Raw genomic sequence first — 57671 nt, 5'->3', positions numbered from 1 at the left:
GTAAGTATGTACGTATGGCTTTAGGTGGTATCCGCGATGAAGCAGAAATCCGTGGCCACCGTAAAACTTACATTGGTGCAATGCCAGGCCGTATTATTTCCTCTATTAAAAAAGCGGGGGCAGATAATCCTGTTTTTGTTTTGGATGAGATTGATAAAGTAGGAACCGACCACCGTGGCGACCCATCATCAGCCTTGCTTGAAGTATTAGATCCTGAGCAAAACAGCGCCTTCTACGATCATTATGTAGAAATGGATTACGATTTATCAAACATCCTGTTTATTGCAACAGCAAACTCTTTAAGTACCATTCAACCTGCTTTGTTAGATCGTATGGAGATTATTGAAGTAAACGGATATACGATTGAAGAGAAAATAGAAATCGCTAAAAAATACCTGTTGCCTAAACAGAAAGAAAACCATGGTTTACAAACCAAGGATATTAACTTAAAAACTCCACTAATCGAAAAAGTAATTGAAGATTATACCAGAGAATCAGGCGTACGTGGTTTGGAGAAAAAAATAGGTTCTTTAGTGCGTGGTGTGGCCACCAAAATTGCGATGGAAGAAACCTACGATTCAAATTTAAGCAATGATGATGTAGAGCGCATTTTAGGTGCACCAATTTACGATAAAGACTTATACGAAGGCAATGAAGTGGCTGGAGTTGTAACAGGTTTAGCCTGGACAAGCGTAGGAGGTGATATTTTATTCATCGAATCGAGTTTAAGCCCAGGAAAAGGAAAATTAACCTTAACAGGCAACCTTGGCGATGTAATGAAAGAATCGGCGGTTATCGCGCTAGCTTATTTACGCGCCCACGCAGCCGAATTTGATATAGACTACAGTTTATTTGATAACTGGGATGTTCACGTTCACGTGCCTGCAGGCGCTACACCAAAAGATGGCCCTTCGGCCGGTGTAACGATGCTTACCGCCCTAACGTCGGCATTTACCCAACGCAAGGTAAAACAGCATTTAGCTATGACTGGCGAGATTACTTTACGCGGAAAAGTACTTCCGGTTGGTGGTATCAAAGAAAAGATCCTAGCTGCAAAAAGAGCAAACATTAAAGAAATTATCCTTTGCAAAAGCAACCGTAAAGATATTTTAGAGATTAAAGAAAGTTACATCAAGGATTTAAAATTCCATTATGTAGCCGAAATGAGTGAAGTAATTGAGTTAGCTTTAACCAAAAACAAGGTTAAAAAACCTTTAGATTTAAGTGTTAAAATTGCACCGATTGTAAACTAATTGCTAATTCTTTTGGATTAACAATCAAAAATCCAATTACAATAAATACTTTTATAGCCTAGGTAAATCGCCTGGGCTTTTTTATGAGATCATTTTTATTCACTATAGTTTTTTGTTTGGTTGTTTCAACCAGTTTCGCTCAATCCTTTAAAAACGAATTCGGTTTTAAAACCGAAAACGATGCTTACCTGGCTACTTTAAACGATCGATATTATACCAACGGATTATTTATCTACTACCGCCATGCCATTAATACCGAAAAGTTTTCAGATAAAATAGAGAAAAAGACCTACGAAATTTCTGCCGGGCAGAAAATGTATACGCCTTATTGGGGCCAGGTTCCTAACAAAGAAGATCAGGACAGGCCTTTTGCAGGTTATCTTTATGCAGGTGGTGCATATTCTGTTTTCTATAAAAATGAGAGCGTTTTAAAAACCAGTGTAGAATTGGGAACGGTTGGCCCTAACTCGCTTGCCCAAACAGCACAACGTTTCCTACATAAAACCGTAGGTTTTTATACCCCTGCGGGTTGGGATTACCAGATTAAAAATGAACTGGCCATAAACCTTACGGCAAATTATAGCAAGTTACTTTTTAGGCCAGAAGATCCCATTGTGGATATCAGTGCCCAGGGTTATGCCAACTTAGGAACAACTTTTTCGGGTTTGGGTGCATCGGTGCTTTTTAGGGCCGGCAAACTAAATCAATTGTTCAACAGTGCTTATCACAACGCGGTGATCGGAAATTCAAAAACCAAAAGCTTAAACAGCTCGGAATTTTTCTTTTATGTAAAACCACAGCTAAACTTTGTTGCCTACGATGCCACTATACAGGGAAGTCTTTTTAACAACAACAGTCCATTAACTTTTGGGGTAAAACCGATTGTTTTTGAGCAACAGTTTGGTGTAAATTATAGTTCAAAAAGAATTACTGCCGATTTCAATATTATTTTTAAAACCAAAGAAGTTAAAAGTGTGGCTAAAGCACAGAATTATGGTGGTTTAAGTTTGTATTATCGGTTTGGAAAGAGCTAGGTTAACTATTTAAACTAGTTAATTGAGAATTTGCAGCGTATGAAAAAAGCAACTTTTTTTATCATTTTGTCCTTCATTATTGGTGCAGTTATTTACAATGTATACCCTGAAAAGAAATTACCAACTAATACCAAAATCGATTATATCATTGTTAAAAAGTCAAACCGGCAATTACTGGCTTATTCAAAACAGAAATTAATTAAAACTTATCAGATTTCATTGGGCGACAGCCCGGTTGGACACAAAGAATTCGAAGGTGATGAGAAAACACCTGAGGGGGTTTATGTAATCAATGCCAAAAACCAAAATAGTGGTTATCATAAAAACCTTGGAGTGTCTTACCCAAATAAAAAAGATATTGCTAAGGCAAAACTACTAAGTAAAGATCCCGGTGGTGATATTAAAATACATGGGATCAGGAACCATTTAGGATTTATCGGTAAGTTTCAACGATTATTCGATTGGACAAATGGCTGTATGGCATTAACCAATAGCGAAGTAGACGAATTGTTTTATGCTGTAAATATTGGGACTAAAATAGAAATCAGGCCGTAGATTTAATCAATTGATGGTCTTTTGCGACTCTCCTTTTTATCGGAATTAACGGCTTTATTCTTTAATCTTTTTTGAATAACAGCTTTAGGTATTTTAGTTGCTTTTCGCTTTTTTTGAACGTGTAACGATCGCTTTAACAATTCAATCAACTTGGCAACTGTTTTCTCTTTATTGAGTAGCTGGCTCCTATCCTCTTGCGAAACAATATGTAACAATCCTTCAGAATCTAGTCGATTTTCCAGTTTTTCTTTTATGCGTATCTTTTCGTCTTCATCCAAATAAAAAGCTGTTTCCAGGTCGAAAATTAATTCTACCTTACTCGAAACTTTATTTACATTTTGTCCACCCTTACCCCCACTTCTTGAAGTTTTGAAAGTAACAGACCGCAAAATTTCTTCTCTCGTAGGCAACATGCCGCAAAAGTAATAATTTGGAATTTAATAAAAACAGATTATTCTCCCTCTTTCGATTCGCTCACCTTGCTACGTAACCCTACAATATCTTTATCCAATTGGTAAATGCCTCCTCTATCACTACCTACCAATTGAAGTTTCTCTAACATCGTTTTCGCCATTTTTTCTTCTTCCAATTGTTCATCTAAATACCATTGCAAAAATTTAAATGTGAGATAATCTTTCTCATTCAGTGAAAGTTCTACCAAATCGTTAATGCTTTTTGATACCAACAACTCATTATCCAGAAAATCCTGAAATACCTCTATTACCTGTCCGAAAGAATTTTTGGGCATTTCAAGGGCAGTAATCATCGCATGCCCATCACGATCATTGATATAATGAATCAGTTTAAGCATATGATGACGTTCCTCTTCACTCTGACGGTAGAAAAACTCGGTATAACCTTCTAAACCTGGCTGCGTTTCTAACCATGAGGCAATGCCCAGATAAACTTGAGACGATTCGGCTTCCAGCTTAACCTGGTTATTCAGCGCCGCCAACATTCTTTCAGATAACAACATAATCGTGTATTTATTTTATAATTAAACGCATCCAGCAAATCAATGTTTTAGCATTATCTTGTTTAGAATCTATCTTTATACCTTTAAAAAAATTCAGCATTCTGTTTCTATTTTTTACCTTTGCGCTACGATGAAGAAAAACCTGGTAATAGCAATAGATGGCTACTCATCTTGCGGAAAAAGTACTTTAGCAAAAGCACTGGCTAAAAAATTAGGTTTTATTTATGTAGACAGCGGAGCGATGTACCGTGCCGTTACACTATACTTCTTAAGAAATAACATCGATATTACTGATGATGCCAAAGTTGTTGATGCTTTACAGCACATCGAACTGAATTTCCACTCCCGCGATTACGAATCCCATATTACCCTTAATGGTGAAGAGGTTTCTGATGAAATCCGCTTAATGCCTGTTTCTGAAAATGTAAGTGAGGTTTCGGCGCATAAAATTGTGCGTCATGAAATGGTGAAGCAACAGCAACGCATGGGTAAATCGAAAAACATCGTGATGGATGGCCGTGATATTGGCACTACCGTTTTCCCCGATGCTCCTGTGAAATTTTTTATGACGGCCGATCCGAAAATCAGGGCTGAACGCAGATTTAAGGAACTGGAGAGCAAAGGCAATAACAAAACTACCCTGGAAGAGGTTTTTGAAAACCTTGCCCATCGCGATTATGCCGATACCACCCGTAAGGAAAGTCCGTTAGTTAGGGCTGATGATGCTATTATTTTAGATAATACCGATCTTACACAGGAAGAACAATTAGACTTTGCATTGGAAAGAGTGCAACCGTTTTTGGTTCATTAGTTCATTGGTTCACTAGTCATTAGCTCATTGGTCAATGGTTAATTGTTTAAATAGGTTAACTGATGTCTATCGCTGCATCCCAAATACATAGCTTAGTTAATCGTCTTAAGACTAGGGATTTTAGACTAAATAGATTTCTCCATTCCGCGGTGCTCCAGTCGAAATGACGTATCTCTAAGGTTAATTGCTATCGGTTAACTGGTTCCAAGCTATGGGCTACCAGACTACCAACCATGAACTATCCGGCTGTTGACCTTTGACTTCAAAAAAAATTTCATATTTTTAGCACCCAACCCAAACGTTACTATGAAACTAAAATCAATTTATCTTGCGGTATTATTTTTATCGCTTACTATCCTCAACGCCAATGCCCAAAAAGGCTGGATCAATCTCTTTAATGGAAAAGATTTAAAAGATTGGAACATTAAAATCGCCAAACACGACTATAAAGAAAATTATGCCAATACTTTTCGTGTAGAAAATGGAGTAATGAAGGTGAGTTATGATGGATACAAAGAATTTGACCAACAATACGGACATATTTTCTACAAAAAACCTTTTTCGGCCTATCTTTTAAAAGTAACCTACCGCTTTGTTGGTGATCAGGCTAAAGGTGGTGAAGGCTGGGCAACCAGAAATAGTGGTGCCATGTTACATTGCCAGGATCCGGCAACAATGTTAAAAAACCAGGATTTCCCGATTTCGATTGAAGCCCAAATTCTTGGCGGAGATGGTGAACATGAACGCCATACCAGTAACGTATGTACACCTGGAACACTAATTGATTATAATGGAAAACTATTTACCGGACACTGCTTAGATTCCAAATCGAAAACCTATGCTGGCGACCAATGGGTAACCGCAGAATTTTTAGTTTTAGGTGATTCGGTTGTAAAACACATTATAGCAGGCGAAGTGGTTTTAGAATACACTAAACCTCAAATTGGCGGTGGCAGTGTTTCAAATTTTGACCCGAAAGTTAAAATAGACGGCAAAGCATTAACATCAGGTTATATTTCATTACAGAGCGAAAGCCACCCGATAGAATTTAAAACCGTGCAACTTTACAATTTGGAAGCATACATGAAAGATAAAGCAAAACTAGATAAGGTATTGGCTAAAATATTAAAAGAGTAAACCATATCATTACTTAGTTGTTAGATCATGATATAAAACCTCGCACCTAAATTTAGACGATGCTCAATACCCGTTTGTTTAAACCCATAACCCTACTATTTTTTCTTTTAGTTGCCAATATTACTTTTGGGCAAACTGCTTACAAAGTAAAAGACATACCAGATCCAAAAAACAATGGCGGAGGTTATGTAAGTGATCCTGACGGCATTCTGGGAATTAGTGCGGTTTCGGGTTTAAATAATACCATTGCCCAGTTTGAACATGAAACCAATGTTCAGGTAGCAGTGGTGATTGTTAACGATTTCGACCATGATAAAGAAGATTTCGATTTTGCATTTGAGCTTTTTAACACCTGGGGAATTGGTTCAAAAACCAGCAATAATGGCTTATTGTTATTTATTTCAAAAGACCGGCGAAAGTACCGGTTCATTACCGGAACAGGAATTGAAGGTGTATTGCCAGATGTAAAGCTTAAACATATTGCTGAGCAGAACCTCCTACCAGCTTTCAGGCAAAATGATTTTAGCACCGGGATAACGAATACCATTAATGCCATTGGTGTAATTATTTTAAAACCTGAAAATAAATCAGAGCTCAATCAGTTTTTCACCCAACACGAGAGCAATAGTTCACTCGAAAATTTTTGGCTTCCTACAGGGATTATCCTATTGGTATTTTGGGGGGTGTTCAAAATTGTGAACAGGCAAGCCAAAAATGGTTTAAATCCAAAAGGCTTTGACAAGAAAAATAGTTATGATGCTACCATAGCTAAAGGCTGTGGGGTGGCTTTCTTTATTGTATTTGTTTCTATTTTTATTTTTGTTTTTACTGGTGCTTTTGAGCTGTTCGAAAAGATAAAATTAGCACATATCCCTTACATTCTTTTTTCTATCCTGGCCATATTGCTTTTCTTTCGTTACCTTTTCTATCTGTCGGCATTAAGAAAAGCACACCAGGACGATAAAAATTTCTTTGATGCCGTTGTGGCTTTCCATAAAAAGAACTGGTGGTTAGTTCTTTTCTCTCCTATAATTTTAATTGCAATTATAATCCACCTTGTCAAGCGTGTTAAAACGATTGATCGTTTCAAGCCAGTTTTGGATAGTAAAAACAACCCGATGACCCGAGTAGATCGCGATATCAACATAGAAGGGGAGCCCTTTTTAACTGCAGGGCAACGTAAAGAGGAAGTTGTTTTAGCTTACGATTACGATATCTGGGAAAGCACAGACCATAAAGAACATATGATTAAGGCATGGCCAGCGGAAAAATACAACAGTTATACCGAATGCCCCGAATGTGCTTTTAGGACATACAAGCTGAATGAACGCGTTACAGTTAAACAGGCCACTTACAGTCACGAAGGGCAAGCAAAGCTGATAAATGAATGCAGTTTTTGTAAAAAAACAGAATTTATAAAGTGGATCACATTGGCTATGTTGGTCGAATCGAGTTCGTCATCAAGTTCCTCTTCAAGCAGCAGCTCATCTTCTTCATCATCAAGCAGCAGCTGGGGCGGTGGCAGTAGCAGTGGTGGCGGTACTGGCGGAAGCTGGTAGTCTCACTTATCCGTTTTATAAGATGTTTTGACGCTGCTGAAAGAAGATTTCAGGGAAGGAGCAGCACCTTTTTTCAATCTTATCCTCACCTATTAAAAGTATTTTCTAATTTTGAAACACTTAGCACGGTGTTTGCTTATAGCGTGTTTGCAATTACCGATTAAACTGTTTCGCAGAAATCCAATACTTATGACTAGAATTTTCTTCCTCCTCATCGCTCTTTTTATTTTCACTAACCGCTTGAATGCACAAGAAACGTATCGCGTTAAGGCAGACAAATTGCGTGTAAGGGAAAGCAGCGATCCGAAAAGCAAGGTGATTGGAAATATTGCTCAAAATGAAAATATTACGGTTTTAGATGCCAACAATGCCAAGTTTTACAAAGTAAAATTTAAAAACCGCGAGGGTTGGGTAAGCAAAGATTTCATCGAAAAAATTGCTCCTGCGGCTAAACCATCAACTCCTCAGGCAAATACTGCACAGCCTGCCACTACCCCTCAAACGGCAACAAGCGCCGACATGTATCGGGTAACTGCAGATGATTTACGGGTTAGGCAACAAGCTGATCCGAAAAGCAAAATTGTGGGATACCTGCCTAAAGATGAAAATGTTGCCGTGATCGATTCATCAAATACGAGCTTTTATAAAATTAAGGTTACCAATGGCGAAGGATGGGTGAGCAAAGAATTTTTGGTCAGGGTTTCTCCTGTAAAGGCAGCAGCCGAAAAAACAAACATTTCGGCATCGGTACCTCAAGAAAACAAAGATTATACGAACATTATCTTTTTTGTGGTTGTGGCCTTAATACTGATTACCATATTATATTTTTCTATAAAATACGCCAGTGGCAATAAATTTTTGATCGGTTTTTCAGTAATCGTAATTCTGGTAACCGGATATTTCTGCTACATTACTTTTATACAGGCAAAAGTGGTTACAGGTACCTTTGCAAGCAACGAAGATATACAGTATAAAACCTTCAATTTTAAATCAAAAGATTCGGTAACCGTTACCGATGCCTATACTGATTCTATTTTCACCTCGAAATATGTTATTGAGGGCGATATGATCAAACTTTACGATCAGCAGAACACCATTATGTTATTAATCAGAGATGATCAAACATTGGTTGGCGAAGGTTTTACCCGAGGGACTTTTACGAAGAAATAGAATTTCCAAAATCACATCAAACGCTCCTACGGAACGAAAAAAAAATGTTTTTTTTCTACCCATGAATCGTCCCTACGGGACGCTTAGTCTTAACAAACAACCATACGCCGCCTAATTGCAAGATTTGCGGATGAAAGATGAGGCCGGCAGCTTTAGCATTTTCATATGCCGTCCCATCGGGACGCTTGCTAGGTAGCAAATAACCAATGTTATTTGTGTTTCGTTCTGTAGGAACGTTTGGTAAGTATTTGTGCACAACCTTTGTTTTTAAACCTGATGGAGCGGAATAGCCCGCAGCGTAGTGAGGACTATAAGCGATAGCAGGACTGCTGCTCCCGAAGAAATACGGAGCGCTCATTTTCAAATAATTAACATAACTAAGCAATTAAACTCTAAAATAAAACAGCTACATTTTGGAAAAACATGTGGTAAACTGAAATAACCACCCCACCTTTCAGGCACCCCTCCAAGGGAGGGGAATTATAAAGAGCTAAAAATCAGCAAGATTTATTAAAAAAATCTTTTCTATAATTAAAAAAAGTTTTACCTTTGCAGTCCCTAAATAGGGAAAAAAGGAGATAATTAATTAATGGCTAAAAAACAAGTAGCAGAAAAAGAATTAGCAGCTAAAACAGCTGAACTTCAGGGAGAAGGCGGACGCCTAACTGAAAAAGAAACTATTGAATCAGAAGCTGATTCAGTTTCGATCGAATCGATCAAATCATCATTGGCTACACCATCGGAAGATTTCGATTGGGATGCAGATGAAAAAGTTTTCGGTAATTACAATGATGCAGACCGTAAAAAGTTTGAAGATATGTATGCTGGAACATTCAATCAGATCACTAAAGGTGAAATCATCAGCGGTATCGTTGTTTCAATCAACAACAAAGATGTAGTATTAAACGTAGGTTTCAAATCAGACGGTTTAGTTTCTACTTCAGAATTCCGTGATACACCAGATCTTAAAATCGGCGATTCAGTTGACGTTTTCGTTGAAGCACCAGAAGATGCTAACGGTCAATTGATCCTTTCTCGCAAAAGAGCAAAAACCCAAAGATCATGGGAAGCAATTAACGAGGCTCTTGAAAATGATAGAATCATCAACGGTTTCGTTAAGAGCCGTACTAAAGGTGGTTTAATTGTTGATATCATGGGCGTTGAAGCTTTCTTACCAGGATCTCAAATTGATATTAAACCAATCCGCGATTACGATGTATACGTGGGTAAAACAATGGAATTCAAAGTTGTTAAAATTAACCATGAGTTTAAAAACGTAGTCGTTTCTCATAAAGTGTTAATCGAAGACGATTTAGAAAGCCAAAAAGTAGAGATCGTTTCTAAATTAGAAAAAGGTCAGGTATTGGAAGGTACTGTTAAAAACATTACTGATTTCGGTGTGTTCATCGATTTAGGTGGTGTTGATGGTTTACTTCACATTACTGATATTTCTTGGGGCCGCATAGAGCATCCAAAAGAAGTATTATCATTAGATGAAAAAATCAACGTAGTTGTTTTAGATTTCGATGATGAGAAAAAACGTATCGCTTTAGGCTTGAAACAATTAACTCCACACCCTTGGGAGAACTTAAGCACCGACATCCAAGTTGGTTCTAAAGTAAAAGGAAAAATCGTAACTGTTGCAGATTACGGTGCTTTCTTAGAAATCATCCCAGGTGTTGAAGGTCTAATCCACGTTTCTGAAATGAGCTGGTCACAAAACTTAAGAAATCCACAAGAATTCTTAAAAGTTGGTGATGAGATCGAAGCTGAAGTTTTAACTTTAGACAGAGACGAGCGCAAAATGAGCTTAGGTATTAAACAATTATCTAACGATCCATGGCAAGAAGTTGCTGCTAAATTCCCAGTTGGAAGCAAGCACCAAGCAACTGTTAAAAACATGACTAACTTCGGTGTTTTTGTTGAAATCGAAGAAGGTATTGATGGTTTAATCCACATCTCTGATTTATCTTGGTCTAAAAAAGTAAACCACCCTAATGAATTCACTAAAGTTGGTGATGTATTAGACGTTGTTGTTTTAGAACTTGATGTTGATAACCGTAAATTAAGCTTAGGCCACAAACAACTGGAAGAAAACCCTTGGGATACTTTCGAAACGATCTTCACTTTAGATTCGGTTCACCAGGGAACAGTTGTTAAAGTAACTGATAAAGGTGCTGTTATTGCTTTACCATATGGTGTAGAAGGTTTCGTACCAACTAAACACATGGTTAAAGAAGACGGTACTTCAGTTAAAGCTGAAGAAACTAACGACTTCAAAATCATCGAGTTTAACAAAGAAGCTAAACGCATCGTTGTTTCTCACGCCCGTATTTGGGAAGAAGTTAAAGCTGAAGCTGTAGCAGAAGAAAGAGCAACTAAGAAAAAAGAAGCTAAAGCTGCTGTAACTGCTGTTAAAAAAGTTAAAGATTCTGTAGAGAAATCTACTTTAGGAGATTTAGACGTATTGGCTCAATTGAAATCGCAATTAGAAGGCGAAGAAAGCAAAGCTAAAAAAGGCTAGTTCTTTTTAACTGATCATATTAATCCCGATAGCGAAAGTTATCGGGATTTTTTTTGATTATTTTTTGCCACAGAGAACGTGGCTTTATCCATTACCCCGATTGATCGTCATTTCGAGCGCAGTGAAACGAAGTCGAGAAATCTAATTAGCAGATCTCTCCATTTCGCTGCGCTTCAGTCGAGATGACGATTTGCCTATTAAATTAACACTTCAAGCTATGTTTTATGTAACAAAGTAATTCGCCCTACCAAACCTTCCCTTTCATCCGTCTATAATTATTACTTTTGAAAAGGAAAATCCCTTATAATGAAGAAATTTATCTTTTTGTTTTTATCAATTATTTCGTTTAAACTTTCTGCACAGGAAATAAACATCATCCCACAACCTGTAAGTATTAAAACAGGAAAAAACACGGAAAAATTTATCATTGATCAAAACACAGAAATTATTTCAAATGATTCTTTATCAAATTCAGCTTTATTTCTACAAAATTATATTCAACAATTTTATAATATAAAACTTCGGATTAACCCTAATTCAACAAACAAAAAAAACGTAGTCAAATTAGAAATAATTAGTCGGTTATTAAAAAACTTAAACGAATACGAGCTTATAAGCAACAACAATCAAACAATAATTTATGCCTGTTCAGAAAATGGACTTTTTTACGGTATTCAAACATTAATTCAGTTGATACCTGAGACAAAATCTCAATTACAAATCCCTGCAGTTTCCATTACCGATTACCCACGCTTCGATTATCGAGGTATGCATCTGGATGTAAGTCGCCATTTTTTTGACGTAGCCTTTGTAAAACAATACATCGATTATTTAGCGCTTCATAAAATGAATTATTTTCATTGGCATTTAACTGATGACCATGGCTGGAGAATAGAGATCAAAAAATATCCCAAGCTTACGGAAATCGGTGCCTGGAGAAATGGTAGCATTATTGGCTTATGGCCCGGACAAGGAAACGAGCATATAAAATATCAGGTATTGCCGGCAGAGGTAAAAATTACACCAAAAGATGCCCTCATTAAAACTGATGGTATTCGTCATGGCGGTTATTACACACAAGAACAGATTAAAGATGTGGTTGATTATGCTGCTAAACGTTACATCACCATCATTCCAGAAATAGAAATGCCTGCACATAGCATGGCCTTATTGGCTGCATACCCAGAATTAGGCACGGAGCCCGGCAAAAAATACGAAGTTGCCCAAACATGGGGAATGATGAATAAATACAACAATGTACTTCAGGCTTCTGATACGACTTTTAAATTTCTGGAAAATGTATTAACTGAGGTAATGGCTTTGTTCCCCTCGCAATACATCCATATTGGCGGCGATGAAGCCTCAAAAGTATGGTGGAAACGATCTGCTGTTTCGCAAGAGATTATGAAGGCCAATGGTCTGAAAAATGAAAGTGAGCTACAGAGTTATTTCATCCGCAGGATTGAAAAATTTGTAAACAGCAAAGGCAAAACCATTATTGGTTGGAACGAAATTTTACAGGGCGGTTTAGCCCCTAATGCAGTTGTAATGAGCTGGCAAGGCGAAAAAGGTGGTATAGATGCGGCAAAACAAAATCATAAAGCCATTATGACACCCGAAGATAAGATGTATTTCAATCATGGTCAGTTCTTAAAAGAAGATAGCTTAACCGCAAATAAATTTTCGCCTTTAATTGATGTTTACAATTACGAACCTGTACCAGCTGAATTAAGTGCCGAGCAGGCTAAATACATTTGGGGCGCACAGGGCTGTTTATGGAGTGAGTACATTACCAATCCGGCAAAAGTACAATACCTGCTTTTTCCAAGATTAGATGCCTTGAGCGAAATTTTGTGGAGCCCGAAAGAAAAACGGAATTATCCAGATTTTCAAAAAAGGCTAAAAACACAGTTTAAACGCTATGATTTAATGGGGATTACTTATTCTAAAAGGTACTTAGAAAATTAATGCCTTTTTTAAAAGAAGCGTCTTTTAACGTTGGTCTATTATCAAATAAAATGCAATCTTTGCATTAAAAATTAAACCATGCGTAAACTATTTGCCGTCCTTTCTACTATCCTAACCTTATTTGCCATTAAAGAAACGGTCTATGTATTTACTTCTAATGAAACAGACATGGTTAAGCAAAAAGCCATTATGATTGTAATTGCTTTAAGCGTTACCATACCGTTAATTATTTTAACACTTTGGCTTTGGTCGCCAGGCAGAAAGAAAAATGGTCAACAAAATTAAGCTATAAACTTACTTTTCAATTCGGGTGTTGGTACCCAGCAACTCTCCTGCCTGCCCCACCATCTGTAACGGTTTTTGGCAATAATATCGTAAACCCAATCGCGGATAAATTTGGGAACAATGAGAAATGCATAAAGAAGTGAAATTAATCCATTAAGTTTTCGGGCTACACGCAATGCCGCTGAAGATTTAGTATACAGTTTTCCATCCTCCAGCAATAAAATGGTATTCAACTTTCCTAAATCAGCGTTAAATTGCGGTAGAATTTCTTTGGCGTAATCACCTTGTAGCGCCGTAAATTTGAATTTATCCTTTTTATCGTGCGCAATAACAAACTGAACCGATGCATTGCAAAGATTACAAACACCATCGAAAAAGATTATTGGTTGCTGAATCATATACCGTAAAAATAAAGCTTTTTAATCCAATAAATATCTGACGAATGTCTAATAAACATTAATTGGTAAGTGGAGCAGAAATATTTGATGGATATTACACGTTGGTTTTTGCCCCCCCGAATAATTGCAGAAACTGACCCGCTAAACCGGATGGAAACAGCAGCTTACGATTGAAAATCGGGACTACAGTGTACAGCCGGACCAACATTAAGATAAAAAACAACTATTTCTTTCCAAAAACATTGCACAAAGAAAAACCGATTTTTAAATGTTGTAACAGAACAATTTAACTATCAAAAAATAAAACAATCGATCTTCAACTTTCTTACCTTAAAACATTTTTATATATTTGCCCAATCCTTCTTCAATGCAAAAGAAAACACTTCTTGACGGACAAAAAATTCAGATTACAATTAAGAGGCTCTGCCATCAATTAATTGAAAACCACGACGATTTCGCAAATACCGTTTTAATTGGTATCCAGCCAAGGGGTATTTTTTTGGCAGATCGCATTCATCAGGATCTTCAACAGATTCTAAAAAACAAGAAAATTTTAAAGGGAAACCTTGATATTACTTTCTTTAGAGATGATTTCCGCCGTAAAGACGGATTGGTTACCGCAAGCAGTAACTCGATCGATTTTATTATCGAAGGCAAAAAAGTAATCTTAATTGATGATGTACTTTGGACCGGCAGAACCATTAGGGCAGCGCTTGACGCCCTACTTGCCTATGGCCGCCCAGAGAAAGTTGAACTTTTGGTTTTAATAGACCGTAGGTTTAGCAGACATTTACCTATCGAGCCCGATTATATTGGGCATCAGGTAGATAGTTTAAACTCGCAACAGGTAAAAGTAACCTGGGCGAGCGAAGGAAGTGAAGATAAAGTGATTTTAATATCCGAAAATACTAAATAAAAATGGCAGCAGAAAAACTATCAACCCGACATCTTTTAGGCATTAAAGATATTAACCGGAATGATATCGAATTGATTTTCGAAACTGCAGATAATTTCAAGGAAGTGATTAACAGGCCAATAAAAAAGGTTCCTTCACTCCGTGATATTACCATTGCCAATATCTTTTTCGAAAACTCTACCCGTACCAAACTTTCGTTCGAACTTGCTGAAAAAAGGCTTTCGGCCGATGTGGTCAATTTCGCCGCTTCCTCTTCATCGGTGAGCAAAGGTGAAACCCTGATCGATACGGTAAACAATATCTTATCCATGAAAGTGGATATGGTGGTGATGCGCCACCCATATGCAGGTGCTGGTCAGTTTTTAAGTAAACACGTTAAAGCGCAGATTGTAAATGCCGGAGACGGTGCGCACGAACATCCAACACAAGCCTTACTTGATGCTTTCTCTATCCGTCAGAAATTGGGTGATGTAGCTGGTAAAAAAGTGGTAATTGTGGGTGATATCCTGCACTCACGTGTAGCCATCTCAAACATCCTGTGCCTGCAGCGCTTAGGCGCCGAGGTAATGGTTTGCGGACCAACAACTTTAATCCCAAAACACATCCACCAGCTTGGAGTAAAAGTTGAACATAATTTAATTAAAGCCCTGAACTGGTGCGATGTAGCAAACATGCTCCGTATTCAATTGGAGCGCCAGGACATTAAATATTTCCCATCATTAAGGGAATACGCCATGATGTACGGCTTAAACAAACAGATCTTAGATAACCTCGATAAAGAAATCATTGTCATGCACCCTGGCCCGATAAACAGAGGGGTTGAGATTACCAGCGATGTGGCCGACAGCAAACAATCGATCATTTTAGAGCAGGTAGAAAACGGAGTAGCAATAAGAATGGCTGTGCTGTATTTGTTGGCAAGCCAGGGATAGTTAGTTCAATCGTTCATTGGTCACTGGTTTACTAGTGCAGAGTCCAAAATCTAGCATCTTGCCGAAAGGACTAAGTCCAGCGTCTTTTTAGAAATGTATTAGTAAATAGTCCATTGCTAATAGCCTATGGCAATTTACCAATTTATATCATTGACCAGTTAACCCTTCTACCAGATTGCTTTGTTGACTGAAAGCCGCCTCGGAATGACGGATGCGGCGGCACGAATGAACTATTGACGAATGAACCAATGAACCCTTATCGGATGCGGCGGCACCAATGACGAATGAACCAATGACCAATGAACCCTATCATTTTTCCACATTCGTTCACCCCTTAATACCAAACCAAAAATCCTATCGTTAATTTGTGTTATTAACAGATGTTAATTACTTCTGTTGATAAGCTTTGATACTATTTCTAATTTAGTACCAACCATATTTGAAACCAATGCAGAAAAAATACTTACTAATTCCGCTACTTTTAGCAGGAAGTTTTAGCACCTACGCTCAGGTTAGCGCAGTGCAGAACCTCAACAAAAACTATCAAACGGGCTTAGAATTATTAGACAAAGAAAAATACACAGCAGCCGCACAACAGTTTAAACTTGTTGAGCTGCAACGTTATAAACCTTCTACCCAAACGGAGAGTAATGCTGAATTATCTTTACTGAAAGAGAATGCAAAATTTTACGCTGCTGTTTGTGCACTAGAGCTAACCAATAGCGATGCCGAAAGTTTGTTTCAGGCATTTATCCGCGATTATCCGTTAAACCCGAACACCAAACTGGCTTATTTCTACGTTGGAAAAACTTATTTCAACCAGAAAAACTATAAAAAAGCTTTAGAATGGTTCGAAAAAACAGATCCTTCTACGCTTTCAGGCAAACAAAGAAACGAATACCAGTTTAAACAAGGTTACGCTTATTTCGAACTTAAAGACTACGACAAAGCTGAACCTTTATTCGAAAAAGTTAAAAAAGAAGAAGGCGATTTTCAGGAAAGCGCCACTTACTACTTTGCTTACATCAATTACTTAAACAAAGAGTATAAAACGGCATTGGCCAACTTCGAAAAGTTAAAGGGCTCTCCTACTTACGAGGCGAGTTATCCATACTACATCACTTCGATGTATTACCTTGACGAGCGTTATGATGATGTAATCAGCTATGCTTTAGCAGCCATTCAAAAAACCAAACAACAGTTCGAGCCAGAAATGTTGAGTTTGGTCGCAGCATCGTACTTTGCAAAATCTGAATTCAAAAATGCTGAAAAGTATTTCGCCGAATATTATGCAAAAGATAAAAGCGAAACCAAAAACAACCTCTTCATTTACCAATACGGCTACTCTTTGTTCCAGAATAAGAAATATAAAGAGTCGGTTGCTGTTTTAGAAAAACTAAATACCGATGATGTTTACCTTCAAAATGGAATGCATACTTTGGGTAAAGCCTTTATTCAATTGGGCGATAAACCAAAAGCGCAGAGTGCTTTTTTCAGGGCATCGCGTTTAAGTTTTGACAAGGGTATACAGGAGGAAGCTTGGTTAAACTATGCCAAATTAAGTTACGAACTAGAATTCCACCAACAAGCCTTAGAGGCTACACAGGGCTTCCTAAAAACTTTCCCGAAATCGCGTAAAATAAACGAAGCCAAAACTTTATTGGGCGAAGTTTTATTAACCACCAAAAACTATCAGGCGGCTGTAGATATTTTAGAACCTATTCCGGATAAAAACCTTGAAGCTAAAGAAGCTTACCAAAAAGTAACCTATTTCCGTGGGTTAGAATTTTATAACGAAAGAGCATTCCCGAATGCATTATCGATGTTTTTACGTTCTGAAAAGTTCCCTGAAGACAACGAGATCAATGCGCTAAACACTTACTGGAAAGCTGAATCGATGTACGAGCTGCGTAAGTTTGGTGAAGCAGTTACCACTTTCGAAAAATTCTTAAAAATGCCAGATGCCGATAAAACCGGTGTTTACAATTTTGCGAACTACGCTTTGGCCTATGCAGCGTTCGAAGATGAGAAATACAGCAAAGCAGCTACTTATTTCGAAAAATTCCTCGCGGGTAGTGATAAAGACCAAAAAACGATTGATGATGCCACCATCCGTTTAGCCGATTCATATTTCGTAAACAAAAACTATGGTGATGCAATGGCAAACTACAACAAGATCATCAGCCGCAAAACCACTTCGGAAGATTACGCCACTTTCCAGAAAGGAATGATCCAGGGGTTGGAAACGCAATATGATGCGAAAATTGCTACTATGCAGAGCCTGTTGAATGCTTTTCCAAATTCTAATTACGCTGATGATGCTGGTTTCGAAACCGCTTATACGTATTTCAACAAGGGCGATTTTGATAAATCTAAATCAGACCTTGTAGCCCTGGTAGCTAAATATCCACGCAGCAGTTATGTGGCAAAAGCGCTGGTAACCATCGGTTTGGTTCAATACAACCAGGATCAGGACGATGCCGCTTTAGAATCGTTCAAAAAAGTAATCCGCGATTATCCTACTGCCGATGAAGCCAAACAGGCAATGGAATCGATCAAAAACATTTATGTAGATCGCGGCGATGCAAATGGTTTTATCGCTTACGCAGCTACTACTCCACTTGGAAATTATTCAGGCTCGGAGCAAGACAATATCGTTTTTGCCGCAGCCAATAACACTTATTTAAAAGGCGATGCCAATGGTGCATTCCAGGCCGTAAATGCTTATTTTGATAAATTCCCTAAAGCGAACCATGAAAAAGAAGCTAAATTTATCAGGGCAGAATCGCTGGTGAAACTGGGCCGCCCGGATGAAGCCATTCCTGATTACGAATTTATCTTAAACGACTGGACGAGCGATTACACCGAACGCTCTTTGGTGAGTATATCAACATTGTTCTTAAATCAGAAGAAATACAACGAGGCCATTGTATACCTGAAAAGATTAGAAACTACCACCGATTACAAGTCGCACTATAGTTTTGCCATCAACAATTTGTTAAAGGCTTACACCGCTTTAAACATGCCTGATGACATGCTGAAATATGCACAGCTAACCAAAGAATCGGAAAAAGCTTCTGAGGAAGAAAAAAACAGTTCGAGCTTATATTCTGGTAAAGCCTACTTGTTAAAAGGCGATACCACCACAGCAATTAAGGAGTTTAAAAATGTAGTGGCCAAAACAAAAACCGTTGCCGCCGCAGAAGCAAAATATAATTTAGCTTTATTGGAATACAACAAAGGTGATTTCAAAACTTCGTCTAAAACCTGTTTCGATCTGGTTAACAACATGGCTGCTTACGATTACTGGGTAGCAAAGGCGTTTATCCTTTTATCTGATAATTATGTGGCCCTGAAAGATAATTTACAGGCAAAAAGTACTCTTCTCAGCATAATTGATAACTACGAAGGCAAGGATGATATCATCCCTACAGCCAAAGAAAAACTAGAAAAACTAAACCAGAAGAAGTAGCATTATGAAATCGATTAAATATATATATAGTTCACTGTTTTTTTTAGCTGCCGGATTAATGACTGCACAGGCGCAGGATAAAAAGGCCGATGAAAAAGCAGTAGTAAATGAAGAAATTGAAGTAGTTCGTCCATATAAACCAATTTTGGCCGAGGCTGTAAAGCTGAGACGAAGCCCGAATTTAGATGATGTTAAAACTTACAAAGCAAAATTGAACTACAGCATTTTGGATAGGAAGCTGGAGTTGAACAGCGATATCCAAAAGTTACAGGCACAGGCTTTGGCGGAAGAAAAAGAAAGCATACTGGTTAACAACTATGTAAAAGGTGCATTCGGGTCGTTGGCTACCCTTTTGGGCGAAGCTTATTTTAACACCGGTAAAGATGAAGGTTTACAGCTTGGTGGATACTTTAAACATTTTAGTCAGGAAGGAAAGCTGAACAAGCAGAATAGCAGTAACCAACAATTAAGTGTTTTTGGCCGCAGTATCTTAGATCAAAACACAGTTAGTGGCCGCATTAATTTTGAACGTAATGGCACCTATTTTTATGGTTTAGATGATACCAGACCTACGTTAAATCCTAACCCTGATAAACAGGCCTTAACCACCATTGAACTGGAAGGTGAGCTGGTAAAAAACTTTACAGAAGATGAAGATGCTTTTAGTTATGCTTTAAAAGCCAATGGCTATATCTGGAATGATAAATTCAGTGCAAAAGAAAACTACCTGAGCTTAAACGGTTATGTAAACAAACGCATTAACTCGTTAAACTTAGGTTTAGCCGCATCAACAGAATTTGGTAATAGCAAAGATGCTTTAACCAGCGTTGGCAATAACCTGTTGCGCTTAAATCCGTATATCCGTTTACAGGTTAAAGGTGCTAAAATTACAGCGGGGATTAATTTCGTACAGGAATTTGGTGCATTCAGCAGCTCTAAAATATTCCCTGCCGTTACGGCCGATTTCACTTTAATTCCAGATTATTTACAGGTTTTCGGAGAAGTTAAAGGTGATGTAAACAGAAACTCGTTAAAAGGCTTTACCGATGAAAACCCTTGGTTAAACAGCAACGTTGTAGTTAAAAACACGGTTGAAAAGTTAAGTTTCAGCGCTGGTATTAAAGGAACCGGCGGACCGGGTTTTGGTTACAAGGCACGCGTATATGTAAAACAGTTTGATGATATGCCTTTGTTCGTGAACAACTTTACTGATTTCAACAAATTTGATGTGATATACGATTTCGGTAAAACCAAATTAACAGGCTTAGAAGGTGAGATTTCTGTTCAGGTAAGCGACGCCTTAAAATGGACAGGTAAATTAAATATCGACGATTGGAAACCTGCCTCAGAAACCTACTCTTGGTTTAAACCGGGTTTAAAAGTAAGTTCTAACTTTGTTTATACCTATAATAAAAAACTAAGCTTTAATGCTGCTGTGGTAATTCAGGATGATATTAAAGCAAAAGTATATACCGGCGCTCCTGTTCCCGCTTCACAATACATAATTCCCAATACCAATATCGAACTTATTGAAACGGTTAAAGGTTATGTAGATTTAGGCCTTGGTGCTGATTACCGCATCAACAAAAAATTCTCTGTTTTTGCTAAAGCAAACAATATCTTAAATACAAACTACAGCAGGTATTTGTACTATCAGGTAAACGGATTTAATATTTTCGGAGGATTAACGTATTCGTTTTAAGCGATAAAATTGTAAAATTCTTTTTTTCAATCTGATATGCCTTTAAGTTTAATCTTAAAGGCATATTTTTTTATGAGTAAGCCAAACCGAAAACACAAGCGTATAAAACAATACTTATAGTTATTTAAACCTATACCCTATCCCTATCCTAAAAACCTGATTGGTCTGTTTAAAAGAGCCCAAACTATTGGTCACCTTGTATGGAGACAACCATTGGTAGCTTCCATTGATATCAAATTGTTTAATGTGAATACTGATGCCGCCGGTAAACCCTATATTTACCTTATTGTTTACTGTATTTACTAAGGTCGAGTCGATTTGCTTGCTATGGTATAATGTATCACGCGGATCGGCTATCGGGTTTAATTTGGTTATCATTTCAGACTGCTTGCCCATAAAACTAATTACCGGACCTGCTTTAACACTTATATGTTTTGAAAGCCTATAGGCAGCTGTTAAAGGAATATCCATGGTAATCACTTTTCGTGTAGCTGCAATTGTAAACGGTGGTAGCGAATCGGGGCGGTAATAACTTGGATGTGTAAATTCTCCTGCAATTTTATGATAGCTATTTACATTTGCGCCAACAGAGAATTGCCATTTTTTGCTTAATGAATAAGCACCCGATATGCCGGCATAAAAACTACTGTTGCCTTTCTGCACATTCATTCCTGTTGTTACACCATAACTATATGTAGGCACTATAATTTCGCTTTCTTGTTTAATTTTAGTCGTTTTGATTTTTGGTAATCTAACATTTTTTACCTTTGTGGTTTTACCTACGGTGGTGCGGTCTGCTTTATTGTTGCTTCCCATCCTACTGTTATTTATTGAGGATGCATTTAGTAAAACGACAGGGGAATAGGCTTGTAAAACGGCCCTTTGGTTTAAAATGGAAACAGGTGAAGCAAGCTGTTTAAAAAATCCATTTTTTTCCTGATAACTATTCGGCATTAATAACATATTTTGTCCGATCCCAAATGGACGATTAACGTTCTGGTCCTTAGATTGATGACCATCAACTTTTGAGCTAGGCTTTGGCAAGCTCGAACTTAAATTTTCAAACCGTCCAAAATGATCAGGTCTTTGTGTACCATCGTGTTTGTTTTTAATAGGTGAAACAACATTCGGTTTCGCGGTAGATGAAATAACGTTGTCATTCACATGTTTTACAACCAAAGCAGAATCATTGTCAACGCCTTTATTTTGCGCCACAACATGATCAATTGCATTTCCATTCTGATCAATACTATCCTTAATTATAATCGTATCGGCCAAATTGCTGTAATTTATCACCTTACTACTATCAACAACTACTGAATCGAGAATTGCGGGTTTAACTTTATTTTCTATTTCTTTCTGTTTATTTTTTGATTTCAGAACTGTAAAGTAACCTACAGTAGAAACCGCAGCAGCTACAGACAGCGTATACCCAATTATTTTAAAAAGTTTGGCTCCTGTAGATAAATTAGGGCCATGGCCACCAATCGTACTAATCGGCATCTGCTCATTAAGCAGTTTGTGCATACCTGCCCATGAAGCATCCGAAGCATCCTGAATTGGCAGACTATCAAATTTATTGCGCCAGAGTTTATGATACCATGCTGAATTTCTCATCTTCTTTTTATGTTTTCAGTTGGTTTATCAATTGCTGAGGAAGCTAACATTGTCCTCAACTGTTTCTTTGCTTCCGAGAGGTGCCACCTTGATGTACTCTCGGTAATATTCAAATGTTCTCCAATTTCCTTATGCGAATAGCCATCTATAACCGAAAGGTTAAAAACCAACTGGGTAGCGGTTGGCAACAGGCGTATCAATTTTAGGAGATCTTCCACAAAAAGTTTATCTAACACAGACGGCTGGATAAAGATTTCTTCTAATTCATCTTGACTGATTGTTTCATTAAACTTCGCCTCTCTTCGGCCAATATCAATACACGACCTTACCATCACTGTCCTAATCCAGGCACCAAATTCTCCTTTTTTAGCATCGAAAGTATGGATATGCTGAAAAACCTTCAAAAAACCAATACTCAGCGCATCATGCGCCAGATCATCTGATTTTAAATAACGAAAACATATCCGCAGCATATCGGCATAGTAAAGCTTATAGAGACCTTCCTGTGCTTGCCGTTCATTGGCCTTGCAGCCTCTGATTAGTTTAGTATCCTGCTTAAAAAAAAGGTTCATCCATTTGGTTCGGTAAGCGTTTTTTCATGGTGTTATAACAAGGTTACGCAGTGGATATGAAAAACGCTGGGTTAAAATTAATTTATTTTTTATGGATAGATTTTATTTTCGACCAAGCGTTTTCAGCGTAGGCATCGTATAATCTAATAAACCCTGCTCTATGCGCCATAAAGAAAGCTATAACCGACACAACGAGTGGTACAATGAACATTTTCCGTCCGAAAGTGCTAAAAGCGATTTTTATGGAAAGGTAAGGGCTACAGGCAAAAACAATGTTGCGCAGTGGCTGCAGCAACTATTTTTCAGTTGTCTTGATCCGCTTCTGGACAGAAAAGACCGAAGTTGGCTTACTATAGGAGATGCATATGGATTTGATGCGCAGTATATTCTAAACTCAGGCAATAAAGCATTGGCAACCGATCTTAATACCGATTTTTTAAATGTTGCACTAAAAGAGGGAATTATTAATGCCTGTGCTGCAGAAAATGCAGAAAAGCTATCGCGAGAAGACAATAGCTTTGATTTTGTGCTTTGCAAAGAATCTTACCACCATTTCCCCAGGCCATATGCTGCAATGTACGAGATGATCAGAGTGGCCAGATCAGCTGTGGTAGTGATGGAGCCGCAAGATCCCGTAACAAAAATGCCTTTACTATTAATGTTAAGCAATCTTTTTGCCCAAAACAGGCAATTTATTAACAAATTATGGAAAAACCGTTTTTCATTTGAGCCTGTTGGAAATTTTGTATACAAGGTTTCTGAACGGGAATTTGAAAAACTGGCCGCAGGTTTAGGCCTGCCAATGGTCGGTTTCAAAAAAATCAATCCAAATTACTGGTTTAAAGGGGCAGAATCAATATCAACCGATCAATACAACAGGCAGTTTTTCTTCATCAAAATGAAGAAGTTTCTTTTTGATACCCTCTTTAAACTAAGGGTTATGCCCTCACAAGTGTTAACGACAGTTATTTTTAAACAATTACCTGATGGGCACACGATTAATCTGCTTAAGAAAAGCGGTTACCATTTGGTTTACATTCCTCAAAACCCTTATTTAAATTAAACGATACCCACTCTTATCATTTCACACATATCTAAATAACATGAAAATCAACTCAACACCTAAAACCCTTTATTTTTTCTCAATCTTAATGTTACTAGGATTTTTGATCCTAACTTATTTTTTTTATCCCCGTGTGTTATGGAGCGAGTTCTTCGCATCAGCAGCTATTTTTTTGCCTATTGCAGTTGGGATAATTATTTCCGCTATTCTTTTATTTCTGGGCATATACCTGATAATCAAAGGCATAAACCATGGAAAAGAGAAAAAACACGTTAGATATTTATAGCCACATTAAACTGATTCCAACCACCGAAGCGATCAATCTATACATGATTAAAGAAGCTGACTTACTACCAATTCTGCTCTGTGGGCAGATATTTCGATGGGATTTTTTATATTCGGAAAATGTATCCTTGTACCTTAGTGGTTAAATAAATTATAAAAAAACCGCTTATTAAGCTAATGGTTTCACAAAAGAACAAAATCACCCCTTCTAGAATACGCTCCAATGAAAATATTTAATGTAAATCCGATCACAATAAATGAATACATCTACAATGATCAATATTTAAAGGAAAGCAGAACATCATACGATTATCAATCCGGCTTTGAAATTACCGGAGAGAAAGTTGGAGAAATAAACACAATGTTCATCACTTTCGACATCCTTTACTGTGTAGACGCGATCACAGATGATAAAGAAATTGTTAGCACCACGGGGCCAAACACATGGGACATTAATGTTTCATTTTCAATTGGTGATGAGGTATTTATCTCTTATAAAAGCTCTTGTCAGTTTAACTTCGAAAGTGAAGGCTTTGATGCTGATATGGCTTCTTTAACTGATTTTTTAATGGATTATCAAGCGCATACCAGATCATTTTTTAATCAATACGGATATAAGCCCTTAATCGCAATTGAAGAAGAAACGCGAAAACAACAGCCCCTACTGGCCGATGCTGAAATAGCAATCGAAAACTTAAGGGCGAATAATATGTACGAGTTTTAACGCAACCTGCTTCAGCTATAAAAAGCACTTATCTTGCAAAACGTCTATATTATAGACTTACTTCCGGTTGATTATTTATCCCACCACACCCTTGCAGTAAGCACATCGCCTCCAGTTATCCTGGCTACAGCATCTTTATAGTTTTGCGGGTTGTTCAGCACCTCTGTTGAAAGATAGATCATCCGGCGGGGAATAGTGCCATTGGTAACGTTGCCTTTATAATTGATGGGGATAAGTTTAGGGTAATCGCTCCTTTTCCAGTTTAGCCAGGCTTCTATGAAATTAAAATCAGTTCCTGTAGTAACCCAGTATTGTGTATTGATTGCGCTTAGTGCATTTTGTGTACTGCTTTCATCAAGTGGATTCTGGTTTACAAATGCAGTAATTATATTGGCATCAACCGCAGCTAAAGGATCCAGCTGTGCAAGCGATTGGATTGCGCCGGTTAAGCCATTGGTGTAGTGCAGGTTTGCAGTTCCGCTTATATTCCACCCTCTCACTTTAGCCTCTGCAAGCAAAAATTCAATTTCAGCGTAACTCAGGATAAAAATCGGACCACCTAGTTTAAGGTACATCGCAGTGCGTGGTCTGGAATATTTTCCGAGCGGAGCAAAATCACTTCCGCTACCTGTACCACCCGGATAGTTTGGCGAACGACTGATATCGGTGGCTCCACCCTGTAGATCGTATCCATTTGGCAACCCAAGCTGAACAGCTGCATCGGTATTTCCGCTTAAATTCTGATCTGCATTTTTGGCCAATCCATCTTTTGGTACTTCACCTATCACTTCCAACCTGGGGTCGTTGGTATTTTTTAACTGATCAATTAAGGTTTTACTCCACCGCACTTCCAAATAGTCGGAAAATGTTCTTAAAGCAAGCGATGTTCCATTTTGACTGTTAAAAGAGGAAGCATCGGTTAAAAGAATCGCATTGTCATTGATACTGTTAAAAGTTTTGCCCGCAGCTTTTTCGGTCCAAATTCTGGCCTTCTCCGGATCTACTTTCGTTAACCGCATGGCAATCCTAACCATTAACGAATAACCAAATTTTTTCCATTTACCGATATCGCCTTTATAAAAAAGATCAGCGCTTGGCCCGGGTTTTTCGGCATCCAATTGCGCGGTAGCCGTTTCGAGATCATTCAGCATTTGGGTATAAATATCTTCCTGACGATCGTAAACGGGATATTTAATACCTTGCATCGCTTTGACAGCCTGCGTATAGGGTACATCGCCATAAGTATCAGTAATCCGTTGCAAAATCAATACAAACATAATATCACCAATTGCAATCAGGTTTTTATAGGCCGCTGGATCTTTTAATCTGGCCAGTCGTTGCATCTCTCTGATGTAGGAAGCATCAGCATAACCTTCATCAAAAATACGACCCTGATAATCAGTAAAACTGCCCACGTTGATGTATTTATCACCATTGTTGTAATAATAATAAGTTGAGGCAAGCAACTGCATCATAGTACTCTGATACAGCAGTTGGTAATAACCCAAATTGGCATATTTTAACTGTGCCTGTGCAAGTAAGCTGTTGGGATCATAATTGTCTTCTGTGAGTTTGGTTGGATCGGTATTGATTTCGTCCAGCTTTTCCTTAGAACAACTGCCCATTAAAGCCAGGAAAAACGCACCCAAAACACATAACTTTCTCATGGCCATCTTATTTGAATTTAAAATTAAAATTAACCCCAAATGTAAGTGTTGCAGGCAATGAAGCCCCTTCTATCCCGGCATAACCCAATGTTGGCGAGAACTGCGACTCAGGATCTATATTTTTAGTGTATTTAAGCAAGGTAAACAGGTTCCGCGCCACCAGATCTATTCCTACACTACTAAAAGGTGTTCTTTTTAAAAAACGTTCGCTAAAAGAATAACCTAATGTGGCCTGCCTCAGCTTGATAAAACTGCCATTGAGTACCGATAATGCAGAAATATTGGTAGCCAGTTCAGGGTAATAGGCATAAGCTGGAACATTAATCGTGTTTTTCTGCCCATTTTCTAACACGCCATCGGCCACAATCCCCGTCTCCCTACCCACTAAAGTTGCCTTATTTAGGCCGAGCACATAACTGTAATATTCTGTTGCGGATAGGATTTTATTGCCAAAGCGATAATCGATCAAAAAGGAAAAACTAAACTGTTTATAGCTAAAACTGTTGCTTATCCCTCCATATAAAGTTGGCATGGTGCCACCCATAGGAATAAAATTACCCCGCTTAGGTATGCCATCCGATCCGATAATGATGTTTCCATTGGCATCCCGCAGATAATCGTAGGCCATAATCTGCGTGATCGGTTTACCAACCACCAGCGCAGTATTGGCATTTAATGGCCGATAGGTGCCCGTAAGGGTATAATTACTGTTACCATCGATAGAAAGCAGGGTATTTTTTACCTTGGTCATGTTAAAGTTGATCTGCCATTTGCCCGTTGTTGTAAGCAAGGGCGTATAGCCTAAAGCGAGTTCTATCCCTGCATTCCGGGTTTCGCCAAGGTTAACATAGGCGGAGGTAAAACCTGTGGTAACCGATTGTTTTGCATTAATAATTTCGTTGTGGGTAATGCGGTTGAAATAGGTAAAATCGACATCCAAACGGCTATTTAAAAATTTAAGGTCGAGGCCTGCCTCTATTTCACTCAGGGTAAACGGTTTTAAATTGTAATTGGGTAAATCTCCTGAAAAACCACCTACAGGCACACCATTTACCTGATTATCTACGGTATAATAAATCTGTGTGGTGTACGGAACAATAGGTTCGCCACTTGTTTTGGCAAAATCCAACCGCAATTTACCAAAATCGAGGGCTTTCAAATTCAACAGATCTGAAAAAATAAAACTGCCCGATACGCCGGGTACAAATATGCCCCGATTGTTAGCAGGCAAGGTAGAATAGATATCGTAACGTCCGGTAATGGAGAAGTTAAGATAACGCTGATAGCTGAGATCGGCAGTGTAATAAGCCGATTCGGTTACAATTCTGGATATGGCCAATGTTTTGGTACTGGTAATCAGATTTTCTGGTACATACAGATATGGCACTTTAAACTGCGATCCTTTCAGTTTTTCGGTATTGCCCTTTCTTTCGCGATAATTTGCGCCCATTGAAAATTCGAGGTTCAATTTATCGCTTAGCTTTCTGGTTGCACTAAACAAAATATCGCTATTGAGCTCTGAAGTATGGTTTTGATCATAGGCATTTATACCCCCCTGCCTGTTAATTGAAAATGCAGTGCCTGTAGGTAAAATACTCACCACCTCATCTTTACTCGAATCGTAGCCAATTCTGCCCTGCAGTGATGCCCAGCTGGCCAACTTATATTTTAATACGGCTGATGTGATATAACGGTTTCTATTGGCATAATCGGCCTGTTTGTTCATTAAAAAATAAGGATTGGTTTTATATTCATCCGCATTCCACCGCGTTTCAAATCCTGTTTCGGTATCAAAACCAGGGGCTAAGATCGATTGATCTAAACTGGTGGCTAAAGCTGAAATCCCATAATTTGCATTTAAAGGGCCATCGCTGAGGTAACTTTTGTTTTTGTTCCTTTCGTAAATGTAATTACCGGTGAAGCTCAGCGATATTTTAGGGCTTAGCGCTACTGTACCATAAAAATTCAGCGTTTTACGGTTTAGGGATCCATTGCTTAAAACAGAGTTGTAATCTAAATTAGAAACCGAAACACGATAGTTGTTATTGGTATTTCCACCAACCAGCGATAGTGTATTAATAAAGGCCGGAGCGGTGCGGTAAAAAGTCTGGATGTTACTTTTAACGGGAGCATAAGGGCGCATAGAGCCATCTACCTGAGGGCTTAATTTACCGTCCATAAGTTCTCCCCAGCTCAACAAACCCGTGGTAATTGCATTGTACAGATCGGCAGGACGTTTATTTTGTGTACCTTGGCCATATAAATATTGAAAATCGGTAGAATTAACCGGCACATCGCAGGCCAGGTTTGCGTTGTACTCCAGCTTTGGCTGGGTATTTTCTCCACCGCTTTTGAGATTAATGAGGATCACACCATTTGCAGCCCTGGCGCCATATAAAGCCGAAGCAGCCGAACCTTTCAATATCGTAATGGTTTCAATATCATCTGGATTGATATTACTAATGCCATCGCCATAATCGGCCCCGCCATATTCATTTGCACTTCCACGAATACTGTTATCAATGGGAACACCATTTACGATAAATAACGGAGAGGCAGCAGTCATACTGGAAACACCACGGATGAGTATGCGTGCCGCAGATCCCGGGCCACCGTTTACACCGGTAATGTTAAGTCCAGCTACCCTACCCTGTAGCGCCATAATCATATTACTTTCTCTTGCCTTGGCGATGGAAGAACCTTTAATGCTAGTTAAAGCATAGCCAACTTTTTGATTGTCTTTTTCGATACCCAAAGCCGTAATTACAACCTCTTTTAAAAAACGGACACTATCAGAATCCATTTTTCCTTCGGCATTTTTTCTGATTACGATTAAATTATTCGGCAAAAGAGAATAGGAATAACCACTATTGCGCAGCAATTGATCGATCACCTTTATGGCCTCCTCTTCTTCTACCTGGATTGATACCTGATGTTTAGGGATTTTAGATTCACTGTAGGCGAAATGATAAACAGTTTGTTGTTGTATAGCTTCTACAACCTGCTCAAAATTTGCTCCGTTAAAATTTAAGGTTACTTTAGTTTGCGCATTGGCACATAGCGGAAAAATCAATCCAATTAACAATATGATTCTCTGCGCACAATTCATGGCTACAAATATACATTGCTTAATTGTTTGTGCTAACGATAGATATAGACATTTTTCCCCTTTATGGAATAATTGAAATTTTCGATCAGCTTTAGCACATTTAAAGCTTCGGCGATGGTTTCTTTATCCACATGTCCGGTAAATTTCATCGTTTTAAGATCAGCTTCTTTAAAGGTTATTTTAACATCGTACCAGCGCTCAAAAAGCCTGGCAATTTCATCAAAACGGTTGTTTTTATAGATGAGTTCGTGGTTTGTCCATGCGGTTTCCATTACTTTGTCGGTCCCTGTTACACTAAAATGGGTGAGCTGGCTTAAATTGGGTTTGCTACCCACCAGGGTAAATTTATCGTTTGGCTTTAAGATAAAAGTTTGCTTGGTATTATTTTTAAGCGAGATGGCTACGCTTCCCCTGATTAATGTAGTTTCGGTAAAAGTATCATTCTGGTAAGCCTTAACATCGAAGGCAGTACCCAGTACTTTTACCGCCAATTGCTCGGTGTGTACAATAAAAGGGTGTTTAGGGTCTTTTTTAACATCAAAAAATGCCTCACCAGATAAGTAAACATCCCTGGTATCTGTATTAAAGTGATCAGGGTATTTTAAGCTGCTCCCCGAATTCATTTTCACGGTAGAGCCATCGGCCAGTACAATGGTTTTAATTTCGGTTGCCCTGGTTTGCGCTTGTTTCAATACCAGCTGATCTGTTTTATTGAAGAAAATAGCCTCTCTGTTATACACCAAAACACCAGCCAAACCAATTGCTACAACGGCAGCGATTTTTAGCCAAACACGGTAACCTTTGTTTTTGGCAACCTTTAAACTGGGTTCACCTGGAACTTGGATCCGGGCGCTGATCCGATCAAAAACAAGATCGATATTTTCTTCTTCAGCTGTTTCAGATTCAAAATAAGTTTGTAGCTGTTTATATTCTGTTCTAAGCACTTCGTTATCGGCTAAAATCGATTTCAGTTCAACAGATTCATCAGGTGAAATTTCACCGGCCAATTGTTTTCCAAGCAATTCTGTAAATCTTTGATCTGTCATTTTTTTTCCGCCCTTTATAATATGTTCCTTTTTCTGTTAAAATTGCCTACAAAAAATAAAAAAAAGATAAAGTACCCACTAAGATAATCAGGGAGATCATTTTTCCAAGTTTTTTTTCATCCGGACCTTTGTTTTGTAAGGGCTGTAATATTAAGCGGAGTTTTGCAATGGCCCTGAACAATTGGGTCTGCACCGTTCGGGGTGAAATGTTCAGCAGTTCTGCTACTTCCTTATATTTCATTCCACTTTCTTTGATCAACCTAAAAACTGTAGCGGCCTGAGGTGCCAAACCAGCAATGGCAAAATCAAGTTGCCGGTGCAGTTCTTTGGTTTCCAAAATATACTCCGGCGTTTGTGCTGTTACCGAAATATCCTCTTCCGCATCTACTAAATCGATAAACGTAATTGAAGAATTTTTTTTGAGGTATTTGAGTGATTGATTTTTTACTGCGATAAAAAAATAACTTTCGGGATTTAATACATGGGCACTTGTTGCGCGGTTTTCCCAGCATTTAACAAATACCTCCGTAACCAGGTCTTCTGCAGCCTGTTTATCAACCACATAGTAAATAGAAAATTTGATCAACCTGCTGTATAGAAAGCGGTAAAGTTGCTCGAAAGATTTTATGTCATCCTCAAGGCAAATCTTATTCCATAAAACGACTAGATCTGGCTTAGCTGCTTTCAACTTGGTTAGTTTGGTGAATCAAATGTAAGGTAATAAAAAATATTTCATAAAAAAATCTTCCCGCTGTAGGCAATTTAACAAAAAAAGGACTCTTCATTCGGTGCCTTAATAAGGCGCAGCCATTTATAGATCTATTGAAGCAGAAAACAATGAATAAAAACAAATATGTGATGGGCATTGATATCGGGGGTTCGCACATTACAGCTGCCGTACTCGATATGCAGCAGCGGAACATTCTTAAAAATTCCTACACGCGCGAGCGGGTTGACTCGCACGGCCCAACAGAACAGATTATCCACACCTGGTGCAGTGCAATTAAAGCAGCTTATAAAAAGGTAGATATCCAAATTGGCCGTTTGGGTATTGCCATGCCAGGCCCATTCGATTATGACAATGGTATCTCTTATATCGCAGGCAATGATAAATATGCCGCTTTTTATGGACTAAACGTAAAAGACATGCTGGCCAGTGAACTTCAGATTGGCCGGGATCAGATTTTGATGAGTAACGATGCTGCTTGTTTTTTGGCCGGAGAAGTATTTGCGGGTGAGGCAGGTGCCTATCAGCACCTGATTGGCATTACATTGGGAACAGGTTTAGGAAGTGCGGTTTACAATCAGGGAAAAATTGATGATGCCAATTTATGGTGTGCTCCTTTTTTAGATGGCATAACAGAAGATTATCTTTCTACCCGATGGTTTTTAAAACGTTATTATGAGCTCACAGGATTTAATATTCTGAATGTTAGAGAACTGGCCAAACTTTACGACGATAACCAAACCGTGCGGAAAATATTTGCTGAGTTTAGCCATAACCTTGGGCTTTTCCTCAAAAAATTTCAACAGGATAATGCTGCTGAAGCCATTGTAATCGGTGGTAATATTGCCAACGCCTCCAACCGCTTCATTCCCGGTGTGGTTAAATACCTCCATTCGCAGGGTATCACTTCTCCAATACATATTTCGAAATTGAATGAAGATGCGGCCTTGGTTGGAGCTGCGGGTTGCTGGTCTACACAGACATTTAAAACGATCGAAAAAATCTAACAAAAAATTATTTAAAAATAATTCAATTCCCTTGTAGGCAATTTGTGTAATCAAAATGCTCTTAACTATAAAACCGGACGGATGGAAATCCTGAAGGCGGCAAACAATTAACCAAATACTTATTCAAAATTATTCATAATGAATATGAAAAAATCTTTACAGCTCACCTGCTTATTGCTCTATGCATCCACAGGTTTGTATGCAGCTGCACCAATCGATCATTTTAATCGTGCAGTTTCTTTCCATTCTGTTTATCAGGATGCGATTAAAGGAACCGTAAAAGATGAAACGGGCGCTACCCTACCAGGTGTAACCATTACTATAAAGGGCGCGCAAGGCGGCACACAAACCAATACTTTAGGCCAATATAGCATAACGGCTAAAACGGGCGATGTTTTGGTGTTCTCGTTTATCGGCTACCAGAGCAAAGAAGTTACTGTAGGTACGCAAAGTACCATTGATATTACTTTAGCCCCTGACGCTAAAAACCTTGAAACCGTAGTGGTAACGGCGCTGGGGATTAAAAGATCGGAAAAATCTTTAACTTATACCACCCAGCAAGTATCGGGCGAGGAACTGAACAAAGTAAAAAGTCCTAACCTGGTAAATTCGTTAAATGGTAAAGTTGCCGGAATGACGATTAGTCCGAGTTCTTCGGGTGTTGGTGGTTCGGCCAAAGTAATATTAAGGGGTAGCCGTTCGGTGAGCGGGAACAACCAGCCCTTGTATGTAATTGACGGCGTGCCAATCAGCAATAACGGTAACGCCAATGCACAGCAGAACAGTGTTTTTGGTGGCGGCCAGGATGGTGGCGATGGTATATCAAACTTAAACCCCGATGATATCGAAAGTTTAACCGTGCTGGAAGGCGCATCTGCCGCAGCCCTTTATGGTAGCCAGGCACAGAATGGTGTTATCTTAATCACAACCAAACAAGGCAAAGCCGGCAAAACACAGATCGGTTTTTCGTCGAGTTTAACTTTTGATAAAATTGCTTACAAACCCGAATTTCAAAACAGTTATGACCCTGCATCTACCGCAACCAGAGACAGCTGGGGACCAGCAATTAACAACACCACTGATAACCTTGATCAGTTTTTCCAAACAGGAACAAATGCGACCAATTCGGTCAATTTTTCTGGCGGATCGGAAATTGCCCAAACTTATTTTTCTTATGCCAATACTTATGCAAGCGGTATACAGGAAGGCAACAAGTTAAACAGGCATAATATTAACCTGCGCGAAACAGCCAAGTTTTTAAACAACAAATTAACGGTTGATGGAAATGTAAATTACATTAACCAACGTATAAACAATAGTCCATCAATTGGATTGTACAACAACCCGCTTGTTGGTCTCTATCTTTTCCCAAGAGGAGTTGATATTACACCGTACAAAGACAATTATTTGTTATCAGGAAATGTAGGTACTGCGCGCCAGAACTGGCTAGGTGGTTCTGCAGATATTAACCAGAACCCATGGTTTTTAACCAACCTTAATCCAAATACCGCCATCAGAAACCGCTTTTTATTGAGTGGAAATGTGAAATATGAGTTTACGCCATGGTTAAATCTTCAGGTAAGGGGAAATATAGACCGTACTACAGATGATTTCGAAAACAGACGTTATTCGGGCATAAACGGAAACTTTAACTCAAATGGTAGAGGATACCTATCTCAGAATACTCAAACTTACATTCAGAAATATGCCGATGCGATATTAAACGTTACGGTGCCGATGAAAGATTCTGACTTTAAGATTAACGGATTGATTGGCGGTAGCATTAACGATCAGAAAACGACGGGCTTATCTTTAGCAGGCGATTTGAGTGCAGTTGATTTATTTACAGCAAATAATACCATTGTGGCAACAGCAGGCACCTATACTTCTGATGTATTGAACACCACAAAAGCAAATGATGCTTTACACAGCCAATTGCAAGCCGTATTTGCAAACGCGAATTTATCCTATAAAGATTGGGCATTTTTAACTTTAACAGGTAGAAACGACTGGTCTTCAAACCTATCATTTACCCCAAATGTTTCTTATTTTTATCCATCGGTAGGTTTGTCATTCATCGTATCGCAAATGGTTAAATTGCCAGAGGCGATTACTTATGCCAAAATAAGAGGTACTTATGCAGAAGTGGGTAACACCGTGCCAGCATACTTAACCTTTATCCAAAATACTTTGGGCAATGGTGGTGCACTTACCATCAACACCAACAGGGCATTTGCTGAGTTAAAACCAGAAAGAACAAAATCTTTCGAGATTGGTACTGATATGCGTTTTCTAGCCAACCGTTTAAACTTTAGCTTTACCTATTATAAAACAAACACCAAAAACCAATACATTCCAGTTAAGCCAGCTCCTTCTGGACTTGTTGCAACAGGGTATTTAAATGCAGGTGATGTTCAAAATCAGGGCATACAATTTACTTTAGGGGCTGATGTATTAAAAGGCGATGGCCTTAACTGGAATACATCCATTAACGGATCGTTGAACAGAAACAAAATTATTGATGTAGCGGCGGCGCAAGGTTTAAATTCGATCGATTTAACAGGTGGCGGAAACAATGCATATATCTCGCGTATAGCTGCAGGAGGGTCTTATGGTGATATTTATGGCTACACCTTACAAAGAGATGCAAATGGCCGTATCGTACTAAATGGTGATGGAACTGCTGCAAACCCGTACTTTCCGGTTAAAAGTGCAGATTATAGCCTAATAGCAAACGCAAACCCTAAATTTCAGTTGGGTTGGAGCAACAGTTTCAATTACAAAGATTTTAGCTTAAGCTTCCTGGTAGATGGTAAGTTTGGGGGCAAGGTGCTTTCGCTAACCGAAGCATTAATGGACCAGGCAGGAGCTTCAAAAGCATCAGGTGATGCAAGAGCGCAGGGCGGTGTTAAAATTGATGGTGTAGATGCCAGCGGAAAAGCAGTTTCGGCAACGATTAACCCACAAAGCTATTATTCTTTCTTAGGTGACAGAAACGGTGTAACTGGCGAGTATGTGTACAGCGCTACTGTGGTGCGCCTGCGCGAAGCTTCAATAGGTTATAATTTACCTTTAAAAGGAACATTTAAAAGCATGCGCCTTTCATTAATTGGTAGAAACCTCTTCTATTTCTACAAAAAAGCACCTTACGATCCGGAGGTTACCATGTCTACCGGTAATGGTTTATCGGGAATAGATGTTTTTAACCAACCGGTTACCAGAAGTTTTGGTTTTAACCTTAATGTTTTATTTTAATCCGAACAAACATGAAATCGATATATCATTCATCTCAACATAAAATTAAAGGCTTGTCTTTAGTTTTGCTTTTAGCCGTTGCCGGCCTAAATCAAGGCTGTAAAAAGAACTTTGAAAGTTTTAACACCAACGATAATTTACCGACTACTGAGCAGAGTTTAGCCTTATTGCGATCGGCAATTGGCCCTATTCAGCAAAATATATTTTCTAACTACCAAATTGCACAGAATTTAAGTTCTGATGCTTTTAGTGGGTACATGATGGCTCCAACACCATTTGGCGGGGGTATTAATAATATGAACTATTCGCTTAATAATGGCTGGAATGAAGCCGGTTTTAACGATCAATATACCAATGTGATGGCGCCAATTTCTAAAATTGCCATATCACCTTTAAAAGCAACTGCGCCAGAATCGTGGGGTATATCGCTTTTAGTACAGGTAATTGCGATGGATAGGGTAACCGATAAATTTGGTCCGATTCCGTATACACAGGCTGGTAAATCATTAATTTCTCAAGCTTACGATGATCAAAAAACGGTTTATACCGAATTTTTTAAACAGATTGATACAGCAGCAAATAATCTGCAGGCTTTTATCACAGCAAACCCTGGCAAAAAAGCCTACTACGATTCTGGTGATCTGGTTTATGGAGGAGATGTTTCAAAATGGCTTAAATTAGCCAACTCGTTAAGGTTACGTTTAGCCATGCGCATTGTTAAAGTTGATCCGGCTACAGCAAAGTTGCAGGCAGAAAAAGCAATGGCTGCAACAGGTGGATTAATGACTGTACCAAGCGATAATGCGGCTGTTGCACAATCGGGAAACAGAAATAACGACCTTTGGAATGTAACCGTAAATTACGATGGTGATAACGCAATGGGCGCAGCATTACAATCGTACCTGGTTGGTTATTCCGATCCACGTTTATCAATATACTGTACACCAGCTACCGATCCTCTTTTTGCAGGACAGTATGTAGGAATCAGATCGGGAGCGAATACTTCTTTTAACGGTTTGGGCAAAGCTGGGTACAAAACCTATTCGAGTTTAAATTCTTCTGTACCAGATAATTCAAAATCACCTATCGGACAAAAAGCACCACAAATATTAATGACGGCTGCTGAAGTTTGGTTTTTAAAAGCTGAAGCGGCTTTACGCGGTTGGGCGGGTGCAGGAGATGCACAAAGTAATTATGAAACAGGTATAACTACATCAATGCAACAATGGAACGCTAGTATTGGTGGCTACCTAACCGATGCGGTAAGCAAACCAACAGCTTATGTAGATCCGAAAAACCCAGCTAACAATGCAGCCCCAGTAAGCACCATTACCATTAAATGGGATGGGGCTGCATCTAACGAAGTGAAATTAGAGCGGATTATTACGCAAAAATGGTTAGCTATTTTTCCTGATGGAGCTGAGGCCTGGGCTGATTTCCGCAGAACAGGTTACCCAAAACTGTTTACAGTAGCCAACAACAATAGCGGCGGTACAATCAATACCCAATTGCAGATTCGCAGATTGCCATATCCAACAGCAGAATACGGCAATGGAAATAAAGATGAGGTACGTAAAGCCGTAACCTTGCTTGGTGGCCCTGATAATGGTGGCACCAGGCTATGGTGGGACGTGAATAAAGCGAACTTCTAACACACAAATACCACCGGGTAGGATAACGAAAGTTGTCCTACCTTTTTTATATCAAACCAATTTCTAACCAAAATTTTTAAACCTATGAGAAAACTAACCGTTTTCGGCGTACTGCTGTTAACAGCTTTCGCCCTGTTGTATGCTTGTAAAAAAGCCAATTCTGAAAAAGAAGACAACTCTTTGAGCACCAAAGGTACCGCCAGAGCTGCGACCAATGCCTCCGCCCTGGCCTTAACTGGCCCATTCATGACCGCCTATGTAGAGGTAAACAGCAACAATTTTGTAAACCCAGGTTGCTACACCTACGGCACTTCAGCTAGTCAGTTATTTGGTGTTTCTGTTATTTTTGCTGCCAATATCAATTCGGTAAATGGCGTACCAACTTTGTATTTCAATCCACAGGTACAAGAAACTTTAAATTCAGGCAAGGTGGCATACCTTAAATCATTAGGTATAAAAGTAGTACTAGATGTACTCGGAAACCACCAAAATGCAGGCTGGGGTTGCTTTACCACTTACGCACAGGCCGATGCCTTTGCCATTCAATGTGCCAACGCCGTACAACAATATGGCTTAGATGGAATTGATATTGATGATGAGTATTCTGCATGCACCGCAAATGATGGCTCGTTGGTGCTAGCAGCAGCAGCACTTAGGGCACGTATGGGCGCTGATAAACTCATTACCATGGCTGCATTTAATCAGGCCAATTATTTTACTTCTACTTATAACAACCAAAAACTAGGCGATATTTTAGATTATGTATTTGAGCAAACTTACTTCTCTACAAATTATGCCGGCCGTTTACAGCCTTACATTAATGCTGGCGTACCTAAAAGTAAATTGGGTTTAGGAACAGATTTAGGCAATAGCGATCAGGCAGCTGTAGCCACTTATGTAAAAAATAATGGTTTGGCCAGTGCCATGGTTTACAACGTCGCCAATAATTCGCAAACTAAGCTATCGGCCATGTCTAACGTACTATATGGTGCTGCAACTGCTGTAAAACCAAACTGTATTGATGGCAATGGTGGTACACCGCCAGCAGTCGGAAACCGATCTTTAGTTTTTGATGGAACAAATGAATATTTAAATTCGAATACTTTCAATCTTGCAGGCAACAGCTTAACTTACGAAGCATGGATTAAACCAGCTGCTTTTAAAGCAACTGCTCCAAATATCTCCACTATTATGGGGATTGAAGTGAGCGATGCCAATGTGGCTTTACTTCGTTTGGGTGATGCTTCTCTAGCCAACAATAAAGTGCAATTTGTATTGAATACAGGTGGTGCAACGCCTAAAAAGCTAAACTCCGCTACAGCGCTAAGTACTAATACCTGGTATCATATCGCGGCAACATACGATGGCTCGACCATGAAAATCTACATCAATGGCACTTTAGATGCCAGCATGAGCGCTACTGGTACTATTGCTGCTAACGGCACATTCCAGATTTCGAGAAGCTGGGATGCCAACAGAGGTTTTAATGGTCAGTTCGATGAAATGCGGGTTTGGAAATCGGCATTGGCACAGTCGACAATTTCAGCTAATAAATGCAGTGTAAGTGCTACAAGTACCAACTTAGAGGCTTATTGGAAATTCGACGAAGGTACTGGAACCACCATTGCAGACGCAACAGGGCATGGCCACACTACAAGCTTACTTAATATGGAGAGCACCGATTGGTCTACTACTGTTCCTTGTTTATAGATCCTCCTCAAAACAGTTATATTACCTAAAAAACCTAAGAGGTTGTATCATAAATATCGAATTGTCATCCTAAGCTTGCCTCAGAACGAATTGATTTTAACATTATGATACAACCTCTTTTAAAATCCTCCTCTTCTTTTCCTATATACGCTTTTCTTTAGTAAAGCGTTTCTATAACTTAGGCCTTAGCTTCAAAATCAATATTATATCGATTTAGCGATTTGCTTACTAGCATACCATTTCTATCTTTGTAACCGTTATCTTTGCACGGATACAGATATAGGTTTAGAAAACTGTGATTTTTTTTCATGATTAAAATAACAAAACTGTACTCGTTTTTGTCCCCTTTTTGGAATAGGATGTGTAGTAGCACCCGTAGACACTATTTGAAGGTAGAATATAATTTTTAATTTTAAACGCTTAATTTTACCCGAATGGATATCTTATCATACCTATTAGAACTCTTGCAGCAACGCAAAGAAGTTGGTATTACCGGCTTGGGCACCTTTTATAAAAAGAAATACCCAGGAAGATACGATAAGGAAAAACAAACGTTTTTGCCTCCCGGATATACGCTGCAATTTTCAGCAGAAGTAACAGAAGAAAACGCTTTAGCCAATTTCATTTCAGCTAAAACAAGCATCAGTGACGATGATGCCCGTAATCACATTGCCCAGTTTGTTGAAGAAGTAAATCAAAAATTAGAATTAGACCATGAGGCCGAGTTACAAAATACCGGCCGCTTATTTTTTACCGAGCAAGGATTAGGTTTCGAACCGGTTAAAAATATGAACTATGGTTCTGAATTTTACGGTCTTCCATCATTGGCAGAAACCGTAATTGAGGAAATAAAAACTGATTTACCTCAACAAGAGGAAGAAGTTTACGACGAAATTGCTGAAGCACCAGTGGTACCATCTCCATTTGAGAATAAATCATATCAGGCTCCGGTAATCGAAAATGTAGAATTGGATGAAGTTAAAGATGATCTTAAAAACACTTTAAAACATTCAGAAACTCCTTCAGAAGAAATTATTGAAGCACCAGAATTTATTAAGGAACAGCATGAAGAACATCCTAACCGTTTTGGTCATACACCAGAATCGGAAGTAGAAAATATCGCCGCCGAACATCAGGCAATTGAAACACCTGAATCTGCTGAAGCACAAGATGAAGCAAATACTGCTGAAAATACACCTAAAGAAGAGGTAGAAAATACTAACGCTGAAGCTGTAGAAGTTCCCGAATCAGTTGTGGCACAGCATGAAGAGCATCCAGACCGTTTTGGTCACACGCCCGAGTCGGAAGCAGAAAATATTGCTGTTGAACAACCCGCTATTGAAACGCCTGAATCTGACGATGTACGAGACGAAGTAATTGCTACAGAAAATATCCCAGCGCCTGAGGAAATCAATACCGTGGAGGTACCAGAAACCGTTATTCCACAAAATGAACCTTCGAGCCGTTTCTCACTTAGGTCGGAAACGGAGGAACCTAAAACATACATCAATTTAGAAGACGAAGCTAAAAAAGAAGAACCTGTAATTGAGGCCCCTGCATTTATAAAAGAGCAGCATGCAGAGCATCCTAACCGTTTTGGTCACGATCCAATAGACCATGATGACGAAACACGACAAGGTATGTCTACCTGGTTGATGATTACAATTGCAGTGTTAGCTTTGGTTATTATTGCAGCGATAACCTATTTGGTTAAACCAGAATTATTTACCGGTGAAACAGCTCAAGCAGTAAAACCGGCACAAGTAATTGTCGATTCGCCGAAGGTTGTTGTTGATACCCTAAAAGCAAAACAGGATTCTATAGCCAAAACAGATAGCATTTTAAAAGCAAACCAGGTTCAGAAAAAAGCAGATACAGCTAAAAAAGTAGCGGTAAAACCTGTAGCTAAGCCAGCTACCGAAACACCAAAAGAAAATAAAGTTGTACCAAACACTGGTCCTTCTACGTTTGATGTTATTGCCGCATCCTATAAAACAGTTGCAGGAGCCGAAAAATATATTTCCATAGTTAAAGCCCGAGGTTTAAATGCTAAAATTGCAAATATGGCAGGCCCGTGGAAAAAAGTTAGCATTGCAAGTTTTAAAACACAAAAAGAAGCTGAGGAGCAGAAAGATATTTTGCAGAAAAAACTAAAGGGAAAAGGGTTTTACGTACAACAAATATTTAACAACACACAACCATAATGATAACTTTATTAATTCAGGACACCACACAAGCATTACAAGACACAGCAAATGCGGTTAACCAAGCAGTAACACAACCACAGCCAGAACTACATTTTATCGATCTGCTTTTTAAAGGCGGCTGGGTAATGGTTCCATTGGCTTTTTTAGCATTGTTAGCCTTAGTTATTTTTTTTGAACGTTATTTAACCATTAAAAAAGCAACCAAAGACGAATCGAACCTAATGGGTCAGATCAGGTCGTATATCCAATCGGGAAATTTAGAGGGCGCTATGTCGCTTTTAAGAAATAATAACTCTCCCCTTTCGCGCATGTTGCAAAAAGGTTTAAAACGCATTGGCCGCCCAATTAAAGATATTGAAGGCGCGATTGAAAATGTTGGTAAACTAGAGGTTTCTAAATTGGAGAAGAACATCAGTATATTGGGTATTGTTGCAGGTATTGCACCAATGCTTGGTTTCGTAGGTACAATTGTGGGGGTAATTACCATTTTCCACCAGGTATCAATAAAAGGTGCAATTGAAATCGGAACCATCTCTGGTGGTTTATATACCAAAATGATTACTTCAGCAACCGGACTGATTATCGGTATTATCGCTTACGTACTGTATCACATTTTAAACATTATGGTCGAAAAAATCATCCTTAAAATGGAAACCGATGCAATTGATTTTATTGATTTACTAGAAGAACCAGGCAAATAATGAATTTACGCAAAAGAACAAAAGGATCGGTAGAAGTACATACTTCAGCGTTGAACGATATTATGTTCTTCCTGATGCTGTTCTTCTTATTGGCCTCTGCAGTGGTAAATCCTACTGTGGTTAAATTGCTGTTGCCACAATCATCAAGCGGACAGCAATCTACCGCCAAGAAAGCAGTTACCGTTACGATAGACGAAAACCTTAAATATTTCGTTGAAAAAAAACCAGTTAGCATTGAAGAATTAGAACCAACATTGGCATCATATCAAAAATTGGCACCAGATATGACCATTCTTTTATATGTATCGCGTAACGTGACTTATCAGGATGGATTTGTTGTAAACGATATTGCCAATAAATTAAAATTAAAACTTGTTGTAGCCGTTGAGCCTAAAAAATAATGAACTACAAAGCACAAAACGTACCTAACGAGGAAAATAATTACCCTAAGGCCATTGCCATAGCAAGCGGAATTATGGGATTTTTGTTATTGATCAGCTTTTTTATCGTGATTGGCTCGTTCCAGCCACCTGAAGAAGTGGGTATGGGTGGTATGGTTGTAAATTATGGAACTTCTGCAGAAGGAATGGGCGATGATTATACCAGCATTGAAGAACCATCGGCTGATCCAAACGCCAATGGTAAAGCGCCTGATAAGGTAACACCAGAAGAAAAAGTGACCCCAACTACCGCTACCGAAAATACTGAAAAGGAAATCCAGACACAAAATACGGAAGATGCCATTGCCGTAAATACTAAACCTACAAAACCGACTACTGCGGCACCAACTCCGGTAACTGAAGATAAGCCGTCTAAACCAGTGATTAATCAAAACGCGCTTTACAAAGGCAAAAAAAATACTGGTCAGGGTCAGGGAGATGGGACTGGAAAAACACCAGGAAACCAAGGTGATAAAGATGGTGATCCATTGGCATCAAATTATGGAGAAGGTGGTTCTGGAAATGGCAATGTACAGTTATCATTAGCCAGCAGAAAATTCATCGATATCCCTAGAATTCAGGATGATGGACAAAGCGCAGGAAAAATCGCCGTTCAAATCCGCGTAGATAAAAATGGTAAAGTGGTTCAGGCCCGTGCAGGTGCAAAAGGCACTACTCTATCTGATTTAGCACTTTGGCGGAAATGTGAACAGGCGGTATTAGGTGCGAGCTTAAACAAATTAGAATCAGCACCCGATGTACAAACCGGGATTGTAATGTTCAACTTTAAAGTGAAATAAAAAATATCTATGGTCTGTGTCTTCACAGACCATTTTTTTGTTATCATTTATTGTGCTGTCAGATATTACTATCTGACAGAAGACTTATCTCCTCAAAATTTTCGACAAACAATTATTACCAATTATAACCTGATTATCGGTCAGATGGTAACATCTGACAGCACATCCAACACCATAACAAATTACTTCGCATAAGTAATTAATCAACATAGTTTAACGGGCTATCGAATCAAGGTAACCGATCCCTTTTTAATTATTCTTTTATTTTCCTGAGTTGTAAACGATGCCACCCAAAAATAGACTCCTACGGGAACTGGCTGTCCTTTATAATCACCATTCCAAGCGTCATATAATTTATTTGAAGAAAAGATAACTACTCCCCTTCTATCGAAAATTTGCATCTGAAAATTAAAAGCCCTACTTCCCTCTTTCGCTTTAAAATCGTCATTTATATTATCCGAATTGGGGCTGAAAGCATTCGGAAATGAAATGTCGTTACAGGCTTCTGTTTCTAAAGAAACATCTAGCTCATCTACAATACAGCCATTAAGTTTGAGAATCGAAAAGGTGTATTTACCTTCGTACAAACCCGAAAAAACGTAATTACCTGGATAAACTACTCCATTATACTTGAGGTTATAATCAGCTGAACGGTTACCAATAGAAAATGAGATTTCCCCAGTTAAATCGCAAACAGGGTTTTTAGCATTAACAATCGAATGGGGTTTTGTTAACGAGTAATCTGGAACCACAACAGTTCTATATTCTGCTGGTGCACCACCAGATGCTTTTACTTCAATATCGTAGCTACCCGGACTAAGCATATTAAAAACACCTGTATTATTAGATGTTGAATTATTAAGTGTGAATGTATAGGTTTCTGGAATTGCTGGAGAATTAACTTTTATAAAGCCTTTTCCAAGAACATTACATTCGGCAAGCATCTCGATACTATTGATAACAATTGGACAGGGTTCGTATACTAGCTTTTTATTTAATTCATCAACAATACAGCCGTTAAGTTTTAAAATGGTAAAACTGTAATCTCCTTCAATTAAATCCGAAAAAATGTGGTTGCCAGGATAAACTAGTCCTTTATATTTCACATTATAATCAGATGAATTACTACCTATTGAAAATGATATTTCTCCCTTCAGATCGCAAGCAGGATTCTTAGCATTAATCTTTGTAAGCGGTTTAGTTAAAGAATAATCAGGTACTTCAATAGACCTATATGCTGCTGGCGCACCACCAGATGCTTTAACCACAATTGTGTAAGTACCAGGATCAAGCATATTAAAAACACCGGTATTATTTGATACTGAATTATTAAGTGTAAATGTATAAGTTTCTGGAATTGGTGGGCAATTAACTTTTATAAAGCCTTTTCCAAGAACATTACATTCGGCAAGCATCTCGATACTATTGATAATAACTGGACAAGGTTCGTATACTAGCTTTTTATTTAATTCATCAATAATACAGCCATTAAGCTTTAAAATGGTAAAACTGTAATCTCCTTCAATTAAATCTGAAAAAATGTGGTTGCCCGGATAAACAAGCCCTTTATATTTCACATTATAATCAGATGAATTACTACCTATTGAAAATGATATTTCTCCCTTCAGATCGCAAGCAGGATTCTTAGCATTAATCTTTGTAAGCGGTTTAGTTAGAGAATAATCAGGTACTTCAATAGTCCTATATGTTGCTGGCGCACCACCAGATGCTTTAACCTCAATTGTGTAAGTACCAGGATCAAGCATATTAAAAACACCGGTATTATTTGATACTGAATTATTAAGTGTAAATGTATAAGTTTCTGGAATTGGTGGGCAATTAACTTTTATAAAGCCTTTTCCAAGAACGTTACATTCGGCAAACATCTCGACACTATTGATAATAACCGGACAAGGTTCGTAAACCAATTCTACATCAAACTCATCAATTAAACAGCTCTCTTTATTCAGCACAACAAAATGATAGTTGCCTATCTCCAAGTTAGTGAATTGATGATTATAGGGCAAAACATCATTTTTAAATTTTATCCTATAATCATTACTACCGGCAAAAGCATTAAACTGAATATTTCCTTTAGCGGCACAATCAGGATTTATTTTAGCAAAAGAAAATTCTGGTTGTAGTTGCTTGTAATCTGGCACAATTATGTCAGTTTCTAATTCATCTTCATCAGAAATAATTTTAATATGATAGGGCCCAGGAATTAAATTTTTGAATGTTCCGGTGGTATTGCTTAAATCATTATTTAAGATATAAGTATAAGCTGCTACATGTGGCTTTGTTAAAATACTAATTATTCCTTTGTGAAAAACATCACATTGTTGTTTTACCTCAGCCTTATAGAATTGGATTTTACATTTATCCCGTCCGACAATAAGATCCTGTTCATCAACCTTGCATGCATATTTATTTACAATTTCAAAGTGATTCGTATTACCACTTATTAAATTAGAGAATGTACTATTTAAAGGATACAACTTCCCATTGTATCTAATTTGATAACTGCTGTTTTGTTCAGGAGTATTAAAAGTAATTTCACCAAGGGTTTCGCAAAGCTGATTTTTGATCTGCCAGCTATAAATAGGTTTTATCAAATTAACCTCAGGAACATCAACTGTCGTGGTATAGGAATCGGATGCAGAGATGATGGAAAGTGTATATTGACCTTTGGATAAGCCGGTAAACTTACCTGTTGCATTGGTAACACCATTTAAAGTATAGGTAAAATCTTCAATATGAGGCGCGGTAATAACATCTACATTGGCTGTGTTTCCCAAAGTACAATCTTGGTTTATATCTACATGATCAAATTCTATCCCAATAATGCTCCCATCTTCAACCATACTTGCGGCATCTAGAATATTATAAGGAAGCGTCCCTACCACACCAACCATTTTTTGATTTTCTATATCAAATTCGATAATATTGGTTTGAGCACCAGAATTTGCCAATCCATAAACTGTGTTTTTTCTGAGGCCAGTTGAAACACTAACGATCCCATAAAGGGGTAAATTTGCAGGCAATGGAATATGAAGGGTACTTTTATTAGGTTCTTTAACATTAATCTTCACTATCCCTTGATATGCTGCCATATAAAGATCTTTTTTATAAAAACAGACATCTCCTGTGGGTGAATAATTCAGTAAACCTAAGGCTTCTGATTTTCCTGTATTAATATCTGTATTGAATAAATAACCAGAACAATAATATAACTTATTATCCGCTCCAAGGGTAAGTGAATTTGAGCCAGACATACCTAAAAATAAACGCCTGCAATTTTCAATACTGTTCTCTTTTACATCCGCAGTGTATATTTCTGAATTTCTGAACCAAAATAAATTATTCCTGTTCATAGCGATCGAAAAATACTGATCACCAGGTGAGCATCCGACTATTTTTGTAGATTTTACCCCTTCGCTTGTAAATTCAACTTTATAAAGGTCGCTTGCTCCCTTAGAATAATCCATAGAACTTACATAAAAAGTTTGAGCTGCAAGTTTAAAAAAGCAAGCTAAGAGCACGAAAAGGATTAGACTAAATTTATTAATCACTATTATTGAGACCGTTAGATACCTGCAAATATAACAACATAACCTTACAAACTAAATCGCTACTAAACACTTTTAAAGTAATCACCTAACTTTAATATTAAAAACTTAGAAATACCAGTTTTAATAAAATCTGCTTATTTCGTTCCATAATAACTCCAGTCAACTTATATTTGGCACATATTATGAACTACCAACAAACGCTTGATTTTTTATACAGTAAACTCCCCATGTTTACCCGCGTTGGCGCATCTGCTTTCAAAAAAGATTTAACCAATACCATCATTCTTTGTGAAGCTTTGGATAATCCGCAGGATAAGTTTAAAAGTATCCATGTGGCGGGTACAAATGGAAAGGGTTCTACCTCACACATGCTGGCTTCGGTACTGCAATCGCAAGGATATAAAACAGGATTGTACACCTCTCCCCATTTAAAAGATTTCCGCGAACGCATCCGCATCAATGGAAAAATGATCAGCAAAACTGAAGTGGTGTCATTTGTAAAAGAACAGCAAAAACTCATCGAAAAAACCGAGCCTTCATTTTTCGAAGTCACTGTGGCCCTTGCATTTGATCATTTTGCCAAACATAAAGTTGATGTGGCCATAATTGAGGTGGGTTTAGGTGGAAGGTTAGATTCGACCAATATCATTACACCGCAAATTTCGGTCATCACTAATATCAGCCTTGATCACATGAATATGTTGGGCAATACGCTAACCGAAATCGCTCGTGAAAAGGCGGGTATCATTAAAAGGAACATTCCGGCTGTAATCGGCGAAACACAAGCAGAATTGGCTCCAGTTTTTGTCAGTAAGGCAAAAGAAGTAGGTGCTCAGATTGTTTTTGCTGATGCGGAGTTAAGGGCTCAGGATTTTAAGATCAGGAACAATATGCTTTCCCTATCTGTTTATCAGAATAGTGAAATTAAATACAAGGATCTTCAAAGCGATCTTACCGGCGTTTACCAGCACAAAAACATTTTAACCGTTTTAAAAACCCTCGCTGTACTTAACGAGAAAACGGAAATTAAAATCGATCAGGAAGCGATTTACAAAGGAATAAGCCAGGTTAAAAAGCAAACCGGTTTACAAGGACGTTGGCAGACTTTGGGTAAAAATCCTTTGGTTATTTGCGATACCGGCCATAATGAAGCTGGCATTGCCGAGGTAATTAAAAACATCGCCCAAACTCCTTACCAAAACCTGCACATTGTTTTTGGAATGGTTAAGGACAAAGATATTTCGAAAGTTTTATCCCTGATGCCTAAAAATGCTACTTACTATTTCTGCAAACCAGACTTAGAACGTGGTTTAGCAGCAGATGAACTTAAAGAACAGGCTGCAACATTTAATTTAAATGGAAACAGTTATGCATCGGTAATCGAGGCAAAAGAAAAGGCCGTTCAATACGCAGATCCAAAAGATTTGGTTTTTATTGGAGGAAGTACATTTGTAGTAGCCGAAGCGATATAAGCAAAGGAGATAAACAACATTTATCTCCTTTGCTTATATAAATTACTGTGCTTCTAAAAGCCATTGCTGATTTGATGATCCAGCACTACCATTCATACTATACTGCACAATCTTAGTACCACTGCTTGTACTACTACCTGGATTGTCTAGAACATAATGATTAGCAAGATTACTTTGGATTACATATTTATTAGCGCCAACAGGAATTAAATTCCAATTTTGATTTGCCCCATTGGTAATGGTGTACTGAATGATATTTCCATTTAATGCCTGCACGCCTCCTGCAATATCCAGTGCTTTATTGCTATTGGCATTAACAACAATATAACTTGTTCCCTGTGTGTTAAACTTCCATTTTTGACCATTTCCGGTGGCACTGGTACTTTGAACTAAAAAGGCGCTATTAGCGGTACTGTTATTTTCTATGGCGAGATAAAGCCCACTCGACGCGTTTTTTATCTTATACCAGGTACTTCCCGAAATACCATTGGTAACCGGCACTGTTAACGGGGTTGAATTCTGGTTAAAAATATCGGTAAGGGTAATTCTAACTGAATAAGTACCTGTGCCTAGGCTGCTGGTAATCGTCACAGATCTTTTTTGCGGCAATACTTCATTTACAGTATTAACTACAGTACCTGATGAATTCAATAATTCAATTTTTGAAGAAAGCTGAGGGCTTTTTAGCTGATTATTTATCCAGTTTACCGTAACCGTATTACCATTGGCAACAGCCGTTGCAGATTGTACCTCACCAATGGTTAATGTTGGTGTAGTACCCTGATTGCTTTGTGCCGGAAGACTTAACGTTCTTCCTGTACCAAAACCGGCACTCGGCTGGGTATTTCCTCCATGTTCCATAAAATAAGCATCTTCAGTAGTATCATAGCCTGAATTAAAAGCCCTATCGTAAATCCCATTTCTACCCTCATCTCCTGCATTGGCACTAAAACTTCTACTGGTATGTTTTTCCCATGTATTGCTTGTATTTAAATTCCAACAATCCTTAAAAAATGCTTTTCTAACATACCTTCCGTCATAATCAGGATTAGTTCCAACCCAGTTTTCTAAGAATGCATCGTTACTCGACCCCAGGAAAGTAGTGCGCTCAGGAATAGCCAATGTACTGGTATGAAACCAAACACCACTCGATTGATTTTGGATGAAAGTACCTATATATAGCTTTCCATCTCGTTTCCACGCCCTTAAGGCTATATTATACCAGGTATTAAGTGCCCATTGGTAGGGATTAATTGTTTTATATCCATCACCCTCTCCCCCGAATCTACTGCTAATGGTTTGTGCACCGGTATAAGCCACTTCAGAATAGATCCCCCCAGAAGTATTTGGATCCCACAATGAGGATATAAGAATGTTTGGTGTTCCAAAAGAATTATCAGGTGTTTGCTGTAAGCCTGCATAGCCGCCAGAATAATTATGAACAGAAAAATATTCGGCATAGGCAGATTGTGTAATTTTTATTTTATGTAGTTTAGCAATAGCATCAGAAGGAAAAGAAAAATATAAATGTTCTGACGGAGCAGCATTTTCTCCGCTTACAAGAGCTGTATTTACCGAACTCTTTTTGGGTATCGATAATTGGGGATTTTCAGCAATAATGTTTTTCTGACAAGACAGAATGCTAAATAACAAGATAATCCAAGCCGGTAACGACAAGGAAAAAGTAGTAAATGGTTTCATAGTTTTTTAAGGTTAGGTATTAATTTATAATTGATTATTAAAACTACCAATTAAACAATGCTGTTATTTTTTTTTGTCTACACAAACGATTGAGTGCCCTTCTGAGCTTCAAACAATTCATTAACACCCTAAAAATGAGATAGCTAACCTCATTTGAATAATTTTAAAACTTCAAAATCAAAGTATCAAACCAATTAACCTCTTTTTGACTCGTATCAATAAGGCAAACGTTTGCGCATAATTAATCCTACATACATAGATTAGCGTGTAATTTGCATTAGTTTCTAAATCTTTACATAAACTTCAAAATATCTTCACTTAAAAGTTATTACTTTAGCCTTTTAACTAAAACACAATGAAGAAAATATCCTGTCTAATCTTTTCCATTTCTATTTTTTCGATCGCAATCACCTCAGCCCAAACTAAAAAACCTTCCACAGCACAACCTAAAGCATTCCCTACCGAGGTGGCCCGTCCTAAATTGGTGGTTGGTTTAGTGGTTGATCAAATGCGTTGGGATTATTTATATCGCTACTATAACCGCTATACCAATGGTGGCTTTAAAAGATTAATTAATGAAGGTTTTTCTGTAGAAAATACTTTTATTCCTTATACACCAACTTATACTGCCTGTGGCCACACATGTATCTACACAGGCTCTGTTCCGGCTGTACATGGTATTATCGGTAATGACTGGTACGATCCTGAAACCAAAAAGAATGTATACTGTACAGAAGATTCTTCTGTATCTACTGTTGGGAGTACACCATCTTCTGAAGGAAATATGTCGCCAAAAAATATGCTAACCACTACCATTACCGATGAACTGAGGTTAGCTACCAATTTTAGAGGTAAAGTAATTGGTATTTCATTAAAAGACAGGGGTTCGATCCTTCCTGCCGGCCACGCGGCAAATGCAGCATATTGGTATCAGGGTAGCACCGGAAACTGGATTACCAGTACTTATTACATGAAAGAAGTACCAACATGGATTGCCGATTACAATAAATTGAAATTGGCAAACAAGTTCTATGCAAAAAACTGGGAAACATTGTATCCAATGAATACCTATGTTAATAGCACAGCAGATGAGAAAGCATACGAAGGCAAATCGAGCACATTCCCTCATCAGCTCACCCAAAATATTGATAAAAATTTCGATGTCATCAGAAGCACGCCTTATGGTAATACCATCACGTTAGATCTTGCCAAATTAGCGATCCTTTCTGAAGATTTAGGACAAGATAACATTACCGATTTCTTAGCTGTAAGTTGCTCATCTACTGATTATGTTGGTCATGCTTATGGTCCGAACTCAGTGGAAGCAGAAGATACTTATTTACGTTTGGATAAAGATTTCGAAGCGTTTTTCAACTACCTGGATAAAAAAGTAGGTAAAGGAAATTACACGGTATTTCTAACTGCCGATCATGGTGCTGCGCATGTACCAGGCTTTATGCAAGAAAATAAAATGCCTTCAGGCGTAGTGAGTGACCGTGACATCGCAAACAAATTAAATGCTTACTTAAATGATAAATTTAAAGTAAACAATGTGGTTTTAAAATCTCAGAACAATCAGATCATTTTCGATCATGATAAAACCGATAAAGGTGATGTAAGTTTCGATGTAATTAAATCGGCATCTGTAGAATTCTTAAAAAGATTAGACGGTTTCCAAAATGCAGTTGATATTGCTAAAATATCGCAAAGCACACTTCAGGAAATCCAGAAAATGATGATTACCAATGGATACAATGCCCGCAGAAGCGGCGATATCTACTATGTTTTACAACCAAACTGGTTTAACGGTGGCAGCACAGGTACCACACACGGAAACTGGAACCCATACGATTCGCACATTCCATTGGTTTTTATGGGCTGGGGAATCAAAGCCGGAGCATCTAATAAAACACATTACATGACTGATATTGCACCAACCTTAGCGGCTTTGCTACATATTCAAATGCCAAACGGAACCGTCGGGGAGCCAATCACCGAAATCACCAATAAATAATTTACAAAAAAACTATGCCCACCAGCATAGTTTTTTTGCTTTAATGAAGTCGTCATCTCGACTGGAACGCAGTGGAATGGAGAGATCTATCATCATAGATTTCTCGACTCCGCTACACTCCGCTCGAAATGACGGTAGCTTGAGGTAGGCATATACATCAGGTTCTCATTCATCAATATTGATTTTATACATAATTCAAACTCAAAATGACGATAACTTGCTAAATTTCTTACTTTCTTTATTTTAGATCATGTCAACATACATCGCAACCAAACTTACACCCATGCTCGAATCGCATGATATGCAAGCAACACTAAAGTTTATACAGAAGTATTAAACTTCACTTGTGATGTAAAACTTGACGATCTGAGTTGGTTAACCCTCCGAAAAGATGAGATCGAAATTATGTTTTGTTCTCCAAACAAGCATCGCAATATCCCTAAATCAATTATGAGCGGTTCGCTTTACATCAATACAAACGAGGTAACTACACTCTGGAAAAGTTTAAAAGATCAATGTGAAATCTGTTACCCACTCGAAATTTTGACTATGGTACGAGGGAGTTTGCCATTTACGACAATAACGGCTATTCATTGTAATTCCAAAAGCCATAACGGTATAGGGTATTCGCTGTTTAAACTCCTTATTTTAGTACATTTGCATACCAAATATATTTGGACAAGGATCGGTTATTTGAGCATACTGATCCTTTAAATCCTATCATATGCAACAAGTAGAAATATATAAGCCCAAAAATAAAATCCGTTTTGTAACTGCCGCTTCCCTTTTTGATGGACACGATGCAACCATTAATATTATGCGCCGTATCCTCCAATCTTCAGGAGCTGAAGTCATCCATCTTGGCCATAACAGATCGGTTGATGAAGTGGTAAACTGTGCCATTCAGGAAGATGTTCAGGGCATTGCAATGACTTCCTATCAAGGCGGGCACATTGAATACTTTAAATACATGTATGATCTCTTGCAAGAAAGAGGATCAGGCCACATTAAAATATTTGCAGGTGGCGGTGGCGTAATTTTACCTTCAGAGATAGAAGAACTCCAGGCTTATGGAATTTCTAAAATTTACTCTCCAGATGATGGCCGTAAGATGGGTTTGCAGGGCATGATCAACGATATGCTGATCAAAACCGATTTCATCACTAAAGCCAGCATCACTAACGAGCTCGAAACTATTCCTACAAAAGATATTAAAGCCATTGCCGGGGCCATTACCGTTGCAGAAAATGATCCCGAAGGGGCACAGAAATTTGTAGATGAATTAAAAAAATTATCCAAAAACAACACCGCTCCTATTTTAGGCATCACCGGAACGGGCGGAGCCGGAAAATCATCACTGGTAGATGAGCTTGTCCGCCGTTTCCTGGTAGAAGTGAAAGATAAAACATTAGCGATTATCTCTGTCGATCCTTCCAAAAGAAAAACAGGCGGCGCTTTATTGGGCGATCGTATCCGAATGAATGCTATCAATAACCCGAGGGTTTACATGCGTTCTTTAGCCACCCGGCAGGCCAACCTTGCACTATCCAAAAACGTTCAGGAAAGTATCGATATCTGCAAAGCCGCAGGTTACGATTTAATTATTGTAGAAACCTCTGGAATTGGCCAGTCGGATACCGAAATTACCGAACACTGTGATGTTTCCCTATACGTAATGACCCCTGAATTTGGTGCAGCTACACAGTTGGAGAAAATCGACATGTTAGATTTCGCTGATCTGGTAGCCATTAACAAATTTGATAAAAGAGGTGCATTAGATGCACTGAGAGATGTGCGCAAACAATACAAACGCAACCACAATATTTTTGATGCGAAAGATGATGAAATTCCTGTTTATGGAACCATGGCATCGCAATTTAACGATCCGGGAATGAATAACCTCTTTGTGGCATTAATGGAGCAAATTAAGGTAAAAACCGGAACCGATTTCAAGGCTAAAATGGAACTCACTTCCGACCAATCAGAGAAGATTTATATCATACCACCCGATCGCATCCGTTACCTGGCAGAAATTGCCGAATCGAGTCAGATGTATAACGAATGGGTAGATAAACAGGCTACCATTGCCCGGAAAATGTATCAATTGAAAGGTGTAATCGATTTGGCCGGTGATATTAATTCCCCCTTCCTACGAGGGTCTCCGCCGGACGGGGTGTTAAAAAGCTTAAATGCAACATACTCTTTCTTCGAGGAACAATTAGATGGCGAATGCAGGCGTTTATTGCGCCAATGGCCAGATACCAAAAGAGCTTACAAAGAAGAGTTTTTCATTTATAAAGTCCGCGATAAAGAGATTAAACAACCTTTATTTTACGAATCACTTTCAAAACTGAATATCCCTAAAGTGTCTTTGCCAAGATATGAAGATTGGGGTGATATTTTAAGATGGTTGCTAACCGAAAATCTTCCAGGCGAATTTCCTTATGCAGCAGGTGTATTTCCGTTAAAAAGAGAAGGCGAAGATCCGACACGGATGTTTGCTGGGGAAGGTGGGCCTGAAAGAACCAATAAACGTTTTCATTATGTTTCTTTAGGTCAGCCCGCACACCGCTTATCTACTGCCTTTGATTCTGTTACCCTTTATGGAGAAGATCCGCACATTCGTCCTGATATTTATGGCAAAATCGGAAACTCGGGTGTAAGTATTGCCACTTTGGACGATGCTAAAAAACTCTATTCGGGTTTTGATCTTTGTGCCCCATCCACTTCGGTATCCATGACCATTAACGGTCCTGCTCCGATGTTACTGGGCTTTTTCATGAATGCAGCAATCGATCAGCAATGCGAAAAATACATTATCGAAAACGATTTAACTAAGGAAGTTGAAGCTAAAATTGATGCAATCTATAAAGCAAAAAATATACCGAGGCCAACCTATAATGGCGCATTACCAGAAGGAAACAATGGCTTAGGTTTAATGCTTTTGGGCCTTACAGGAGATCAGGTTTTACCTGCCGATATTTATGCCCAGATCAGGGCTAAAGCCATTAACTCAGTTAGGGGAACCGTTCAGGCTGATATTTTAAAGGAAGATCAGGCACAAAATACCTGTATATTTTCTACAGAATTTGCCTTGAGGATGATGGGCGATATCCAGAAATATTTCATAGAGGAAAAAGTGAGGAACTTCTACTCGGTATCCATTTCGGGCTATCATATTGCAGAAGCAGGTGCTAATCCAATTTCCCAGCTGGCCTTCACTTTAAGCAATGGATTTACCTTTGTAGAATATTATTTGAGCAGAGGCATGCACATCGATGATTTTGCCCCTAACCTGTCTTTCTTCTTCTCTAATGGAATCGATCCGGAGTACGCCGTTATCGGTCGCGTAGCCAGAAGAATTTGGGCCAAAGCCATCAAGAATAAATACAAGGGAAATGACCGCTCGCAGAAGCTTAAATACCACATCCAAACTTCTGGCCGTTCGTTACATGCACAGGAAATTGATTTTAATGATATCCGTACGACTTTACAGGCCCTTTATGCCATTTACGACAACTGTAATTCGTTACATACCAATGCTTATGATGAAGCCATTACAACGCCTACAGAAGAATCTGTAAGAAGGGCTATGGCGATCCAATTGATTATCAACAGAGAATTGGGGCTAGCAAAGAATGAAAATCCTTTACAAGGTGCTTTCGTCATCGAAGAATTAACTGATCTGGTAGAAGATGCTGTACTTGCCGAATTTAAACGCATCAACGATCGTGGTGGGGTATTGGGTGCGATGGAAACGATGTACCAGCGCGGAAAAATTCAGGAAGAAAGTCTGTATTACGAAACGCTTAAACATACAGGCGAATATCCTATTGTAGGCGTAAATACCTTTTTAAACAAGAATGGTTCACCTACTATTGTTCCTGGTGAGGTAATCCGCGCTACAGAAGACGAAAAACAATATCAGATTTCGGCATTACAAAAATTCCAGGACCGAAATGCAGATCGTGCTCCAGATCTCTTGAAACAACTTCAAAAATCGGCTATTGCCGGCGACAACATCTTCGAACAGCTCATGGAGGTTTGTAAGGTATGTTCATTGGGCCAGATCAGCAAGGCGCTTTACGAAGTTGGTGGCCAATACAGAAGAAACATGTAATAAAAAAGCCCTTATCGATTTGATAAGGGCTCATATAATTTTATTAACTAAAGATTCAAAAATCTAACCAGCAATCCAGGTAAATTTATAGTCTATAGTAGGGTTTTTCATTCGCTCGGCAACACGTAATAAACGTGAAGGTAAAGCCATAATATAATCACGGGCTTTTTCACCAGCTTCATTTAAATCGCGCATACCCTCAATTTTCCAGTCTTCAATCAACTGTTGCATAATTTCAACATAATCAACCGCAGTATAAACACCTAAACGTTGCGCAGCATCTGTAAAGTGACCAAATGTTTGGCCAATTTTCAAACCTACCTCACGTAAGAAATGGGCTGGCATTACAATTTTCTTACGCATCATATCTTCGAAAGCCAACATTGCTTCATTAGGATCAACCTCAAAAATACGGTTCATGAAATCTTTATAAGCTTTTGCATGTCTGGCCTCGTCTGACGCAATTACACCACACATTCTAGATAATAACGTATCACCATCTTTTTTAGCCAAAGAAGCTACTCTTCTGTGCGATACATTGGTAGCCAATTCTTGAAAAGAAGTGTAGATAAAGTTACGGTATGGATCATGCCCGGTACCAATATCGAAACCATCAGCAATAAGATACTGTGTAGAAATTTCCATTTGGCGCATATCTACACGGCCTGATAGGTATAAATATTTATTTAACAAATCACCATGACGATTTTCTTCTGCAGTCCAATGGCGAACCCATTTCATCCAGCCACCTTCTTCGTCCCTACTATGTCCATCAACCATGGCTAACCACGATTCGTATGTTGGTAAAGCTTCTTCAGTAATGGTATCGCCAATTAAAACGGCCACTAAATCGTAAGAAAGATCTTTTGCGTTATCCCTCAAAATTCTTACATCTTGATAAAATGTTTCACTAGTAGAATCTGGTAAAAAATCAGAAGGTTGCCAGTTGGTATCGATTGGTTTCAAATAAGTTCCCATCGACTCCAGCATATATTTTTCAATATGCAACATTACTTCCCTTCTTTTATCTGCAAAAAAACTCATTACTTATACTTATATTTTTGTTAAAAACAAAGATAACCAAATATTGTGGCAAACCTTGTGATATTAACATATTTAGCGCTAAATCAGTTTTAAATGTGGCTAAAATTATCAACAATGGCACAAATGGTTTTATTTATTGTACACAAAGCGTTTATGGAAGAAATATAGAGCGCTTACTCTTCGGTTTGTTATTAGGAGCGCAGTAACAGTAACATATAGGTTCGGTTCCGTCCTGCTGTACGCTGCAATCCTTTTTGGAAACCCTTGGGATAGACAATCTACCGCTGCCCAAAAGGGATTTCCGCTGCCATCACGGCTATTGAACCTGGGACGGAAGGTGTAAAAACTCAGCGGAGATCAGCATAATCAGCGGGAGCAGTGCCTTAACCCATCTTAACTCCTTAATGGTGAAAACAAGATAGGCATGGCTATAAAATGCTTTTAAACGAAGAAAACCCTTCAACATTGCTGCTG

General features: G+C 38.5%; 39 protein-coding genes (1 of these 39 running past the window's edge). 27 read left to right on the top strand and 12 right to left on the bottom strand.

Going from position 1 to position 57671, the window contains the following annotated elements; all coding sequences use genetic code 11:
• The 3 genes from lon to LQ201_RS25230 all read left to right on the top strand — a co-directional run.
• On the top strand, positions 1-1253 hold the 3' portion of the coding sequence (gene lon, locus LQ201_RS25240; protein ID WP_230146425.1) for an endopeptidase La. The gene continues 1219 nt to the left of window position 1, outside the view; the window shows 1253 of its 2472 coding nt (coding positions 1220-2472); its start codon lies off the left edge, out of view; the stop codon is at positions 1251-1253.
• 83 nt (positions 1254-1336) lie between these two features.
• On the top strand, positions 1337-2287 hold the full coding sequence (locus LQ201_RS25235) for a lipid A deacylase LpxR family protein (RefSeq protein WP_230146426.1): 951 nt from the start codon (positions 1337-1339) through the stop codon (positions 2285-2287).
• Between the two features lie 39 nt (positions 2288-2326).
• Entirely contained in the window at positions 2327-2842 is a 516-nt protein-coding gene (locus LQ201_RS25230) for a murein L,D-transpeptidase family protein (protein WP_230146427.1), read from the top strand.
• Between the two features lie 2 nt (positions 2843-2844).
• On the opposite strand, the gene arfB is transcribed toward LQ201_RS25230, so the two are convergent.
• Positions 2845-3255, bottom strand: a complete 411-nt coding sequence (gene arfB, locus LQ201_RS25225; protein ID WP_230146428.1) for an alternative ribosome rescue aminoacyl-tRNA hydrolase ArfB — start codon at positions 3253-3255, stop codon at positions 2845-2847.
• Between the two features lie 38 nt (positions 3256-3293).
• Positions 3294-3818 carry a ferritin gene (locus tag LQ201_RS25220; RefSeq protein WP_215130724.1) on the bottom strand — a complete coding sequence of 175 codons (525 nt, stop codon included), beginning with the start codon at positions 3816-3818 and terminating at the stop codon, positions 3294-3296.
• Between the two features lie 130 nt (positions 3819-3948).
• On the opposite strand from LQ201_RS25220, the gene cmk reads away from it, so the two are divergent.
• The 7 genes from cmk (at position 3949) to LQ201_RS25185 (ending at position 13272) form a co-directional block, all read left to right on the top strand.
• Positions 3949-4629: a (d)CMP kinase gene (cmk, locus tag LQ201_RS25215; protein ID WP_215130722.1), complete on the top strand. Its 681-nt coding sequence runs from the start codon at positions 3949-3951 to the stop codon at positions 4627-4629.
• 306 nt (positions 4630-4935) lie between these two features.
• Positions 4936-5766 carry a DUF1080 domain-containing protein gene (locus LQ201_RS25210; protein WP_230146429.1) on the top strand — a complete coding sequence of 277 codons (831 nt, stop codon included), beginning with the start codon at positions 4936-4938 and terminating at the stop codon, positions 5764-5766.
• Between the two features lie 59 nt (positions 5767-5825).
• Entirely contained in the window at positions 5826-7325 is a 1500-nt protein-coding gene (locus LQ201_RS25205; protein ID WP_230146430.1) for a YgcG family protein, read from the top strand.
• Between the two features lie 189 nt (positions 7326-7514).
• Positions 7515-8495: an SH3 domain-containing protein gene (locus tag LQ201_RS25200; RefSeq protein WP_230146431.1), complete on the top strand. Its 981-nt coding sequence runs from the start codon at positions 7515-7517 to the stop codon at positions 8493-8495.
• A 589-nt stretch (positions 8496-9084) separates the two neighbouring features.
• Complete coding sequence (rpsA, locus tag LQ201_RS25195; RefSeq protein WP_029279370.1) at positions 9085-11019, top strand: 30S ribosomal protein S1; 1935 nt, start codon at positions 9085-9087, stop codon at positions 11017-11019.
• 306 nt (positions 11020-11325) lie between these two features.
• Entirely contained in the window at positions 11326-12987 is a 1662-nt protein-coding gene (locus LQ201_RS25190; protein WP_230146432.1) for a beta-N-acetylhexosaminidase, read from the top strand.
• Positions 12988-13065: 78 nt separating this feature from the next.
• Positions 13066-13272, top strand: coding sequence for a hypothetical protein (locus LQ201_RS25185; RefSeq protein ID WP_230146433.1), 207 nt, complete (start codon positions 13066-13068; stop codon positions 13270-13272).
• On the opposite strand, the gene LQ201_RS25180 is transcribed toward LQ201_RS25185, so the two are convergent.
• Positions 13269-13670, bottom strand: coding sequence for a thiol-disulfide oxidoreductase DCC family protein (locus tag LQ201_RS25180; RefSeq protein WP_230146434.1), 402 nt, complete (start codon positions 13668-13670; stop codon positions 13269-13271). The genes LQ201_RS25185 and LQ201_RS25180 overlap by 4 nt on opposite strands.
• Positions 13671-14037: 367 nt before the next feature.
• Between LQ201_RS25180 and pyrR the strand changes: the two genes are divergently transcribed.
• From pyrR to LQ201_RS25160, 4 genes are all read left to right on the top strand, one after another.
• A complete protein-coding gene (gene pyrR / locus LQ201_RS25175; protein WP_029279357.1) occupies positions 14038-14586 on the top strand; it encodes a bifunctional pyr operon transcriptional regulator/uracil phosphoribosyltransferase PyrR in 549 nt (182 codons plus the stop codon).
• Between the two features lie 2 nt (positions 14587-14588).
• Positions 14589-15518 carry an aspartate carbamoyltransferase catalytic subunit gene (locus LQ201_RS25170; protein WP_057933671.1) on the top strand — a complete coding sequence of 310 codons (930 nt, stop codon included), beginning with the start codon at positions 14589-14591 and terminating at the stop codon, positions 15516-15518.
• A 448-nt stretch (positions 15519-15966) separates the two neighbouring features.
• Positions 15967-18990 (top strand): tetratricopeptide repeat protein, encoded by a 3024-nt coding sequence (locus LQ201_RS25165; RefSeq protein ID WP_230146435.1) that lies wholly within the window; start codon positions 15967-15969, stop codon positions 18988-18990.
• A gap of 4 nt (positions 18991-18994) precedes the next feature.
• Complete coding sequence (locus LQ201_RS25160) at positions 18995-20692, top strand: TonB-dependent receptor (RefSeq protein ID WP_230146436.1); 1698 nt, start codon at positions 18995-18997, stop codon at positions 20690-20692.
• A 120-nt stretch (positions 20693-20812) separates the two neighbouring features.
• Here LQ201_RS25160 and LQ201_RS25155 read toward each other — a convergent pair whose 3' ends face one another.
• Complete coding sequence (locus LQ201_RS25155) at positions 20813-22309, bottom strand: hypothetical protein (RefSeq protein WP_230146437.1); 1497 nt, start codon at positions 22307-22309, stop codon at positions 20813-20815.
• Complete coding sequence (locus LQ201_RS25150; RefSeq protein ID WP_230146438.1) at positions 22306-22881, bottom strand: RNA polymerase sigma factor; 576 nt, start codon at positions 22879-22881, stop codon at positions 22306-22308. Before LQ201_RS25150 ends, LQ201_RS25155 begins: the two co-directional genes overlap by 4 nt.
• Positions 22882-23041: 160 nt before the next feature.
• Between LQ201_RS25150 and LQ201_RS25145 the strand changes: the two genes are divergently transcribed.
• Entirely contained in the window at positions 23042-23944 is a 903-nt protein-coding gene (locus LQ201_RS25145) for a class I SAM-dependent methyltransferase (RefSeq protein ID WP_230146439.1), read from the top strand.
• A gap of 508 nt (positions 23945-24452) precedes the next feature.
• Entirely contained in the window at positions 24453-24953 is a 501-nt protein-coding gene (locus tag LQ201_RS25140) for a hypothetical protein (protein ID WP_230146440.1), read from the top strand.
• A gap of 71 nt (positions 24954-25024) precedes the next feature.
• Here LQ201_RS25140 and LQ201_RS25135 read toward each other — a convergent pair whose 3' ends face one another.
• From LQ201_RS25135 to LQ201_RS25120, 4 genes are read right to left on the bottom strand one after another with little or no spacing between them, the layout of a single operon-like run.
• Entirely contained in the window at positions 25025-26620 is a 1596-nt protein-coding gene (locus LQ201_RS25135) for a SusD/RagB family nutrient-binding outer membrane lipoprotein (RefSeq protein WP_230146441.1), read from the bottom strand.
• A gap of 7 nt (positions 26621-26627) precedes the next feature.
• Complete coding sequence (locus LQ201_RS25130; protein ID WP_230146442.1) at positions 26628-29729, bottom strand: SusC/RagA family TonB-linked outer membrane protein; 3102 nt, start codon at positions 29727-29729, stop codon at positions 26628-26630.
• Positions 29730-29761: 32 nt separating this feature from the next.
• The gene (locus tag LQ201_RS25125; protein ID WP_230146443.1) at positions 29762-30775 is read right to left on the bottom strand and encodes a FecR family protein; all 1014 of its coding nucleotides are present in this window, start codon (positions 30773-30775) and stop codon (positions 29762-29764) included.
• Between the two features lie 46 nt (positions 30776-30821).
• Positions 30822-31463: an RNA polymerase sigma-70 factor gene (locus tag LQ201_RS25120; protein ID WP_230146444.1), complete on the bottom strand. Its 642-nt coding sequence runs from the start codon at positions 31461-31463 to the stop codon at positions 30822-30824.
• Between the two features lie 149 nt (positions 31464-31612).
• Here LQ201_RS25120 and LQ201_RS25115 point away from each other — a divergent pair, with 149 nt between their 5' ends.
• The 8 genes from LQ201_RS25115 (at position 31613) to LQ201_RS25080 (ending at position 43274) form a co-directional block, all read left to right on the top strand.
• The gene (locus tag LQ201_RS25115) at positions 31613-32509 is read left to right on the top strand and encodes an ROK family protein (protein ID WP_230146445.1); all 897 of its coding nucleotides are present in this window, start codon (positions 31613-31615) and stop codon (positions 32507-32509) included.
• 144 nt (positions 32510-32653) lie between these two features.
• Positions 32654-35764: a SusC/RagA family TonB-linked outer membrane protein gene (locus tag LQ201_RS25110; protein WP_230146446.1), complete on the top strand. Its 3111-nt coding sequence runs from the start codon at positions 32654-32656 to the stop codon at positions 35762-35764.
• 11 nt (positions 35765-35775) lie between these two features.
• Complete coding sequence (locus LQ201_RS25105; RefSeq protein ID WP_230146447.1) at positions 35776-37416, top strand: SusD/RagB family nutrient-binding outer membrane lipoprotein; 1641 nt, start codon at positions 35776-35778, stop codon at positions 37414-37416.
• An 84-nt stretch (positions 37417-37500) separates the two neighbouring features.
• Positions 37501-39126: a LamG-like jellyroll fold domain-containing protein gene (locus LQ201_RS25100; RefSeq protein WP_230146448.1), complete on the top strand. Its 1626-nt coding sequence runs from the start codon at positions 37501-37503 to the stop codon at positions 39124-39126.
• 434 nt (positions 39127-39560) lie between these two features.
• Positions 39561-41330 carry an SPOR domain-containing protein gene (locus LQ201_RS25095; protein WP_230146449.1) on the top strand — a complete coding sequence of 590 codons (1770 nt, stop codon included), beginning with the start codon at positions 39561-39563 and terminating at the stop codon, positions 41328-41330.
• Entirely contained in the window at positions 41330-42034 is a 705-nt protein-coding gene (locus tag LQ201_RS25090; protein WP_029279915.1) for a MotA/TolQ/ExbB proton channel family protein, read from the top strand. The genes LQ201_RS25095 and LQ201_RS25090 overlap by 1 nt, the downstream gene beginning before the upstream one ends.
• Complete coding sequence (locus LQ201_RS25085) at positions 42034-42435, top strand: biopolymer transporter ExbD (RefSeq protein WP_025144642.1); 402 nt, start codon at positions 42034-42036, stop codon at positions 42433-42435. Before LQ201_RS25090 ends, LQ201_RS25085 begins: the two co-directional genes overlap by 1 nt.
• Positions 42435-43274, top strand: a complete 840-nt coding sequence (locus tag LQ201_RS25080) for an energy transducer TonB (protein WP_215130675.1) — start codon at positions 42435-42437, stop codon at positions 43272-43274. The genes LQ201_RS25085 and LQ201_RS25080 overlap by 1 nt, the downstream gene beginning before the upstream one ends.
• Before the next feature lie 221 nt (positions 43275-43495).
• Here the strand turns inward: LQ201_RS25080 and LQ201_RS25075 are convergent, their stop codons facing one another.
• Positions 43496-46762, bottom strand: coding sequence for a gliding motility-associated C-terminal domain-containing protein (locus tag LQ201_RS25075; RefSeq protein ID WP_230146450.1), 3267 nt, complete (start codon positions 46760-46762; stop codon positions 43496-43498).
• 266 nt (positions 46763-47028) lie between these two features.
• Here LQ201_RS25075 and LQ201_RS25070 point away from each other — a divergent pair, with 266 nt between their 5' ends.
• Positions 47029-48318, top strand: coding sequence for a folylpolyglutamate synthase/dihydrofolate synthase family protein (locus tag LQ201_RS25070; protein ID WP_230146451.1), 1290 nt, complete (start codon positions 47029-47031; stop codon positions 48316-48318).
• A 42-nt stretch (positions 48319-48360) separates the two neighbouring features.
• On the opposite strand, the gene LQ201_RS25065 is transcribed toward LQ201_RS25070, so the two are convergent.
• The gene (locus tag LQ201_RS25065) at positions 48361-50019 is read right to left on the bottom strand and encodes a DUF3472 domain-containing protein (protein ID WP_230146452.1); all 1659 of its coding nucleotides are present in this window, start codon (positions 50017-50019) and stop codon (positions 48361-48363) included.
• Between the two features lie 355 nt (positions 50020-50374).
• Here LQ201_RS25065 and pafA point away from each other — a divergent pair, with 355 nt between their 5' ends.
• Positions 50375-52033, top strand: coding sequence for an alkaline phosphatase PafA (gene pafA, locus LQ201_RS25060; RefSeq protein WP_230146453.1), 1659 nt, complete (start codon positions 50375-50377; stop codon positions 52031-52033).
• A 724-nt stretch (positions 52034-52757) separates the two neighbouring features.
• Positions 52758-56153 (top strand): methylmalonyl-CoA mutase family protein, encoded by a 3396-nt coding sequence (locus LQ201_RS25055; protein ID WP_230146454.1) that lies wholly within the window; start codon positions 52758-52760, stop codon positions 56151-56153.
• Between the two features lie 63 nt (positions 56154-56216).
• Here LQ201_RS25055 and LQ201_RS25050 read toward each other — a convergent pair whose 3' ends face one another.
• Complete coding sequence (locus tag LQ201_RS25050) at positions 56217-57197, bottom strand: acyl-ACP desaturase (RefSeq protein WP_131032039.1); 981 nt, start codon at positions 57195-57197, stop codon at positions 56217-56219.
• Between the last annotated feature and the right edge of the window lie 474 nt (positions 57198-57671).

It is taken from the genome of Pedobacter sp. Bi126, assembly GCF_918698245.1.
Lineage (GTDB): Bacteria > Bacteroidota > Bacteroidia > Sphingobacteriales > Sphingobacteriaceae > Pedobacter.
The sequence above is the reverse complement of the archived record's forward strand: the minus strand, read 5'-3'. Positions and strand labels throughout refer to the sequence as shown.

Excerpts from the sequence above, each read along its gene's own strand:
- LQ201_RS25235 (WP_230146426.1), top strand. The coding sequence starts at position 1,337 with ATGAGATCATTTTTATTCACTATAGTTTTTTGTTTGGTTGTTTCAACC.
- LQ201_RS25230 (WP_230146427.1), top strand. The coding sequence starts at position 2,327 with ATGAAAAAAGCAACTTTTTTTATCATTTTGTCCTTCATTATTGGTGCA.
- arfB (WP_230146428.1), bottom strand. The coding sequence starts at position 3,255 with ATGTTGCCTACGAGAGAAGAAATTTTGCGGTCTGTTACTTTCAAAACT.
- LQ201_RS25220 (WP_215130724.1), bottom strand. The coding sequence starts at position 3,818 with ATGTTGTTATCTGAAAGAATGTTGGCGGCGCTGAATAACCAGGTTAAG.
- cmk (WP_215130722.1), top strand. The coding sequence starts at position 3,949 with ATGAAGAAAAACCTGGTAATAGCAATAGATGGCTACTCATCTTGCGGA.
- LQ201_RS25210 (WP_230146429.1), top strand. The coding sequence starts at position 4,936 with ATGAAACTAAAATCAATTTATCTTGCGGTATTATTTTTATCGCTTACT.
- LQ201_RS25205 (WP_230146430.1), top strand. The coding sequence starts at position 5,826 with ATGCTCAATACCCGTTTGTTTAAACCCATAACCCTACTATTTTTTCTT.
- LQ201_RS25200 (WP_230146431.1), top strand. The coding sequence starts at position 7,515 with ATGACTAGAATTTTCTTCCTCCTCATCGCTCTTTTTATTTTCACTAAC.
- rpsA (WP_029279370.1), top strand. The coding sequence starts at position 9,085 with ATGGCTAAAAAACAAGTAGCAGAAAAAGAATTAGCAGCTAAAACAGCT.
- LQ201_RS25190 (WP_230146432.1), top strand. The coding sequence starts at position 11,326 with ATGAAGAAATTTATCTTTTTGTTTTTATCAATTATTTCGTTTAAACTT.
- LQ201_RS25185 (WP_230146433.1), top strand. The coding sequence starts at position 13,066 with ATGCGTAAACTATTTGCCGTCCTTTCTACTATCCTAACCTTATTTGCC.
- LQ201_RS25180 (WP_230146434.1), bottom strand. The coding sequence starts at position 13,670 with ATGATTCAGCAACCAATAATCTTTTTCGATGGTGTTTGTAATCTTTGC.
- pyrR (WP_029279357.1), top strand. The coding sequence starts at position 14,038 with ATGCAAAAGAAAACACTTCTTGACGGACAAAAAATTCAGATTACAATT.
- LQ201_RS25170 (WP_057933671.1), top strand. The coding sequence starts at position 14,589 with ATGGCAGCAGAAAAACTATCAACCCGACATCTTTTAGGCATTAAAGAT.
- LQ201_RS25165 (WP_230146435.1), top strand. The coding sequence starts at position 15,967 with ATGCAGAAAAAATACTTACTAATTCCGCTACTTTTAGCAGGAAGTTTT.
- LQ201_RS25160 (WP_230146436.1), top strand. The coding sequence starts at position 18,995 with ATGAAATCGATTAAATATATATATAGTTCACTGTTTTTTTTAGCTGCC.
- LQ201_RS25155 (WP_230146437.1), bottom strand. The coding sequence starts at position 22,309 with ATGAGAAATTCAGCATGGTATCATAAACTCTGGCGCAATAAATTTGAT.
- LQ201_RS25150 (WP_230146438.1), bottom strand. The coding sequence starts at position 22,881 with ATGAACCTTTTTTTTAAGCAGGATACTAAACTAATCAGAGGCTGCAAG.
- LQ201_RS25145 (WP_230146439.1), top strand. The coding sequence starts at position 23,042 with ATGCGCCATAAAGAAAGCTATAACCGACACAACGAGTGGTACAATGAA.
- LQ201_RS25140 (WP_230146440.1), top strand. The coding sequence starts at position 24,453 with ATGAAAATATTTAATGTAAATCCGATCACAATAAATGAATACATCTAC.
- LQ201_RS25135 (WP_230146441.1), bottom strand. The coding sequence starts at position 26,620 with ATGAGAAAGTTATGTGTTTTGGGTGCGTTTTTCCTGGCTTTAATGGGC.
- LQ201_RS25130 (WP_230146442.1), bottom strand. The coding sequence starts at position 29,729 with ATGAATTGTGCGCAGAGAATCATATTGTTAATTGGATTGATTTTTCCG.
- LQ201_RS25125 (WP_230146443.1), bottom strand. The coding sequence starts at position 30,775 with ATGACAGATCAAAGATTTACAGAATTGCTTGGAAAACAATTGGCCGGT.
- LQ201_RS25115 (WP_230146445.1), top strand. The coding sequence starts at position 31,613 with ATGAATAAAAACAAATATGTGATGGGCATTGATATCGGGGGTTCGCAC.
- LQ201_RS25110 (WP_230146446.1), top strand. The coding sequence starts at position 32,654 with ATGAAAAAATCTTTACAGCTCACCTGCTTATTGCTCTATGCATCCACA.
- LQ201_RS25105 (WP_230146447.1), top strand. The coding sequence starts at position 35,776 with ATGAAATCGATATATCATTCATCTCAACATAAAATTAAAGGCTTGTCT.
- LQ201_RS25100 (WP_230146448.1), top strand. The coding sequence starts at position 37,501 with ATGAGAAAACTAACCGTTTTCGGCGTACTGCTGTTAACAGCTTTCGCC.
- LQ201_RS25095 (WP_230146449.1), top strand. The coding sequence starts at position 39,561 with ATGGATATCTTATCATACCTATTAGAACTCTTGCAGCAACGCAAAGAA.
- LQ201_RS25090 (WP_029279915.1), top strand. The coding sequence starts at position 41,330 with ATGATAACTTTATTAATTCAGGACACCACACAAGCATTACAAGACACA.
- LQ201_RS25085 (WP_025144642.1), top strand. The coding sequence starts at position 42,034 with ATGAATTTACGCAAAAGAACAAAAGGATCGGTAGAAGTACATACTTCA.
- LQ201_RS25080 (WP_215130675.1), top strand. The coding sequence starts at position 42,435 with ATGAACTACAAAGCACAAAACGTACCTAACGAGGAAAATAATTACCCT.
- LQ201_RS25075 (WP_230146450.1), bottom strand. The coding sequence starts at position 46,762 with ATGGATTATTCTAAGGGAGCAAGCGACCTTTATAAAGTTGAATTTACA.
- LQ201_RS25070 (WP_230146451.1), top strand. The coding sequence starts at position 47,029 with ATGAACTACCAACAAACGCTTGATTTTTTATACAGTAAACTCCCCATG.
- LQ201_RS25065 (WP_230146452.1), bottom strand. The coding sequence starts at position 50,019 with ATGAAACCATTTACTACTTTTTCCTTGTCGTTACCGGCTTGGATTATC.
- pafA (WP_230146453.1), top strand. The coding sequence starts at position 50,375 with ATGAAGAAAATATCCTGTCTAATCTTTTCCATTTCTATTTTTTCGATC.
- LQ201_RS25055 (WP_230146454.1), top strand. The coding sequence starts at position 52,758 with ATGCAACAAGTAGAAATATATAAGCCCAAAAATAAAATCCGTTTTGTA.
- LQ201_RS25050 (WP_131032039.1), bottom strand. The coding sequence starts at position 57,197 with ATGAGTTTTTTTGCAGATAAAAGAAGGGAAGTAATGTTGCATATTGAA.